The organism is Exiguobacterium sp. HSB13 (assembly GCF_056764755.1).
Genome location: NZ_JBUZOM010000002.1, coordinates 1 through 57,084, shown reverse-complemented (window position 1 = coordinate 57,084; position 57,084 = coordinate 1). Strand labels below are relative to the sequence as shown.

57 protein-coding genes, 7 tRNA genes and 2 rRNA genes (1 of these 66 only partly in view) are annotated in these 57,084 nt (G+C 48.3%); 19 read left to right on the top strand and 47 right to left on the bottom strand.

Features of this window, described 5'->3' with window-relative positions; all coding sequences use genetic code 11:
* The 3 genes from ACZGCQ_RS12100 to ACZGCQ_RS12090 form a co-directional block, all read left to right on the top strand.
* On the top strand, positions 1 to 1,198 hold the 3' portion of the coding sequence (locus tag ACZGCQ_RS12100) for a CDP-glycerol glycerophosphotransferase family protein (RefSeq protein WP_481266414.1). It extends 575 nt beyond the left edge of the window; only the last 1,198 of its 1,773 coding nucleotides appear in the window; its start codon lies beyond the left edge, outside the window; the stop codon is at positions 1,196 to 1,198.
* Between the two features lie 17 nt (positions 1,199 to 1,215).
* On the top strand, positions 1,216 to 2,256 hold the full coding sequence (locus ACZGCQ_RS12095; protein WP_481266413.1) for an acyltransferase family protein: 1,041 nt from the start codon (positions 1,216 to 1,218) through the stop codon (positions 2,254 to 2,256).
* 148 nt (positions 2,257 to 2,404) lie between these two features.
* Positions 2,405 to 3,601: an MFS transporter gene (locus ACZGCQ_RS12090; protein WP_481266412.1), complete on the top strand. Its 1,197-nt coding sequence runs from the start codon at positions 2,405 to 2,407 to the stop codon at positions 3,599 to 3,601.
* Positions 3,602 to 3,652: 51 nt separating this feature from the next.
* On the opposite strand, the gene ACZGCQ_RS12085 is transcribed toward ACZGCQ_RS12090, so the two are convergent.
* The 3 genes from ACZGCQ_RS12085 to ACZGCQ_RS12075 all read right to left on the bottom strand — a co-directional run bounded on the left by ACZGCQ_RS12085 (position 3,653) and on the right by ACZGCQ_RS12075 (position 5,346).
* Positions 3,653 to 4,147, bottom strand: a complete 495-nt coding sequence (locus tag ACZGCQ_RS12085) for a DM13 domain-containing protein (protein ID WP_481266411.1) — start codon at positions 4,145 to 4,147, stop codon at positions 3,653 to 3,655.
* Between the two features lie 67 nt (positions 4,148 to 4,214).
* The gene (locus ACZGCQ_RS12080) at positions 4,215 to 4,667 is read right to left on the bottom strand and encodes a DUF4385 domain-containing protein (RefSeq protein WP_029343151.1); all 453 of its coding nucleotides are present in this window, start codon (positions 4,665 to 4,667) and stop codon (positions 4,215 to 4,217) included.
* Between the two features lie 49 nt (positions 4,668 to 4,716).
* Complete coding sequence (locus ACZGCQ_RS12075) at positions 4,717 to 5,346, bottom strand: TetR/AcrR family transcriptional regulator (protein ID WP_481266410.1); 630 nt, start codon at positions 5,344 to 5,346, stop codon at positions 4,717 to 4,719.
* 108 nt (positions 5,347 to 5,454) lie between these two features.
* Here ACZGCQ_RS12075 and kynU point away from each other — a divergent pair, with 108 nt between their 5' ends.
* The 4 genes from kynU to kynB are packed head-to-tail and all read left to right on the top strand — an operon-like array spanning position 5,455 to position 9,622.
* Entirely contained in the window at positions 5,455 to 6,732 is a 1,278-nt protein-coding gene (kynU, locus tag ACZGCQ_RS12070) for a kynureninase (RefSeq protein WP_481266409.1), read from the top strand.
* A gap of 10 nt (positions 6,733 to 6,742) precedes the next feature.
* Positions 6,743 to 8,122, top strand: coding sequence for an amino acid permease (locus ACZGCQ_RS12065; protein ID WP_481266408.1), 1,380 nt, complete (start codon positions 6,743 to 6,745; stop codon positions 8,120 to 8,122).
* A 23-nt stretch (positions 8,123 to 8,145) separates the two neighbouring features.
* A complete protein-coding gene (gene kynA / locus ACZGCQ_RS12060) occupies positions 8,146 to 8,985 on the top strand; it encodes a tryptophan 2,3-dioxygenase (RefSeq protein WP_481266407.1) in 840 nt (279 codons plus the stop codon).
* A 13-nt stretch (positions 8,986 to 8,998) separates the two neighbouring features.
* Complete coding sequence (gene kynB, locus ACZGCQ_RS12055) at positions 8,999 to 9,622, top strand: arylformamidase (RefSeq protein WP_481266406.1); 624 nt, start codon at positions 8,999 to 9,001, stop codon at positions 9,620 to 9,622.
* A gap of 37 nt (positions 9,623 to 9,659) precedes the next feature.
* Here the strand turns inward: kynB and ACZGCQ_RS12050 are convergent, their stop codons facing one another.
* The 3 genes from ACZGCQ_RS12050 to cydD form a co-directional block, all read right to left on the bottom strand.
* On the bottom strand, positions 9,660 to 10,301 hold the full coding sequence (locus tag ACZGCQ_RS12050; RefSeq protein ID WP_481266405.1) for a cyclase: 642 nt from the start codon (positions 10,299 to 10,301) through the stop codon (positions 9,660 to 9,662).
* Positions 10,302 to 10,427: 126 nt separating this feature from the next.
* Entirely contained in the window at positions 10,428 to 12,137 is a 1,710-nt protein-coding gene (cydC, locus tag ACZGCQ_RS12045) for a thiol reductant ABC exporter subunit CydC (RefSeq protein WP_481266404.1), read from the bottom strand.
* Positions 12,134 to 13,864, bottom strand: coding sequence for a thiol reductant ABC exporter subunit CydD (gene cydD / locus ACZGCQ_RS12040; RefSeq protein WP_481266403.1), 1,731 nt, complete (start codon positions 13,862 to 13,864; stop codon positions 12,134 to 12,136). Before cydD ends, cydC begins: the two co-directional genes overlap by 4 nt.
* 208 nt (positions 13,865 to 14,072) lie before the next feature.
* On the opposite strand from cydD, the gene ACZGCQ_RS12035 reads away from it, so the two are divergent.
* Complete coding sequence (locus tag ACZGCQ_RS12035; protein ID WP_029343142.1) at positions 14,073 to 14,555, top strand: Rrf2 family transcriptional regulator; 483 nt, start codon at positions 14,073 to 14,075, stop codon at positions 14,553 to 14,555.
* Positions 14,556 to 14,577: 22 nt separating this feature from the next.
* Positions 14,578 to 14,946 (top strand): nuclear transport factor 2 family protein, encoded by a 369-nt coding sequence (locus tag ACZGCQ_RS12030; RefSeq protein WP_029343141.1) that lies wholly within the window; start codon positions 14,578 to 14,580, stop codon positions 14,944 to 14,946.
* Between the two features lie 61 nt (positions 14,947 to 15,007).
* Here ACZGCQ_RS12030 and ACZGCQ_RS12025 read toward each other — a convergent pair whose 3' ends face one another.
* Both ACZGCQ_RS12025 and ypfJ read right to left on the bottom strand, forming a co-directional pair.
* A complete protein-coding gene (locus ACZGCQ_RS12025) occupies positions 15,008 to 15,175 on the bottom strand; it encodes a hypothetical protein (RefSeq protein ID WP_214809592.1) in 168 nt (55 codons plus the stop codon).
* An 85-nt stretch (positions 15,176 to 15,260) separates the two neighbouring features.
* Positions 15,261 to 16,103, bottom strand: coding sequence for a KPN_02809 family neutral zinc metallopeptidase (gene ypfJ / locus ACZGCQ_RS12020; RefSeq protein WP_029343140.1), 843 nt, complete (start codon positions 16,101 to 16,103; stop codon positions 15,261 to 15,263).
* Positions 16,104 to 16,286: 183 nt separating this feature from the next.
* On the opposite strand from ypfJ, the gene ACZGCQ_RS12015 reads away from it, so the two are divergent.
* Complete coding sequence (locus tag ACZGCQ_RS12015; RefSeq protein WP_481266402.1) at positions 16,287 to 20,732, top strand: hypothetical protein; 4,446 nt, start codon at positions 16,287 to 16,289, stop codon at positions 20,730 to 20,732.
* A gap of 47 nt (positions 20,733 to 20,779) precedes the next feature.
* On the opposite strand, the gene ACZGCQ_RS12010 is transcribed toward ACZGCQ_RS12015, so the two are convergent.
* Positions 20,780 to 21,952 (bottom strand): glycosyltransferase, encoded by a 1,173-nt coding sequence (locus tag ACZGCQ_RS12010; protein ID WP_481266401.1) that lies wholly within the window; start codon positions 21,950 to 21,952, stop codon positions 20,780 to 20,782.
* A gap of 49 nt (positions 21,953 to 22,001) precedes the next feature.
* Between ACZGCQ_RS12010 and ACZGCQ_RS12005 the strand changes: the two genes are divergently transcribed.
* From ACZGCQ_RS12005 to ACZGCQ_RS11995, 3 genes are read left to right on the top strand one after another with little or no spacing between them, the layout of a single operon-like run.
* Positions 22,002 to 23,180 (top strand): MATE family efflux transporter, encoded by a 1,179-nt coding sequence (locus tag ACZGCQ_RS12005; protein ID WP_481266400.1) that lies wholly within the window; start codon positions 22,002 to 22,004, stop codon positions 23,178 to 23,180.
* A gap of 1 nt (position 23,181) precedes the next feature.
* Positions 23,182 to 24,321: a glycosyltransferase family 4 protein gene (locus tag ACZGCQ_RS12000; protein WP_481266399.1), complete on the top strand. Its 1,140-nt coding sequence runs from the start codon at positions 23,182 to 23,184 to the stop codon at positions 24,319 to 24,321.
* The gene (locus ACZGCQ_RS11995; protein ID WP_481266398.1) at positions 24,318 to 25,184 is read left to right on the top strand and encodes a glycosyltransferase family 2 protein; all 867 of its coding nucleotides are present in this window, start codon (positions 24,318 to 24,320) and stop codon (positions 25,182 to 25,184) included. The genes ACZGCQ_RS12000 and ACZGCQ_RS11995 overlap by 4 nt, the downstream gene beginning before the upstream one ends.
* On the opposite strand, the gene ACZGCQ_RS11990 is transcribed toward ACZGCQ_RS11995, so the two are convergent.
* Positions 25,168 to 25,779, bottom strand: a complete 612-nt coding sequence (locus ACZGCQ_RS11990; protein WP_481266397.1) for a response regulator — start codon at positions 25,777 to 25,779, stop codon at positions 25,168 to 25,170. The two genes, ACZGCQ_RS11995 and ACZGCQ_RS11990, sit on opposite strands and share 17 nt — an antisense overlap.
* A 40-nt stretch (positions 25,780 to 25,819) precedes the next feature.
* On the opposite strand from ACZGCQ_RS11990, the gene ACZGCQ_RS11985 reads away from it, so the two are divergent.
* Entirely contained in the window at positions 25,820 to 27,154 is a 1,335-nt protein-coding gene (locus ACZGCQ_RS11985; RefSeq protein ID WP_481266396.1) for a sugar phosphate nucleotidyltransferase, read from the top strand.
* 41 nt (positions 27,155 to 27,195) lie between these two features.
* On the opposite strand, the gene manA is transcribed toward ACZGCQ_RS11985, so the two are convergent.
* The 12 genes from manA to ACZGCQ_RS11925 form a co-directional block, all read right to left on the bottom strand.
* Positions 27,196 to 28,146, bottom strand: a complete 951-nt coding sequence (gene manA / locus ACZGCQ_RS11980; protein ID WP_481266395.1) for a mannose-6-phosphate isomerase, class I — start codon at positions 28,144 to 28,146, stop codon at positions 27,196 to 27,198.
* 176 nt (positions 28,147 to 28,322) lie between these two features.
* Positions 28,323 to 28,964 carry a peroxiredoxin-like family protein gene (locus tag ACZGCQ_RS11975; RefSeq protein ID WP_481266394.1) on the bottom strand — a complete coding sequence of 214 codons (642 nt, stop codon included), beginning with the start codon at positions 28,962 to 28,964 and terminating at the stop codon, positions 28,323 to 28,325.
* A gap of 40 nt (positions 28,965 to 29,004) precedes the next feature.
* Positions 29,005 to 30,072 (bottom strand): YcjF family protein, encoded by a 1,068-nt coding sequence (locus ACZGCQ_RS11970; RefSeq protein ID WP_029343131.1) that lies wholly within the window; start codon positions 30,070 to 30,072, stop codon positions 29,005 to 29,007.
* A 98-nt stretch (positions 30,073 to 30,170) separates the two neighbouring features.
* On the bottom strand, positions 30,171 to 30,653 hold the full coding sequence (locus ACZGCQ_RS11965; RefSeq protein WP_481266393.1) for an N-acetyltransferase family protein: 483 nt from the start codon (positions 30,651 to 30,653) through the stop codon (positions 30,171 to 30,173).
* Between the two features lie 65 nt (positions 30,654 to 30,718).
* Positions 30,719 to 32,077, bottom strand: a complete 1,359-nt coding sequence (locus ACZGCQ_RS11960) for a DUF4179 domain-containing protein (RefSeq protein WP_481266392.1) — start codon at positions 32,075 to 32,077, stop codon at positions 30,719 to 30,721.
* Entirely contained in the window at positions 32,052 to 32,594 is a 543-nt protein-coding gene (locus ACZGCQ_RS11955; RefSeq protein ID WP_481266391.1) for a sigma-70 family RNA polymerase sigma factor, read from the bottom strand. The genes ACZGCQ_RS11960 and ACZGCQ_RS11955 overlap by 26 nt, the downstream gene beginning before the upstream one ends.
* A gap of 101 nt (positions 32,595 to 32,695) precedes the next feature.
* Positions 32,696 to 33,133 carry a GNAT family N-acetyltransferase gene (locus ACZGCQ_RS11950; RefSeq protein ID WP_481266390.1) on the bottom strand — a complete coding sequence of 146 codons (438 nt, stop codon included), beginning with the start codon at positions 33,131 to 33,133 and terminating at the stop codon, positions 32,696 to 32,698.
* Between the two features lie 107 nt (positions 33,134 to 33,240).
* Complete coding sequence (locus ACZGCQ_RS11945) at positions 33,241 to 33,942, bottom strand: YjjG family noncanonical pyrimidine nucleotidase (protein ID WP_481266389.1); 702 nt, start codon at positions 33,940 to 33,942, stop codon at positions 33,241 to 33,243.
* 2 nt (positions 33,943 to 33,944) lie between these two features.
* Positions 33,945 to 34,415 (bottom strand): DMT family transporter, encoded by a 471-nt coding sequence (locus ACZGCQ_RS11940; RefSeq protein WP_214861614.1) that lies wholly within the window; start codon positions 34,413 to 34,415, stop codon positions 33,945 to 33,947.
* A 12-nt stretch (positions 34,416 to 34,427) separates the two neighbouring features.
* Positions 34,428 to 35,090 (bottom strand): Crp/Fnr family transcriptional regulator, encoded by a 663-nt coding sequence (locus ACZGCQ_RS11935; RefSeq protein WP_481266388.1) that lies wholly within the window; start codon positions 35,088 to 35,090, stop codon positions 34,428 to 34,430.
* Positions 35,091 to 35,102: 12 nt separating this feature from the next.
* On the bottom strand, positions 35,103 to 35,528 hold the full coding sequence (locus ACZGCQ_RS11930; protein WP_214856320.1) for a DMT family transporter: 426 nt from the start codon (positions 35,526 to 35,528) through the stop codon (positions 35,103 to 35,105).
* Between the two features lie 121 nt (positions 35,529 to 35,649).
* A complete protein-coding gene (locus ACZGCQ_RS11925) occupies positions 35,650 to 36,267 on the bottom strand; it encodes a GntR family transcriptional regulator (protein WP_481266387.1) in 618 nt (205 codons plus the stop codon).
* A 186-nt stretch (positions 36,268 to 36,453) separates the two neighbouring features.
* Between ACZGCQ_RS11925 and garR the strand changes: the two genes are divergently transcribed.
* From garR to ACZGCQ_RS11910, 3 genes are all read left to right on the top strand, one after another.
* Positions 36,454 to 37,344 carry a 2-hydroxy-3-oxopropionate reductase gene (gene garR / locus ACZGCQ_RS11920; protein WP_481266386.1) on the top strand — a complete coding sequence of 297 codons (891 nt, stop codon included), beginning with the start codon at positions 36,454 to 36,456 and terminating at the stop codon, positions 37,342 to 37,344.
* A 3-nt stretch (positions 37,345 to 37,347) separates the two neighbouring features.
* A complete protein-coding gene (locus ACZGCQ_RS11915) occupies positions 37,348 to 38,787 on the top strand; it encodes a four-carbon acid sugar kinase family protein (protein ID WP_481266385.1) in 1,440 nt (479 codons plus the stop codon).
* A 71-nt stretch (positions 38,788 to 38,858) separates the two neighbouring features.
* Entirely contained in the window at positions 38,859 to 40,202 is a 1,344-nt protein-coding gene (locus tag ACZGCQ_RS11910; RefSeq protein WP_047392081.1) for a GntP family permease, read from the top strand.
* A gap of 42 nt (positions 40,203 to 40,244) precedes the next feature.
* On the opposite strand, the gene ACZGCQ_RS11905 is transcribed toward ACZGCQ_RS11910, so the two are convergent.
* Positions 40,245 to 41,096: a PPK2 family polyphosphate kinase gene (locus tag ACZGCQ_RS11905; RefSeq protein ID WP_481266384.1), complete on the bottom strand. Its 852-nt coding sequence runs from the start codon at positions 41,094 to 41,096 to the stop codon at positions 40,245 to 40,247.
* Between the two features lie 74 nt (positions 41,097 to 41,170).
* Positions 41,171 to 42,025, bottom strand: a complete 855-nt coding sequence (locus ACZGCQ_RS11900) for an SDR family oxidoreductase (protein WP_481266383.1) — start codon at positions 42,023 to 42,025, stop codon at positions 41,171 to 41,173.
* Positions 42,026 to 42,147: 122 nt separating this feature from the next.
* Between ACZGCQ_RS11900 and ACZGCQ_RS11895 the strand changes: the two genes are divergently transcribed.
* On the top strand, positions 42,148 to 42,480 hold the full coding sequence (locus ACZGCQ_RS11895; protein ID WP_023466681.1) for a winged helix-turn-helix transcriptional regulator: 333 nt from the start codon (positions 42,148 to 42,150) through the stop codon (positions 42,478 to 42,480).
* 61 nt (positions 42,481 to 42,541) lie between these two features.
* On the opposite strand, the gene ACZGCQ_RS11890 is transcribed toward ACZGCQ_RS11895, so the two are convergent.
* From ACZGCQ_RS11890 to ACZGCQ_RS11875, 4 genes are all read right to left on the bottom strand, one after another.
* A complete protein-coding gene (locus ACZGCQ_RS11890) occupies positions 42,542 to 43,534 on the bottom strand; it encodes an NAD(P)/FAD-dependent oxidoreductase (RefSeq protein WP_481266382.1) in 993 nt (330 codons plus the stop codon).
* 64 nt (positions 43,535 to 43,598) lie between these two features.
* On the bottom strand, positions 43,599 to 44,492 hold the full coding sequence (locus ACZGCQ_RS11885) for a phosphotransferase family protein (RefSeq protein WP_481266381.1): 894 nt from the start codon (positions 44,490 to 44,492) through the stop codon (positions 43,599 to 43,601).
* The gene (locus ACZGCQ_RS11880; RefSeq protein WP_481266380.1) at positions 44,489 to 44,971 is read right to left on the bottom strand and encodes a GNAT family N-acetyltransferase; all 483 of its coding nucleotides are present in this window, start codon (positions 44,969 to 44,971) and stop codon (positions 44,489 to 44,491) included. Before ACZGCQ_RS11880 ends, ACZGCQ_RS11885 begins: the two co-directional genes overlap by 4 nt.
* A 13-nt stretch (positions 44,972 to 44,984) precedes the next feature.
* Positions 44,985 to 45,545: an isochorismatase family protein gene (locus tag ACZGCQ_RS11875; RefSeq protein WP_481266379.1), complete on the bottom strand. Its 561-nt coding sequence runs from the start codon at positions 45,543 to 45,545 to the stop codon at positions 44,985 to 44,987.
* A 129-nt stretch (positions 45,546 to 45,674) separates the two neighbouring features.
* On the opposite strand from ACZGCQ_RS11875, the gene ACZGCQ_RS11870 reads away from it, so the two are divergent.
* Positions 45,675 to 45,848, top strand: coding sequence for a hypothetical protein (locus ACZGCQ_RS11870; RefSeq protein ID WP_156357224.1), 174 nt, complete (start codon positions 45,675 to 45,677; stop codon positions 45,846 to 45,848).
* Between the two features lie 37 nt (positions 45,849 to 45,885).
* Here ACZGCQ_RS11870 and ACZGCQ_RS11865 read toward each other — a convergent pair whose 3' ends face one another.
* The 19 genes from ACZGCQ_RS11865 to ACZGCQ_RS11775 form a co-directional block, all read right to left on the bottom strand.
* Complete coding sequence (locus tag ACZGCQ_RS11865; protein ID WP_481266378.1) at positions 45,886 to 46,485, bottom strand: short chain dehydrogenase; 600 nt, start codon at positions 46,483 to 46,485, stop codon at positions 45,886 to 45,888.
* A gap of 38 nt (positions 46,486 to 46,523) precedes the next feature.
* Positions 46,524 to 47,291 carry an alpha/beta hydrolase gene (locus ACZGCQ_RS11860; protein ID WP_481266377.1) on the bottom strand — a complete coding sequence of 256 codons (768 nt, stop codon included), beginning with the start codon at positions 47,289 to 47,291 and terminating at the stop codon, positions 46,524 to 46,526.
* A gap of 23 nt (positions 47,292 to 47,314) precedes the next feature.
* On the bottom strand, positions 47,315 to 47,881 hold the full coding sequence (locus tag ACZGCQ_RS11855) for a hypothetical protein (protein ID WP_481266376.1): 567 nt from the start codon (positions 47,879 to 47,881) through the stop codon (positions 47,315 to 47,317).
* Positions 47,882 to 47,958: 77 nt separating this feature from the next.
* On the bottom strand, positions 47,959 to 49,755 hold the full coding sequence (glmS, locus tag ACZGCQ_RS11850; RefSeq protein WP_481266375.1) for a glutamine--fructose-6-phosphate transaminase (isomerizing): 1,797 nt from the start codon (positions 49,753 to 49,755) through the stop codon (positions 47,959 to 47,961).
* 412 nt (positions 49,756 to 50,167) lie between these two features.
* Positions 50,168 to 51,523: a phosphoglucosamine mutase gene (gene glmM, locus ACZGCQ_RS11845; RefSeq protein WP_029343107.1), complete on the bottom strand. Its 1,356-nt coding sequence runs from the start codon at positions 51,521 to 51,523 to the stop codon at positions 50,168 to 50,170.
* A 29-nt stretch (positions 51,524 to 51,552) separates the two neighbouring features.
* Positions 51,553 to 52,839 carry a CdaR family protein gene (locus ACZGCQ_RS11840; protein WP_064300434.1) on the bottom strand — a complete coding sequence of 429 codons (1,287 nt, stop codon included), beginning with the start codon at positions 52,837 to 52,839 and terminating at the stop codon, positions 51,553 to 51,555.
* Complete coding sequence (gene cdaA, locus ACZGCQ_RS11835; protein WP_050676886.1) at positions 52,839 to 53,699, bottom strand: diadenylate cyclase CdaA; 861 nt, start codon at positions 53,697 to 53,699, stop codon at positions 52,839 to 52,841. The genes ACZGCQ_RS11840 and cdaA overlap by 1 nt, the downstream gene beginning before the upstream one ends.
* 79 nt (positions 53,700 to 53,778) lie before the next feature.
* Positions 53,779 to 54,399 (bottom strand): anti-sigma factor, encoded by a 621-nt coding sequence (locus ACZGCQ_RS11830; RefSeq protein ID WP_023466661.1) that lies wholly within the window; start codon positions 54,397 to 54,399, stop codon positions 53,779 to 53,781.
* Between the two features lie 16 nt (positions 54,400 to 54,415).
* Positions 54,416 to 54,979, bottom strand: a complete 564-nt coding sequence (gene sigW, locus ACZGCQ_RS11825) for an RNA polymerase sigma factor SigW (protein ID WP_023466660.1) — start codon at positions 54,977 to 54,979, stop codon at positions 54,416 to 54,418.
* A gap of 125 nt (positions 54,980 to 55,104) precedes the next feature.
* On the bottom strand, positions 55,105 to 56,013 hold the full coding sequence (rocF, locus tag ACZGCQ_RS11820) for an arginase (protein WP_029343103.1): 909 nt from the start codon (positions 56,011 to 56,013) through the stop codon (positions 55,105 to 55,107).
* A gap of 211 nt (positions 56,014 to 56,224) precedes the next feature.
* Positions 56,225 to 56,300 (bottom strand) — tRNA-Ala (locus tag ACZGCQ_RS11815).
* Positions 56,301 to 56,309: 9 nt separating this feature from the next.
* Positions 56,310 to 56,381, bottom strand: a tRNA-Gly gene (locus ACZGCQ_RS11810).
* A 6-nt stretch (positions 56,382 to 56,387) separates the two neighbouring features.
* Positions 56,388 to 56,460 (bottom strand) — tRNA-Lys (locus tag ACZGCQ_RS11805).
* A gap of 4 nt (positions 56,461 to 56,464) precedes the next feature.
* Positions 56,465 to 56,548, bottom strand: a tRNA-Tyr gene (locus ACZGCQ_RS11800).
* A 38-nt stretch (positions 56,549 to 56,586) separates the two neighbouring features.
* Positions 56,587 to 56,659: transfer RNA gene (locus ACZGCQ_RS11795), tRNA-Thr, on the bottom strand.
* 13 nt (positions 56,660 to 56,672) lie between these two features.
* Positions 56,673 to 56,747 (bottom strand) — tRNA-Glu (locus tag ACZGCQ_RS11790).
* A gap of 2 nt (positions 56,748 to 56,749) precedes the next feature.
* A tRNA-Asn gene (locus ACZGCQ_RS11785) sits at positions 56,750 to 56,824 on the bottom strand.
* 11 nt (positions 56,825 to 56,835) lie between these two features.
* A 5S ribosomal RNA gene (gene rrf / locus ACZGCQ_RS11780) occupies positions 56,836 to 56,951 on the bottom strand.
* Positions 56,952 to 56,999: 48 nt separating this feature from the next.
* Positions 57,000 to 57,084 (bottom strand): 23S ribosomal RNA (locus ACZGCQ_RS11775); the annotation flags it as partial.

The following is a 57,084-nucleotide window of genomic DNA, read 5'->3' as shown; positions in this document are numbered from 1 at the left end:
CGAATCGAAACGTCTCATCCAAGTCATCGATCGCTATAAAAAGTGGAAGAAGAATATGAAGAAGCGCGCGTTCAAGTTCCGTCGTTTTACCTTTAAGGCGATTTATAACGTCACAAAATGGACGCAACCGATCCAAGAGAATAAAGTCATCCTCGCTTCGGATTCTCGGAGTGATATCAGTGGGAACTTTGCTTATATCTTGGATGAGGTCGAGCGTCGCAATCTCGATCTCGATGTGAAGACCTTCTTCAAGCCGAACCTTCAGTCTCGTCGCGATTGGCGCGATAAATTTACGTTGCCGTACCACTTAGCGACAGCAAAGACGATTCTTGTCGATGACTTCTATCCGATGATCTATCCGTTGAATATTCGTAAAGGCAGTGATCTGGTTCAAGTCTGGCATGCCGTTGGTGCCTTCAAGACATTCGGTTACAGCCGCCTCGGAAAACCAGGTGGTCCAAGCGCGAACTCGCTTAGTCACCGGAACTATACGAAAGCCATCGTCAGCTCCCATAATGTCGCCCGTCATTACGCAGAAGGATTCGGTTTACGCGAAGATCAAGTCATCGCGACCGGTATTCCGCGGACGGATATGTTCTTCGATCAACCGTTCATCGAGGAAGCGAAAGCACGTATCTATGAGGAATATCCAGTTTTCAAACAAAAGAAAGTCATCATGTTCGCGCCGACGTTCCGAGGAAATGGTGCGAAGAGTGCCTATTATGATTTTGATCAACTTGATCTCGATGCGCTATACGAGGCACTTCATGAGGAGTACGTCTTCGTCCTGAAACTGCACCCATTCATCCGCCGCCGAATGGAGATTCCAGAAGTCTACGCTGACTTCTTCCTCGATTTGACGGATCATCGTGAAATCAATGAGTTGCTGTTCGTCTCAGACATCTTGATCACGGATTACTCATCGACGTGTTTCGAGTTCTCCCTATTGAATCGACCGATGTTGTTCTTCGCGTATGACCTTGAGGACTACATCTCAAAACGTGATTTCTATTACGACTTCGAAGAATTCGTTCCGGGTCCAATCGTCAAAACATCGGAAGAGTTGATTGAACGGATTAAAAACAAAGACTTTGAAATGCATAACGTCAAAGCATTCGCAGAATATTTCTTTGAACATCAGGACGGGAAATCGAGTGCCCGGTTCGTTGATCAAATTCTGCTAGGTGAGAACAAATGACTGCTCCTATCAAACCAGTGACTACCCCTACGTACGATCATTGGCTTGGGAACTATAAAGTCTTACTCATCTTCATGGTCGTCTTCGGTCATTTGATCGAGACGTTCCGTGATTTACCGGGAAACGATAGTGTGAGGATGGCGTATAACGTCATTTACTTGTTGCACATGCCCGCCTTCATCTTCATGAGCGGCTACTTTTTCAAACAAGTTCGACCTCAACGGATCCTCGCCTTCGTTGCCCTGTATTTCATCTGGCAATCGATTCACGAAATCTATTTGTCCTACACGCAGGATGATTCCTTACGTGAGATGCTCGATGGGTTACTCCATCCGCTCGTTCCGAATTGGACGCTTTGGTATCTGCTTGGGATCATCATTTGGCAAACCGTCACACCGGCATTCCAGGTGATGCGTTTCCCGCTGATCGTCAGTGTCTTATTTGCGTTATTGATCAATGCCAACCCAGATTCAATCACGAACTTCCTGTCGTTACAAAAAGTCGTCAGTTTTTATCCGTTCTTTTTGATGGGTTACCTCGTCAAAGAGCGCGGTTGGCTGACTGACGCCGGCTGGCGAAAGCAGATGACGGCACCGATCGGTCGACTGACCGGACTAATCGTCTCGCTCTTGATTGTCGTCTTCATGATTGTCTGGACGAAAAACGGATTTGATACGGTCTGGCTCTTCTACCGCGACACCTATGGGGAATTTGAAGTCTCGCTTCTGAAGGGAGCAGCGATTCAATTGTTCCTCTATGCCGTCAGTACGATCATGATCTTCTCGGTCTTGTTGCTCGTGCCGCACCGGTCATTTGGAGATCGATTCGATCAGATCGGCATCCAGACGCTAGCGATCTACTTGATTCACTCGTTCATCGTCCGTTTGTTCCGTGATTCGGTTCCACCAGCCATTACGGAGTCGCCACTGTTACTAATCGGACTGTCCTTCTTGCTCGCTACCGGATTCGTCTGGTTGCTGTCGAGTCGCCCCGTCGTGACAATCTTCCGACCGTTGCTGTCACCGAACATCAAATGGTTATTAAAAAAAGAACAATAGATTTGAACAGACTCTATCCGCTCAAGGGATGGAGTCTTTTTTAAGTCCTCGACTCGTCCGCGTTGACAGACGCTTTAGCTTGAATCTAAGATAATGAAGGTGAAACAAATAACCGCTTACAAAAAGCGGGTCGAAAGAAGGGGTCCCCTTGCACGCGGATCAACGAAAAAAATTAACGGTCCTCATGATCAATATGTTTATTGCGGTCGGGAGCTTCGGGATTATCATTCCGATTCTACCCGCTTACTTAGCGTCGATTGGACAGGGAGGAACGGCGGCTGGATTAATGATCGCCATCTTTGCCGGAGCACAGCTCGTCATGTCACCGATTGCCGGAAAATGGGCGGACCAATACGGTCGTCGTAAGATGATCATCTATGGATTGATCGGTTTGACGCTCTCGATGTTCGTCTTCTATTTCTCGAACTCCGTCACGGTTCTCTACATCTCGCGCGCAATTGGCGGTGCCGGTGCCGCACTCTTGATCCCAGCGATTTTTGCTTACGTCGCGGACATCACAACGATGGATCAACGCGCAAAAGGAAACAGTTACGTCTCAGCTGCGATGTCACTCGGAATCGTCATCGGTCCTGGAATCGGTGGATTCCTTGCCGAATACGACTTAAAATTGCCACTCCTCGTCTCAGCAATCGTCTCAGGTGCAGCCGTCTTGTTCAGCGTCTTATTGCTTCAAGAAAGCGAACAACACGATGCAACAGCAATGGCACCCGATGAAGGATCGATGCTCAAGAAACTGGGGACGTCGTTTAAGAAACCATACTTCGTACCGCTCGTCATTACACTCGTCATGAGCTTTGGTCTCATGGCATACGAATCAGTACTCGGTCTTTTCGTCGATGATCAATTCGGTGCTTCACCGAAAGACATTGCGATCATGGTGACGTCGACCGGTATCATCAGCGTCATTGCTCAAATCTTCATCGTCGATAAGCTGTCACGTAGTCTCGGAGAAGGAAAGGTCTTGAACCTGTTCCTGTTCATCGCAGCGCTCGGCTTCCTGTTGTCATTATTGACATCAAGTTACGGTGGATTCTTTGCAATTACCCTCGTCATCTTCCTCGCGACGTCAATTTTACGTCCTGTCTTGAATACAATGATTTCAAAGCTCGCTGGTAATGAGCAAGGCTTTGCTATGGGAATGAACAACGCCTACATGAGCATCGGGAACGTGCTCGGACCGACGCTTGCAGGTATCCTGTATGACGTCAACATTCTCTATCCGTTCGCACTTGGTCTGATCTTCCTCGTCGTGACATTTATCGGATCGTTCATCTGGCAAAAACGTCAATCGCGTTTAATTAAAAAAGTCGAACAAACTTCTTAACATCAAAAAGCAATGCACTTCCGACTTTTTATTCGGAAGTGCATTGCTTTTTCATTCGTTCCTTGCTTTTAAATCACCTGTTCCAAAGTCAGCATCAAAGGCACGACACCAAATGACGACACGGCTATGTTTCGTCAAATCTACGTCTTTTGGAATCACATAGTTCTGATTCCCTTGATTCCCTTTTAAAGCACCGAGACGAATTCCATCTGCTGTATCTTCACCAGGCTCTACTAAATACACAAACAAATCTGGACCGTTCGTCGTTTGAAAATCTTCAAAACGCAGATACAACGTATCGTCTACAGTTAGCGTCTTAACGTCCCCTGATGTTTTGTAATTTTTTTCACCGTTCATGAATGTACCTGATAATTCAGTTTCTGTTTCTTCCGGAGAAGGTTGTGACGTTTCGGGAGTGCTTTCCTCCTCCTTTTGTTTCACTGTCGAAGAACCTGGCGGCAGTCCTTCATCGACTGATTCATTCAAAAAAAGTGGTGATGCGAGCCACCAAACTAAAGCTAGTACGAAAACAATGACGATTCCCACAATAATTTTCGATCCTGTTCGCACCGCTTCCACTCCATTCCTCTATTAGAGAATCGCGACCATTCATTTAACCGTATTGTTTTTGATGTTCCCGTTTTAACGCTAAATACTCTTCGTCCGCCCGGATCAAATCCCATTTTTCTTGGAAGATCGCAGCGGATTTCGCTTTTTCTTCGTCGATCTCGCGTGTGTGCAATTCGTTTTTCTCTTTATCTTTGTATTTTCGTCCACCCTTATAGTTCGCGTAACGTCGTGCGCGCGTATGCCCCATTTGAATGAACTTCCGCGCCATATCCATGCCGACAAAATCCCCGTCCTCTTTATACGCTAAGTACATCTCATAAATTTTCTCAGACGATTCCTTCGCGATGTCCGGCGTCTTAAAACGCCAATGCGGCAAAATCTCACTTTTATAAGGTTCGACAAGCAAAACGCCTTGTTCCCCGCGTCCAACCCGGTACTTTTCCGGCTCCTTGCGAAAATCTGTCGTCTTGAAATCGAGATCGTAATCAAACGCCATCCCGGTCACGCTCCCTTCTACTTCGAAACGTTCCCTTCCCGTCCGTTCATCAATCCTCGATCCGGTAGAGTCCTTGTGTATAGATCGTCGCTAAGACGTGTGCAATCTCTTCAATCGTTGCTGTCGCCTCTTCACGGACGACTTCGAATAAGTACATCTCGTTCGCGAAGAACCAACCACGGGCGACGAGTTTCGGGTCGACATCCTGCCGTGCAAGTCCTGTCTTCTGCGCATACTCGATATCCTGACTGATCCGATCAATGAACCGTTCCCGAATCGCTTTCCATTTTGCACGGACGATGTAAGATACGCCGATTGCTTGCTCGACGATCCGTAACATCGCTCGTTCTTCTTCCGCGAGACGTAAGAAATCCGTTGCTTGGGTCACGATGCGTTCCTTTGCCTCCATCGGTGTCGCCGGTTCGAATGTTCGTTCCGCGATCGCATGGAAACGGCTCATGACATCTTCCATTAAAACAACGAGTAGCTCATCTTTCCCTTCAAAATGGACATAAGCGGTTCCGTAACCGACGCCAGCTTGTTTAATGATTTGTGAAATCGTTGCCGTTTGAAACCCTTGTTCTAAGAAGACGTCACGTGCCGCACTCAACAGTTTCTCGCGTGTCCGCACCGTACGCAGATGACGTTTATCGATTTTTTCTGGTTGAGAAGATGACATGTCCTTCACTCCTTTTGTTTTCTCTATTCGATAATATTGACACAATGTCAATTTGTTTGCTACGCTTTTGTCAAAATTGATTGAGCATTCATTTGAGGAGGATGACGTATGACACTGCAAGCAAAACGGACCGATGCTGTTGCTCGGGACGAGCAAGATGCACTAGCTGCCTATCGTGATGAGTTTTATCTGCAACCGGGTAGTATCTATATGGACGGAAACTCGCTCGGTTTATTATCGAAGCGTGCCGAGAAGACGTTGCTCGAGTCGCTATCAGACTGGAAAGAACTCGGGATCGATGGCTGGATGAAAGGACGTCATCCTTGGTTCGAATTATCGGAACGTCTCGCTGCTCTCAACGCTCCGCTCGTCGGCGCACAAGCAGAAGAAGTCATGGTCACTGGTTCGACGACCGTCAATCTCCACCAACTCGTCGCGACATTCTTCCAACCGACGGAAGGACGAGATAAGATTTTAGCGGATGCGCTGACATTCCCATCGGACATCTATGCCCTTCAAAGCCAACTTCGCTTACGTGGACTCGATCCGGAGACACACCTCGTCCAAGTAGCAAGTCGTGACGGTCGCTTTTTAGAAGAAGACGACATCATCGCTGCGATGACGGACGATATCGCGTTGATCGTCTTACCGGCCGTGCTCTACCGAAGCGGACAAATTCTCGACATGGAGCGTTTGACGAAAGCGGCACACGACCGCGGCATCCTGATCGGTTTTGATGGTTGTCATTCCGTCGGAGCCGTTCCACACGCGTTCCATGACTGGGATGTCGACTTTGCCTACTGGTGTAATTACAAACACTTGAACGGCGGTCCTGGAACGGTCGGTGGATTATTCGTCCACGAACGTCATTTTGGAACGTTGCCTGGTCTGACCGGCTGGTTCGGTTCGCGTAAGGATAAGCAGTTCGACATGGATCACACGATGACACCGGCGGCGCATGCCGGGGCATTCCAAATCGGGACACCACACGTCTTAAGTCTCGCTCCACAAATCGGTGCATTAGAGATGTTTGACGAAGTCGGTATCGAAGCCGTCCGGACGAAGTCACTCGCGCTGACACAGTACATGATGGAACTTGTCGAGCAGGAGCTCACACCGTACGGTTTTGTCATCGGAAACCCGATCGACGATAAACGCCGTGGGGCGCATCTCAGCCTCGAGCACCCGGAAGCGGCACGGATCTGTAAAGCACTCAAGGAAAATCGAATCATCCCCGATTTCCGAGCACCGAACATCGTTCGTCTAGCACCCGTCGCGCTCTACAATACGTTTACCGATGTCTATGACGTCGTCGCGACACTCAAACGAATCATGGAAGATAAAGAATACGAACGTTTCGCAAATGAACGCGAAGTCGTTGCTTAAGGAGTACACCATGGAACAACCTACTGAACTACGGCGTGAACTCAAGACACGTCAACTTACGATGATTGCAATGGGCTGTGCGATCGGAACTGGTCTCTTCCTCGGAAGCGGACTCGCGATCGGGCTTGCCGGACCGAGCGTTTTGATCAGTTACGCAGTCGGTGCCTTCATCGTCTTACTTTTAATGGGCTGTCTGGCTGAAATGACGGTCGCCCATCCGACATCTGGCTCGTTCGGTACGATTGCCGAACGATATATTAGTCCATATGCGGGTTTTCTCGTCCGCTATTCGTACTGGATCGCAAACGTTCTTGCAATTGGCGTTGAAGTCAGTGCGATTTCGATCTATATGAAATACTGGTTCCCGGACGTTCCCGGAGTCGTCTGGATTCTCGTATTCGCTGCCGCTTTGATCTACATCAATGCCACGACAGTCAATACGTTCGCAACCTTCGAATACTGGTTCTCCGTCATTAAAATCAGTGCCATCTTGCTATTCATTTTGCTTGGTGCCTACTTGGTCATCGGTAGCCCAAGTCCTGAGATTGGTCCGCAAAACTTCACGAACGACGGTGGTTTCATGCCGTTCGGCTTCTCAGGTCTCTGGATCGCAATCTTCATCTCTCTGTTCAGCTTCCTCGGAACGGAATTGATTGCCGTAACTGCCGGTGAAGCGAAGGACCCAGATGTCGCTGTACCGAAAGCATTAAAAGCGACTGTCTTCCGTCTCTCGACGTTTTATGTCATCACGATTGCTTTGATGTTGATGATTGTCCCGTGGCAACAAGCAGGCGGCGTCGATCAAAGTCCATTCGTTAAAGTAATGGAGATGCTATCGATTCCGTATGCAGGTGGCATCATGAACTTCATCATCCTGACGGCGGCACTGTCTGCGATGAACAGTCAGCTGTATGCTTCGACACGGATGATGTACTCGTTATCCAAAGCAACGTATGCACCGAAAGTGTTCGGTCGTTTGAATCAAAAAGGAGTACCGCTCTTCGCACTCGCCGTATCAACGCTCGGGATTTTTCTCGCGGGGATCATCAGCAGCCAGTCGAGTGTCTCTTATCCATTCATGATGGGAATTTCGATGTTCGGAGCGATTTTCACGTGGTTCATGATTTTCATCTCCCATCTGTACTTCCGTAAAGCATGGGAACGTGAAGGTGGACGGACGTTACCGGTCCGGATGATGGGCTATCCGTATTTGACTGCCCTCGGTGCATTGTTGTTATTCGCACTCGTATTAACGACATGGTTCACAGATTTCCAAATCGTCTTGAAGTTTGGTGTACCGTGGTTAGTGTTCTTATCGATCGCCTATTTCTTCTGGAAACGGGCGCATCCGGAACAACCACAGACCGCTGAAAAACGAAAACTGAATTAATTCGATAAAGGGGATGAACGGGAATGACAAAGACAGATCCTACGTCTATTGAAGCATCGATTCAAACGGATTTTAAGAAAGATATGTCCTACGGGGATTATTTGCAACTAGATCCATTGCTTTCGAGTCAACATCGCTTATCGGGGCATCATGATGAGATGCTTTTCATCATCATTCATCAGACGAGCGAACTCTGGATGAAGCTGATCCTGCATGAGATGCGTGCAGCGACGCAAGCCGTCGCAAACGATGATCTCGAATCATCGTTTAAGATGCTCGCACGCATCTCAAAGATTCAGCACCAGCTAATTCAGTCGTGGAATGTTTTGTCGACCTTGACCCCTGCCGAATATCTTGAATTCCGTGACGCGCTTGGTCACTCATCCGGTTTTCAGTCGTATCAAAACCGCCAAATCGAATTCGCGCTCGGCTTCAAGAATGAGCAGATGCTAAAAGTTTATGCGCATGACGAAACACTCTATCCAATGTTGCTGGAAGATTTGAAGACACCAAGCATCTACGATGAAACGATCCGGGCGATGGCGCGCCATGGGCTACCCATCGACGAATCCGTTCTTGAGCGTGATGTCACGCAGGACTGGACGCCGAATGAAAGTGTCGAAGCAGCTTGGGCGACCGTCTATCGTGATGTCGATCAGTACTGGGATTTGTATGAACTCGGTGAAAAACTACTCGATATCGGGAGCCAGCAACAGATGTGGCGCTTTAACCATATGAGTACCGTCGAACGGATCATCGGACAAAAGCCAGGAACAGGCGGTTCGTCTGGTGTCAGTTATCTACGACGTGTGCTTGACCACAGATTTTTCCCGGAACTGTGGTCGGTCCGCACGACATTATGAGGAGGATGCAGCGATGACACGATGGATTGATGTTTCACAACCACTTGATCGCCACGTCACGACGTGGCCGGGCGATACACCATTTGAAGCGACACTGACATGGAATAAGGCAGACACCGGTTCCGTCAATGTCGGTAAAGTAACGATGAGTCTGCATACCGGCACTCACGTCGACGCGCCGTTTCATTTTGACGATGCCGGACAAAAAATCATCGACCTTGATCCAGATTTCTATATCGGACATGCGCGCGTCATTTACTTACCAGGTCGTAAGGAAATCACAGCCGCTGATTTAGATGGCTTTGAGCTAAATGACGTCCAGCGCTTGATCATCAAAACGGATGGTTGGATCGACAAATCAACTTTCCCAGAAACGATTCCCGTCTTGACGCCAAGTCTTGCTGAACGTCTTGGGGAACTCGGGATTTCGCTGATTGGTCTCGACTTACCAAGCGTCGATGCAATCGATAGTAAGGAAATGGCAGCCCATCACGCACTGGCGCAGCATGGAGTCCATATCCTCGAAGGACTCGTCCTTGATGCGATCACGCCTGGTGATTACCACCTCAACGCCGTCCCGCTCCCGCTCGTCGATGGCGACGGTAGTCCCGTTCGTGCCTTACTTCGTCCATACTAAAAAATCCGTCCAGCATACTCTCTGCTGGACGGATTTTTTACTTATGGAGCGGTTCAAATAAACTCGCTTCGATTTGACGAACGATTTGTTCGAGAACCGCAAGTGATTGATTGACCTCGAATCCTTGATCCAAGGAATGATTCGCTCCTTCGATGACATCAATCGTCAGTTGCGAGGTGCGACACGTTTCAAGCGCCGCTTCATCATAAAACTTATCAGCTGTCCCGATGACAAGGAGTCCAGTTTGCGACGAGGTGGCGATTTGTTCGACTACTTCGGCTTCAAGAACGGGTGTTAAGAAGACGGTGCGTGCTGTCTGTAGACTTGGCTTAGCAAGTAATCCCGCTAACGGAATCGTTCCTAACGACTTTGCGATGAACTGAACGTTTTCGTATGGATGTGTCGCCAACACTTCTGAGACAACGGCGTCGACCCGGCGTGTCATGCAAATATTCGATTCAGCGTCTGTCATCGAAAAAAGCTCTTCCGTCACATAGTGAATACAGATGACATCGATGCCTCGTGCTAGTAATGCCATCCGGCTGTAGTAGAAGTAAGGATGATCGTATAGGTACGATGCTCCCGAGATCAAGAAGCAGACTTGTTTGGATCCCATTTGAAAATGATCATATGAAATGGTCGTTTGATCGACGACGATAGATGATTGTTCAATATTCATGAAATCCCTCCACACTTTTTTCTAGACTTTACCATTTCAGAAGTGGGCTGTCATGTCTTTTTCGGCTCTCCCTTATAAACTAAAAAAGGCGATGCACCACATTTGGTCATCGCCAATCCTATATCTTTATCCAATCGGAGCAAACACAGACTGTTCGACTTGTTTTAATTCATAGAACGCTCCTTGTCGCGCCATCAATTCAGCATACGTTCCGACTTCGATGACTTGACCTTGATCCATGACGATGATTTGATCCATCACTTCAAGACCTGCCAATCGGTGGCTGACAAGGACAAGTGTCGCATCCGTTGCCCGTTCGAAGAGCCGTGTAAGAATCATCTGTTCCGTTAAAGCATCAACAGAAGACGTTGGTTCGTCAAGCAAGTAAAGCGACGCTTCGCGCAAGAGCACACGGGCAATCGCTAAGCGTTGTTTTTCTCCTCCAGACAAGTTCTCGCCTTTTTCCAATACACGGTCGTTCAATTCAAATGTTGTTAATCCGACATCATCGAGTGCTTGACGCATTGCCTCGTCCGTCGCTGCTTCGTTCGCAAGCAATAGATTGTCACGAAGCGTTCCATAAAAGTAATGATTTTGTTGCAAGACAACATTTGCGTGTTGCCAAAGTCCTTCCGGATCAACCGTCTGACTGTCTTGACCAGCAATCGTTAATCCGTCTGTTGGATACATGCGTAGCATCAATTGGAGTAACGTGGATTTCCCAGAACCACTCGCCCCAACGATCGCCGTCTTCTTGCCGGCAGGAATCGAGACGGTGACGTCACGTAAGACCGGACGCGGTGCATCAGGGAAAGTGAACGTCAACGCGTTCGTTTCAAAGGATGGTACCTGATCGAGAACGAACGTGTCGTAAGTTGGCTCTTCTTGTTCGGTCACGACTTCATCGAGTCGTTTCGCAGCATGCCGGCTATCCTCAAAGAAGCCTGGTAAAATCGCCATCGGTGCTGCATTCTCAAAGACCGTCAGCGATGTCATGACGAGTAAAGCGAGGAAGACACCTTCGAGTTGTCCACTCGCGACAAGATACGCACCGACACCAAGAACGAGCCAAGAGATGATCAGCGTCACCATCGTATTTAAGGCAAGGTTCGAAACAGCATGTAACCCATTCCGTTTTTCTTCCTCGACATACCGTTTTGCGACGGCATTCAAGTCCTGTTCTTTTTGATCGAGTTGCTGGTAAATCTTTAAGTCGCGATAGCCTTGGAACAACTCCGTCACTTCTGTCGACAGATCACCGCGTCGGACACGGACCGAACGTGCGAAACGTTGTTCGCGGTACGCGAACCAACCTGGAATCAAGAAACCGGTCAGAATCAGACCAAGCAATAGAATCCCAGCAATCGTCCACGAGAAGAAACTGACGAAAAAGATCGTACAGAAGAAGACGAGCAACAAGACGATCGGTGGATAAAGGACACGTAAAAACGTATTTTGCAGACTCTCGACGTCCCCAACGATTCGGGCAAGTAAGTCCCCACTTCGGTACTTCCCGAAAATACCGGGTGCAAGCGGCTCGAGTCTCCGGTAGAACGACGTCCGGATATCACTGAGGATCGTAAACGTCGCTCGGTGCGAATAATAACGTTCCGCATACCGACTGACAGCACGCGTCAGACTCGAGATTTTTTGCAGGGCAATCAGGACGGCGAGTGTCTGGATTGGTGGCAACAAGGCTGCCTTTGAAATCAGGTAACCACTTGCTGCGAATAACCCAACTGCTGTCACCCCGGCGAGGACACCGAAGAAGATTGACCAGGCGATATCGCGTTTTTGATTCACCATCAACCGAAAGACTCCTAGTAATTCCTTCATCGTGTTTCCTCCCCTCTCTGGACGCTCCGCATCCGGGCATATTCCGAATCACGTCCAAGCAGTTCATCATGGGTGCCGCGATCGACGATTCGTCCGCCGTCGAGGACGACGATTTGATCCGAGCGCTCGATTGTATGCAGGCGGTGCGCGACAGTGATGACCGTCGCTGCTTGTCCAAGCTGTTCGATCGCTTGTTGGAGCAGTCGCTCTGTTTTGACGTCGAGTCCGGTCGTCGGTTCATCAAAGACGATGACGTTCGGTCGCTTCAAAAATGCGCGTGCCAACGCAACGCGCTGTTTCTCGCCACCCGATAGACCACGTCCGCCTTCTCCGATGACCGTATTAATTCCTTCAGGTAACGTCGCAATCAACTCCTCGAGCCCTGCCGCCTGCGCCGCTTCGAAAATCTCTTCCGGTGTCGCTTGACGGAGTTCACCGATCGCGATATTTTCTGCCAGCGTTCCGGCATACAGATACGGATGTTGCGAGATGTAGCTCAACTGACGGAACCAACTTGCTTCCGCCACCTGACTGCGCTCAATCCCGTCGAGCAGAATCCGTCCTTCTTTTGGATCCGCGAGTCCAGCAATCAACTGTAAGACAGTCGACTTACCGGCACCACTGCGACCGATCAACGCCACTTTTTGATATGGTTCAATCGCGAGTGTCACGTCTTGTAAGGCAAAACGTCCTTCTTGATACGTAAAATCAACTTCATCCAAGACGATTCGTGGTGGACGGTTCATCGAAAGTTCTGATTGACCGAAGGCAACGGGACGATCGTCTGCCGTCAGTTCGGCTGCGATCTGTTTCGCTGCCGCGACACTACCGCGTCCGGTATGGAAGGCAGCCCCCATCTCTTTTAAGGCAAGATAGTACTCTGGTGCTAACACGAGCATCAGGAACGCCGGAATGAAGGTGATGCTTTGGAACAGAATCAAGCGCAGACTGACCTCAAGTGCGATCATTCCCATGCTGAGCATCGAGATGAACTCAAGCATCAGCGACGACAAGAAAGCGAGCTTCAAGACCGTTAACGTCGCATCCCGGAAATCAAGACTGCTTTTTTCGATGACGTCACGTTGTCGTTTCGCGCGACCAAATAACTTCAAGGTCGTCAATCCCTGCAACGTATCAAGAAACGTTCCTGAGAACGCCGTCATCTTCTCGAGTTGAGCATCGGCCCGCTTTTGCGTCATGATGCCGATGATGATGTAAAACAACGGAATGAACGGTGCCGTGATCATCATGACGAGACCGGTGATCCAGTCATAGCTGAATGCCGCGATCAAGACCATCAAGGGAACGATTGTCGTCTGGACGACTTTCGGCAAGTATTGACTGTAATAGCTGTCCATCTCGTCTACGGCATCGAGCAAGACACTGACCTTCTGTCCCGCTTGCCCTTGTAGCATCATCTCGACCGAGCGACCTGTGTATTTCGCAACTAGCGCTTCCCGGAGTGCCTGCTTCATGTGTGCCGATAACGTCGTACCGAGACGACCGTTCCAATACGTCACGGCGACCCGGAGCAACAGCATACCGAGAACGACGAGCAGTAACGGAATGACGGCTTCAAACGGTTGCTCTTTCAGGAAAATTCGATCGACCGTCAACACGATGCCGTACGATTGACCGACGACCGCAACCCCCATCAGGAAAGCCGCAATGATGAATTGAATGAGAATACTGCGTGGAATCTGAACGATTCCTTTTAATGGATTCATATACAAACGTCCTTTCACAAAGTGTGAACGACTTTTAGTGAATATTTTCACATATCGTACATTTAGTATACCGAATCCGGAACGGGGATGCCATGCAGATGCTGTCGAAAAGGTGTGACGGTTTTGTGAGAGCATATGACTCGACAATTCTTTCGAATAAAACTATTATGGATATACATTATCCACGTTTAACAAAAGGAGACTTCTCATGCAAATGAAAACCGGGGTCGAGCAATCCGTCTATGCGATGTTGCTCTTGACCTTTCTTCCGGATCGCGCCGTTTTGCCTGGTGAATTCATCAGTCAGCAACTCGGTGCCTCGCCGACCTACTTTCAAAAGCTCTTACGAAAACTCGTCCAGGCGGATCTGTTGTATTCCGTACCTGGTGTCAAAGGTGGCTTTCGCTTACGACGTCCGGCAGACGAAATTCAAATCTTTGACGTCTATCAGGCAATCGAAGGCAAACAGACGTTGTATGCGTCAAGCGGTGTCTTTGAGGATTTGATGGGAATTCAGGAACAGGAAATCGGGCTACTCTCGAATCTGATGACAGAGGCGGAAGATGCGTGGCAATCGACGTTGAAGCGCGAGTCGATCGGCTCGATCCGTCAAGCGATCGATGCCTCCTGTCCACCGGAACATTTAGAACGGTTGCATGCGTTAATCACCGACCGGATGATGACACTTTAATGAATAGAAAGAGGTTTTTACTATGGTATTGAATCGTTATTTCGACTTATTCGACGCGTCACGCACAGACGCACAAGCTTTTGAGGATCTCGTTTCCTTATTCACGACAGACATCACGTTCGTCCTGAACGGACAACCAAAGCACGGCATCGACGCCTGGAAACAGTTCGTCCGTCATGTGTTCACGGCGAATCAAGACATTAAGCACATGTACGCAGGCTGGGAAGAAACAACACCCGGAACATATGAAACACGCTGGGCAGTTTGCGGAAAACGGGCAGACGGTAGTGTCTTCACGCAAGACGGAAAAGATATCGCACGTCTTGATGAAAACGGACGGATCGCTTACCTGGAGAACGTTCCAGATGACCCGACGATGTTCCGTTCATAAGATTACTTTTAAACAACGAAAACCTGTGTTCCGCGCAAGCAGAACACAGGTTTTTTGATTTTTAGCGCTTCAGCACGAATCGTTTCAACAAATAGCCCGTGATGACAAGTAATGACGCAATGGCGAAATAGACCATGTAGATCAACAAGTCTGGCGCAAATCGTGACACGATGTACGTCATCACGACGACAGCCGTATACAGCAACAAAAATAAACTGATGTGCTTCAACTTCGACACTCCCCTTTGAATCCTTCCCTCTTCTATACGAAAACGGACTGGAAGATGTTTCAAAAGGGCCTGTCGTTGCTTCGTTTTATAGATTCTTCGCTTTGAATGTATCTCCGCCTTCGATCGTGCCGTTATCAAAGCCTTTTTGGAACCAACGCTCTCGTTGCGCTGATGTGCCGTGGGTGAAACTTTCTGGTACGACATATCCTTGTCCCTTCTCTTGTAACGTATCATCCCCGACAGCATTCGCTGCCGTCAGCGCTTCCTCGAGATCGCCTTCTTCGAGTAAGTTTTCGCCTTGCGCGTGATGTGCCCAGACGCCGGCATAATAATCCGCCTGTAGCTCGAATCGAACGAGGTACTTGTTGAATTTTTCCTCACTCATTTGCTCTCGAAGTGGCATGATCTCGTCCGACTTTCCGAGTAACGTCTGGACGTGATGCCCGACTTCATGCGCAATGACATAGGCCATCGCAAAATCGCCCGGTGCCCCGTACTTTGTCTGCAATTCATCATAAAAGCTTAAATCAATGTATAATTTCTGATCACCGGGACAATAAAAGGGACCGACGGACTTCCCTGCTTGTCCGCAAGCCGAACTGACTTGATCCGTATATAAGACGAGCTTCGGTTTTTTATAGGTTTTGCCATCTTCTTTAAATTCTTTCGTCCAGACGCGTTCCGTATCCGCAAGGACGACGGAAACGAAATCCGCTGCTTCTTTTTCTTGTGCTGTTTCTTCATACGTCGTATTTTGCTGATCCCCGCCAGTTAAGTCTCCGAGTAATTCAGCTGGATTACCGCCCATCAAGGTGATGACGATCAGCAGGATGATTCCGACACCACCACCGATGCCGGCAATTCCTTTCCCTCCCATTCCCCGTCGATCCTCGACGTTTGAACTGCGTTCTCTTCCCTTCCATTTCATACGCTTTCCTCCTACTCGTTTCGTTGTAGGTCTTTACCCGAAAGCGTTCGTCCGTAACGCTCCGTCTTAGGATGGACGTTACTTCTCGTATTCATTGCTAAAATAAGTACATCCATTTCTAGGAATATCGTCCTCCTGTAGAGAAGAAGTTCAACACGGATTTTCGCAGAAAGGAGTTGTCCGATGCACTCGTTCCGTCAACGTCTCAAGAACTTCATGTATACGTATCGTAAGGACATCCTCGTCCTATCTGGTATGTTTTTATTCATCTTAGCTTATAGCTTCCCATTGTTTCGTTCTGGCATGGTGACGTTCAGCGATCTATCTTTCGGACTGTCCTCCCATCGCTATTTAGAAGAAATTTATGGGGCATGGAACAACCGCTGGAGCACGACGACGCTTCTGAATGTCGCACGACTTCTCTACATCCTACCGTTTTATCTACTCAGTCTATTGTTTGGCTCGTCCGGTCCCGTCTTGATCAAGTCATTCATCATCGGACTGTTGACGATCTCTGCTTTATCGATGTTCGCTTTTACGAAACGACTCCATTCCGTTTATGTCTCGAAGCACTTTTCTTATCTCTCACTGATTGCTTTCGCGATCGCCGCGTTATTTTATGCCTTAAATCCGTGGGTGATCACGCGGATTCAACATATCTATCTATTATGTGGGTATTCCGTCTTCCCTTACGCTTTGATGTTGTTCTTCAATATCTTCGACCCAAAGTTTCGGGAACAGCTCGATCCCGGTTTTCGCTTGTCTGATCGGTTGAGTCGACGGACATGGATTGATATCACCCGGCTATCGATTGTCTTTGCCTTCATGGCAGCCGGGATCCATTATTTCTTCTTCTCGCTGATCTATATGGGCATCATGGTCGGACTCATTTTTCTAAAGACGAGTTGGACGCGTCGCAAAGAACGGATGTGGTCACCGTTACTTTGGTTTTATGTTCGGGCGACCTGTGCGTTTGGTCTCGTTTTTCTACTATTCAATGGATATTGGTTCTTGATGTACGTCGGCTCGATTCTGACCGGCTCACAAGCTTCACAACACAATATCAATGTGTCTGATACGTTGATGTTGTTCAGTCGCCACTCGAGCTGGACGAACGTTTTATTTTTAACGAGCTATTGGTGGCCAATGTTTGATTTGACGACGTTACCGCTGACGTTTTGGATTGCTGGCGCGATTACACTTTTACTCATCTTACTGGGAGCCATCGTCGCCTATCGGCAACCAATCCATCTGTTCTTTAGTCTGCTTGCGATTCCGCTGATTGTCTTTGCGACCGGTACCCATGAACAAGTTGCGGATGCGTTCGTTCTATTCGTGACGAAGACACCGTTGATCGGTGCGATGTTTCGCGATCCAAATAAGCTGGTTGGTCTCTTGATGGTCAGTTACAGCTTATTGCTCGCCGTTGGATTAAATGCTGTCTTCACCCGTGCGTCCCGGACGATTCCTTTACCGCTATACCGGATCGTCTCGATCGTCGGTACGCTAATCGTCGTCGCCTGCTTTTTCCTCCCTTACCGGACTGTCTACATGGAGGGGTTTTATCATCCGGTCAAAATGCCTAAGGAATACACGGCTATCCAAGAAGAGGTCGACGGGAAATGGTTGCAGTTCCCGATCGCGGACGAGATGACGCAACCGAGTACCGGTATCGCAACCCCACGCTGGAATCAAAATCCACGAAAAGGTGGCGAAATCAAAGCGACGGGTGACGTTCAAGTCTATACATCGGCACACGATACCGTCTTTCATCATGAAGGAGCGTCGCCGACGATCGGTTATATGATGACGTTCATGCAATACCTGCTCGATACCGGTCGGTCGGAACAAGCAGGACAGATCGCAAAAGCGTTCGGACTAAAACAATTCGCCTACCGCGATGAGTACACGGGGATGAAGGATCGACAGGACTTCAATCTAAAGGTTCTGCAGGAACAACGTGATCTCGTGCAGACGAAACAAGTCGGCTTGTTCACCTTGTTCGACTTGATCGCACCGCTCGATACACGAACCGTTCCACAACTGATTTTGACCCCTTATGGGCTCGAACGGTCGATCAGTTACCCGACACTGGATGGCTACGATCTCGGTCGTCAATCGATTTTGTATGCCACACAAGCACACCAGGACAGCCTGTCCTGGATGAAAAACGGTGATATCGTCGAGATGGTCGAGGAAAACGACCTTGTACTCAGTCAAGTGCCAGACGAATACTACTGGAAACCGTTCGATGCGATTGATTCAGCAAATGCTTTCCTGAACTGGGGTAAGACGTTTCTAGCCAACAATGACTGGCGCTGGTATTTACGTACGCAAGGTATGACGAACCCGTCGTTTGATCTCGATTTCGGAGACGGGATCGGTCTATCGTTTGCTTCTGCTCGAATTGACGCGCCGGTCTACAAATTAGATGGATTAAAGGCGAAACAGGTCGCCTCCTTTAATTCGATGCTTGAGGATGAAACATTCTTTAAAGCCGATAATCCGGACATCGTCGACTTATCTCCGAATCCGATGTCAAAAGATAATGACCTGCCTGTCCTTCATGCTGAAGTCGCAGAAGGTGACCCGAAATATATCTGGCAAGTCGCGAAATCCGGCAAGCTGCCGGCACGACCGAATAACGCCTACCGCTTTGATATCACAGCGAGCGGTCGCGGTGTCGACCGGCTCCACGTCAAGGTCCGGTTCTTTGATGAGAAAGATCGCGAGCTGAATCAAACGTATGTCGTCGCTCCGCGTGATTCCGGTGATGTCGATGCGATTCACTTGCAAGGTGAATACGTCACACCGCGAAACGCAAAAACGATGCGGATTGATCTACTCAGCTTCCAACGTCCTGAACGGAAAACGTATTGGTGGGTCCATGATATTAAAATCTTCAGTTATGAGGATTATATGATTCCGAATACGTTTACGATGACGAAAGACTTGCCTGCCGGTCGTTACGCTGGTTTTTCCCGCGTGCTGTTGAACCAAAAAGGCGGACAACTCGATTTGACATTCAACAAACGGGGCGTCACGATTCCAACTCAACAACGATCCGGTGCCAAACTCGCTTGGGTTCCGCTCGGTTCGTTCACGACGCCGAGCGGTCCTGCGACGCTCAGCGTCACGAACACGGAAGGCTTTAATGCGATCCAAAATATCGTCCTGATCCCGGAAGAAAAGCTGACTGCTTTACGAAAACGCGTCGATGATACGCTCGCTTTCACGAAGACCATGATGGTACTCGAGGCAGAGACCGGATTCGATTACACCGGTCACTTGCAGTCAGAGCGAAACTATCCTGGACTAAGCTTTGGTAAAGGGATCGCTGCGCAACGGGGACGTTTACAGCGTTCGATTGATATTCGCGAAGCGACCGACTATCAGCTTCAACTGATGTTGACTCCGCCACCAGAAAACGATGGTCGAATTAACGTCAAAATCCGAGACGGTAAACAGGTCGTCTTCGAACGCACTTTGTCTCGTGCTGATATTTTAAATGGTCAAAAACACCAACAACAGATCGGTAATCAGACGGTGACGTATGATCCGTTACACTTAGCGTTTCCGTACCGGATGACAGAGTTAAATGATGTCTACCAGACGCTTTACGACGTCAAGTTATCCGATATCCCACTCGAGAAGGGACGCTATCAGCTAGAACTATCCTATGCGAGCAAGGTGCCGTCACTCGTCGATTGGAAAGATCTACACAAGTTCGACCCGAACGAGATCGTCACCGATAAAGCCCTCGCCGCACCGGAAGCAGCAGCGAATTGTGCGACGTGTGTCTCGATCACGGATGATATGTTCGACGCGAGTGAGACCGAAGACGGCTATACGATTGATTATGAGCCGACCTGCTCCTGTGATTGGTATATTTATGCCTCGCAAAAAATGAAGGTGAAACCATATCACGAATATTTGATCCAGTTCGACGCCGTCAGCAAGAATGTCCGTCAACGGCATCTCAAAGTGTATTACCTGAATAAAGACGATCGTGTCATCGGTACGGATTTCATCAATGAAGTCGAAGAAAAGAAAAAGAAGCAGTGGAACCATTATGAACAAATCGTCATTCCACCGAAGAAGACCGTCCGGATGCAACTGCATATCTGGACGCGCGGAAACGAGAAAAAGGCTGGGCAGTTGCGTCTGAAGAATCTTGAAGTATTACCGTATGACCAACTGATTCTACTCGATCAACTCGTGCTATCGGAGCAAAGCGAGATGTTGTTCTCGACAAAACCTTCTCGTGCCCTTGATGTGGACGCCTCACAGATGGGACGGGATATAAAAAGCGATGCGCCACTCGAGCGCTTCACGGTCAACGATTCTCCGACACCATTATTTAAGCTACAGACGGATCAGGAAACGATGCGTGGTGACACGGCATTAAACGGTGTCAGCCAGTTGTATCGTTCGAACGAAAAGACGGCACATGTGACCGTCGTACTGCGTCCGATTTATTATGCGGGACTGACCATCCTCGTCTTAGCACTCCCACTCAGTATCCTACTGATTTATTTCATGACGAGCACTCGGGGTCTAACAATTCGTCAACGCCTATCATCCATGTTCACGCAACGTCTTCCCCGTCTGAGACAAAACAAGAAATAGCATATTTAAAAGGACAACGGAGATTTCTCGATCCCCGTTGTCCTTTTTCATTTCATCGGTACTTCGTCTTTCCGGTGGCGCTGATACAGACTGACCATTGTTTTCAAGAAGGCGACGGAATCCTTGACGAGATTGACGTGTGATCCTTCGCGTTCGATACAGGTCACGGGCTGTTGATAGACCCGTAAGCGTTCTTTTTTCGCTGCATACATCAACTCTAAATCAATCGCAAGACCGCTCTCGACGTGCAAATAAGGTAACAGACGATGGACGACCCGCCGGTTGATGATCTTCAGACCAGTTTGCGAATCGGTCACCCCTTTTGGTAAGAAGAACCGTGTCAGATTCCGTTTCCCAAAACTCATGAAACGCCGGACGGCTCCCCGATCTTCAATCGTCAAATCCTTCGTTCCGACGACGATGTCATAGTACCCTTCCTGAGCAATCGTCAACAGCCGCGCAATGTCTTCAATCCGAAACGAGTTATCCGCATCGACGAAGACATAATAATCACTCGAGATATTTTTCATCCCTTCGATGAATAGACCGGCTTTTCGTGTATTCTGCTCGACCTGATGCACTTCGAGGTAGCCGACGGTGAACAGCGTATCCGTCGCTTCCATGACGATCGAGCGGTACTCCTGTAAGAGTGCTTCCGATCGATCCGACGAAGCATCATCAAAGAAGTTGATCGAGGCATGAATATAATCTTCGCTAATGAAGGTCGCAAGCGACTCTAAAAAATCTTTTACATAATTAAAACGTTTCTCTTCGTTAAATATTGGCAATATAAAGGCTATAGTATCCTTTAAAATGGGATATTCAGGATGGATGATATGCTGGATTTCAGCAAACAGTTCATTCGGATATGCTGGGCGATAAGAAAACAGACGAAGCATCCCGTCTCCTTGAACCGTGTGATACGGGAAATCTCCTTTTAAGCGAATGGCTTCTTTGATCAACAGGATTTTGGAGCGTGGACGTACAGCTCGAATCTGGTTGGCAATCGCAATCTCCTCTTCACGCGTCTTATAGTCGACGACATACAATAGAATCTCGTGTTCTTCCGCTTCTTGAATTTCAGTGCTGGCGATTTGTTCGAACGAGGCAGGACATCTACCAGGTTGTGTGTAAAACAAAACCGGATAATAGGAAATCAGTGATTCGTATGGAATATGCCGTGAGTGATCAGTAAAAACAGCAATATGTCCTTGACTCATAAGTTTCATCCTTTCCGTAAAACAGCTCTGACTGATCGGAGGTGGTTCCATGACAAGTTTCATTCAGCGACATGCCGTCCTGTTGATTTTTCCGATTCTCGATGTAGCGTTGAACCTCGTGAACTATGCCTATCATTTACTATTAGCCCGTGAGCTTTCTAGTGCTGTCTACGGATTATTGAATGCTTATCTAGCTTTCTTAGGTCTTCTACTCATCATCGGTGGCGCCTTGCAATGGACCGTGACACGGGACTACAGTCAAGAAAAAACAAATGACTACCAAAAACTCCGTTTTCGTATACTGGTGGTCACAGGATTCTTTTTACTTATTTTACTTTATGCATTACCTTATTTCCTGCCGTTTACCAAAATAAACCTACTAATTGTTTATTTCATCATTGTGTTTCATATCCTTCTCTCTTTTCGCCGTGGTGTCTTACAAGCGACCGAACGCTTCTATGCCCTGAACCTTTCTTATTACATCGAATCCGTCGTCAAAGTGTTAGCGACCTGGCTTTTGATTCAACAAACGAACGTCAGCTATGCATTATTGTTCATCTTAGCCGGCATGATTGCATCCTATCTCTTAAGTCTCATGCAAGTCCCGTTCCCGACTAGTACCGGGCATCTTAAGGCGAGCGGACTCGTCCATATGATTCATACACAAGTTGTCATGACGCTTTTTTTCACACTCGATAGTCTTCTTGTTACACGCTATTTTCCGCAACTTGCAGGAGACTATTCGGTTGCTCTACGCTTTGGTCAACTTTTGTTATTCGTCGCACTCTCCTTGGCACAGCTGTTGTTGCCACGTTTAAGTCAAAAGAGTCAAGAGGACTCGTTCCATCTTTGGGAACGTCGATTTTACATTCTTCTCCTGGGGGGACTTACTCTTGCTATTCTCATCTACTGGACGATTGTTCCGTATCTGATTCCTCTGTTGTTCGGTGATGGTTATGAAGCGGCAACACATTACATCAAATATATGGTTTTCGTCTATGCCGGTATTACCCTGATTCAGTATGAGGCCCTTGTTCAGTTTTCTCTTCATCGAACGGGATACTTAAAAGGGTATTGGCTGATTCTTATTCTGTTCGCCATCGTACTGACGACGATGCACGCAACGATCGAAACATGGTTACTTGCCCAGGCGTCTGTTTTCCTGATCAGCGCTGCCGTACTACGCTTCACCTTGCCGCGACATCCGAATTTAGTGAAGGAGGTATGACATGAAACCCCATTTACTTTTTTTATCCTGGCGGGACATTAAACATCCGAAAGCTGGTGGTGCAGAAGTGTTCACCCACGAGATGCTCCGACGTGTCAGTGATGAGTATGAAATCACTCATTTTTCTCCCTCATTCGAAGGCGGACACGATGTCGAGTATTTGGACGGAATCACTTATATCCGAAGAGGTACTGCGCTTTCCGTCGTTCCGCTCGCCTTTTCTTATTATCAGTCGTATGCTGCGACGATTGATTTAGTCGTCGACCAGATGAACACACATCACTTTTTCACACCCTTGTATGTTCCATTAGCGAAACGTGCCCTCTTCATCCATCAGCTGACACGTGAAATCTGGCAAATCAATGTTCGTCCTCCGTTTTCATACATTGGCGAATGGACGGAGACACCGCGTCTGCAGCTGTATCGGACTGGTCGTGCTTTGACTGTCAGTCAATCTACTGCAGATGATCTACTTGCTGTCGGCTTCTCCAAAGACGACGTGACGATTCTACCGGAAGGTCTCTCCTTTACACCATGGCAAGAAGTCGATTGGCAACCAAAGGAAGAACACCCGACATTTCTATATGTAGGACGTATGTCTGCCTATAAAGGCATTAATGATGCACTTCAAGCGTTCGTCATGCTGAAACGAGAGTACGCAGACGCTCGTTTCTGGGTCATTGGGAAAAAGGATGAGGACTATATCGCCGAGCAACTTGACCCGCTCGTTCCGGAAGAAATGCGTGAGTCGATCACCTATTTCGGCTTCGTCAGTGAAGAAGAAAAACTCGAACGGATGAGTCGCGCGACGGCGCTCCTGTTTCCTTCCAAACGAGAAGGTTGGGGGCTGACGGTTAGTGAAGCAGCTGCTGTCGGCACACCGACGATCGTCTATGACGCACCTGGACTGCGTGACGCCGTCCAGTATGGAATGACCGGTTATATGGCAAAGAGTCAGACGCCTGGCGCACTCGCTGCCGAGATGCGTGCTTGCCTACGTGCTCCGGAAGAATACGAAACAATTCGACTAGCCGGTCATAGGTTTGCGCAAACTCTGCACTGGGATCATACAGGTCAAGCATTTCGAAACTGGTTGCAACGCGAATTGATGCCTGTCGCATTGAAGGAGGATTTTTCATGATCGGAATTGCTATGTCCACATACGAAAATGAAGCAATCATCACGGAAACGATTCGTTCCCTTCAGGCACAACATGCCTCTTTCCTTTGTGTCATCGCGGATGATGGTTCGACCGATTCTACCGTCTCGACGATGCGTTGGTTGACCGCAAATGATACGCGATTTGAAGTGCTCTCGCTTCCGCACGGTGAACGAGGTATCGCCCGCAAGACTGCCATTGATCGCTTAAAGCAACACAATGTCGAATACATCTATATCATTGATTCCGATATGGTACTCGAAGAACAGTTATTAAAAAGCTGTATCTTGTATCTTGAGGCGCACTTAGATGTCGGAGCTCTTGTGATTCCTGAACGCGCGTACAGCGATTTTGATAATTACTTCAGTCAAGTGAAGGTCTTTGAGCGTAACCTGTTCAATGTTCCGACGGATCAACTCGACACGCATACGATGGAAGCCGCGCGTTTTTGGCGGATCGAGGCGTATATCGCATCGGGTGAGATTAATCCGACGCAAATCAGTTTCGAAGAGACGCAGCCGACGATCCGTTATTTGGAACAAGGCGGAATCATTCGCCGTGCGACGTTCACCTACGTACACCACAATGAAAAGCAGGTCGAATTAAATGACCTGCTTCGAAAGAAACGCTATTACTTTGATGTCATGCCCGCGACGCTCGATGCGGAACAGGGTGGCTTCATGAAAGCCTTACGACGTTGGTATTTCTTCCGTCCTGTTCTATATCATCAGGCTAACTTAAGAAAATACAGTCGTCATCCACTGTTGACCGTTGGCGTCATCTACATGTACTTGCGTCTCAGCTTCATTGGTGTAGAATCCCTCTTCTTCAAACGGGTTTCGTAATGCTTCCGACGACTGATTGATACAAAATGTAGGTACCGAACTGCGTGGGGAATTCTAAACGCTGTATCTGATCTTCTTCACGCACCTCTTGTTCGGAGTGACTAATGATTAGAGAGCGTTGACTGGCAATCGTTCCGTCTTCAAAAAATAAACAATACGGACGATCTGAACTCAAAAGCACGCTCTCAAAATGGTTGATCAAATTACGTTTCCGTTGCTTCGTCTCGACGACTTCATCACCAATTTTAGTCATGATAGAGAGAATTCGCTCATCAATTTTCAAAGGTTTCGTCATCATACGACTGACATTCCCTGCATTTACTGCTGCGAGCAGCGTATGCACCTGCATATAATCCGTCAACACGATTTGTTTCGTTAGTGGCGCACGTTGTTTGGCAATACGTAACAGCTCGACACCGTCCATTTCTGGAAGTCGAAGTTCTGTCAGCAAGACATCAACGTCGGAATTGCTGAGTTGTTCCAAAGCCTCTTCTCCTGATCCTGCTTCCTGTACGTCCTGCCCCGCTGCTAAAAGTTTACGACGTAAAATCCGTCGTGTCGGTTCATGTGAGTCAACTAATAGATAAAGTGCCATATGCTATCGCCTCCGTTTTAAAAAGAAAGGATGGTCGTCAATGTATATTCTTTTACTATCAGGTGGATCCGGAAAACGGCTTTGGCCGCTCTCGAACGATTTGAACTCGAAACAGTTTTTAAAGATCTTAGAAGATCGCGATGGTAATAAACAATCCATGATGGAGCGCGTCTTCCAACAACTTCAGGAAATCGGCTTAGATGACCGGACCGTCATTACGACGACGAGTTCACAAGTCGATGCGATCGAAAATCAACTTGGTTTCCGAACGTCCATCATTCAGGAACCGTCGCGTCGCGATACGTTCCCTGCCATTATGCTCGCAACGAGTTATCTGTCAGAGCGAATCGATTCAGAAGAGACGGTCATCATCATGCCGGTCGATCCTTACGTTGAACTATCGTTCTTTGAACGCTTCGAGCAACTCGATCAAGCTGTTCAAGCACATCCGGATGCACTCCATCTAATGGGTGTCGAACCGTTGCATCCGACGTCAAAGTACGGCTATATCATTCCGCAGACATCTGAAAACATGTCCATCGTCGATCGCTTCCAGGAAAAACCGACCGTTGAAGTCGCGGCTGATTTAATTGAACAAGGTGCATTATGGAACTGTGGTGTCTTTGCCTGTCGCCTTGACTTCTTAATGCAATGTTTAGAAGAACAAGCTGTACCGACGACGTTCGAGGCGCTCCGTTCGAATTATGAGGCACTGGAAAAGACATCTTTTGATTATGCGGTCGTCGAAAAGACCGATTCCTTATTCGTTCACCGGTATGATGGTTACTGGAAAGATCTCGGAACATGGAATACATTAACGGAAGAGATGCCGCATCCGCTTCATGGAAACGCCCAGATGCTCCATTCGAAAAATACGCATATCGTCAATGAATTGCAGGTTCCGGTCCTTGGAATCGGACTCGATAACTTAATCGTGTCGGTGAGTCCAGATGGTGTCCTCGTTGCGTCCAAAGACGAGACACCTGCCTTAAAAGAATATTTGACGGATGATACCTTGCCACCACAATTTGAGTGGAAACGCTGGGGCTATGCGACGATTTTACATCAACAGCAACTAGATGACGGACGTTATGCTGTGACTCGACGTTTGCATATCAAAGCACATCAGCAAATCAGTCATCATTATCATGCACATACCGACTCGACATGGAGCATCTTACAAGGTCGGGCAGAAGCACTAATCGATGGTCAGTCACAGCAGCTCGGACCAACTTCTGTCGTGCATATTCCACAAGGTGTTCCGCATACGCTGACCACACTAGAAGACTTGATCATGATTGAAATTAAATACTCGATCGATTGGACAGAGCAGGATAACTATCCGCTCCCTACCTCCATCCGGTCCAAACCATAATGTTAGAAAGGGCACCTCCTGTTGGTGCCCTTTCGTCTGCTTTAGTCTAAAAACACCTCACTCGTCACGAACGTCACGGATCCAGATATTTCGTAATCCCCCGATCGACGCGGTACAAAGAATTGGTTTCCTTTCTGTAAAGGAATCACGCGATTCCCTTGCCGCGCTTCTCCTTGACCATCAATGACAGTCAATAAACGAAAGACCGGATGATCATGCAATGCGTACCGACCGCTCACTTCATGACGAATGACCGTGAAGGAAGGCACCTGCAGCAGCTTCGTCATGACGCCCCCCTCCTTGACGATCGTCTCTGATTGGTTCGTCCACGGCTCATCTGGAATCGTTGTTACAGCAATCGCCTTCTCAACGTGTAATTCTCGCGGTTTCCCGTCATCTCCTAATCTGTCGTAATCATATAATCGGTACGTCCGATCGCTCATCTGTTGAATCTCAAGAAGAACGATGCCTGGTCCTAAAGCATGGATCGTACCACTCGGAATGTAATAGAACTCGCCAGGTTTCACTTTTTGATGCCGAAGTGACGTCTCCCAGTCCTTTTCTTGCGCGCACCGCAATAGTGCATCTCGTGATTGTAGATTGTGACCGAGAATGATTTCCGCCTCTGGTGCAGCCTCTAAGATATACCAGCATTCGTTCTTGCCGTACGGTTCTCCTTCAAGACGTCGTGCCTCCTCATCATTCGGGTGAACTTGTACCGATAAGTAGGCGGACGAATCTAGCAATTTTACATGTAGCGGGAACGCATCGAGCAGATAATCACCGAACAGTTCTGTCCGCTTCGTTCGCCATAGTTCATCTAGCGTCTTTCCTTGATCAGGTCCATCTAAGAAGTGCGTCCGCCCACTCGCATGAGCGGATGCTGTCCAACATTCTCCAATTTGTCCTTCCGGTAACTCAAACTGAAACAACGCCTCTAAACGTCGACCGCCCCAAATTCGTTCTTTGAAAATTGGTTGAATGGCATACATATCGACGCGGACTCCCGATAGACTAGGAGCGACGCTTCACCTCCATCTATACGTTTGGTTACCTCTTTATACCCATTTTTATGTCTATATTATCCAAATAAAACAGATTGAATCATAAAAAAACCAACTCTTAGTGCATCACTAGGAGTTGGTTTTCGTATAGTTTGCTAGCTCTTTTATTGTTCGAGATACTCGATGATCGTCTGCGGATCCACGCGTTTCGTATAATCCGATGAGACTTCTGCGAAACGAATCACACCATCCGTATCAATGATGAACGTCGCCGGTTTTGGTAACTGCCAATCCTCATTTCCGTTGTGCTTCGCTACATCAAGTCCCGATGCTTTGTAAATCTCAATCAGATAATCCGGCAGGTCGAACACCAAATCAAATTGACGGGATACATGTAAATCAACGTCACTTAAGATAGGAAAACTTAATGCATTCTTGTTTGCCGTCTGTTCAGCAAAATCAGGTGTCTCCGGACTAATTGCAACGACGGTCGCTCCCTGAGCACGAATTCGGTCGATTTCCCGTTCGTACGCGCGAAGCTCGAGATTGCAGTATGGACACCAGCCACCCCGGTAGAACGTTAAGATGACAGGACCTTGCTCGAGTAATGTCTCGATCGCCACAGGCTTGCCAGATACATCAGGTAACGTGAAGTGTGGAATTGTATCACCAACATCTAGACCTTTAGCGATACCAGAAGCAGCCAGCTCAGCTGTCGCTTCCGCCATCAACCGTTGTTTCTCAGCAGGTGCCTTTTGTCGGAATTCCGATTGATACTGTTTAATTTCTTCGAGTAATCGTGTCATATGTTCTCCCCCTTTATTGCTGTATAGAATAACAGGGAGATTACTCGTTTGTCTCTTCTGACGACTCTTCTGCCTTCTTCCGGAATCGTTTGACAAACCCCATCAGTTGTTCCGGCGTCAGCTCGAGCTTATTCTCATAGACATATTTCGTTCCATATCCGAGTGCAAGAGTAGCGGTCGAAGCGACGCCCGCGGCAATGACGGCACCATACCCTGGAACTAACTTTGCTATTTGCCGAAAAGCAGTCTTTCCGGAGTTTCCGACGATCGTCACGACAAGCAACTCCTTGGCACTCTCTTTGGATAACTGTCGTTCGTACAGATTTGATAACTTGAGCATCAAGCCGATTTGAATCGAGGTCAACGGAATGATATCAGCTCCCGGGAACGGGACGGCACCAATCGCACCAGCGGCTGTTCCGGCACCAACAATCCAGTTGTTGGCGATCTTGCCACGTACGGTCGGATCCATCTGGCGAACGAACACATTATCCTTGTCGAACTTTTTTAAGATATCGAGGACCTCCCGGCGGAGCCGATCGATGTTCGTTCCTTCTCGTGCTGATACGGGAATGATTTTTGGTCCTGGTAGTTTTTCTGCAATATGCTGAACAATCGTGTCGACATCATCCGTCGCATCCATCTTCGTGACGACGATCAAGACATTTTGGTTATGTTGATAAATCTTACGGAAATTCTTCGTCTCCGTTTCGGATAAGACAGTACCTGCCGCATTTAAAAAGTAAAGGATGACATCGGCACTTTGATAGTACGTCCACGTCGCTTCCGAGTTCTGTGTATTGGCATCATTTAATCCCGGCGTATCGACGAAGATGACTTTATCTTCCGGATGCTGTCTGACTTGATCGATCCGGACCGTTTCACCCGGGCGCGCTCCGACCGTTGCGACTTCACGACCAAGAATCGCGTTCAAGGTCGAGGATTTTCCTGCATTGACGTCTCCGATCAGAGCAACTGTCACGTCCTGCTCCAACGATTGATTAAAATCCCGTCGCTCCGATTCAAATGACTGATCAAAGATTTCCTCCAGTTTGCGTTTCCGCTTTTGTTGATTGGTCTCAAGTCCTTCACCAAAAAAATCATCCATCGTGATCCCTCCCCCTTCTTTTGCTGTCTGTCTTTTCCCGTTATCTATTGATTTCAATACAAAACAGGCAAGTGAACCTCTTGTCCACTTGCCTGTTTTTAAAGATATGTGCTGCGTCGCTCGAGCAATACCGTATCGCGCCATCTGTCTCCGAGCCGACCAATCCGTTCGCGGCGACCGACTGCCCGAAAATTAAATCGTTCATGAAGGCGTAGACTCGCTTGATTTTCCGGAAAGACTTGCGATTGCAACGTCCAGATTCCGGCTGCTTCACTTGCTTGAATGACGTCCTTCATCAAGCGTGTGCCGACACCTTTGCCGCGCGCGTCTTCCGCGATGTAGAGACTTATTTCAGCGACACCGGCGTATGCCGGAATCGAAGAGAATGGACTTAACGCGACCCACCCGAGCAGTTGCTCGTCTTCCATCGCAACGAGGCGGCTATGTTCGTGGTGATGACGCGTCCATTCTTCGTACGGTAATGCCTCCGTGCGGAACGTCGCGTTCTCCGTCTTTATTCCTTGTTCGTAGATCCGAACGACTTCCGGGTAATCGTCCGCTATCATTTGACGTACTTTCATCTCATCAGACTCCTTTGTTGCTCACATGCTGATTCTAGTTCGACAGCATGTCAGGAGTCTCCTGTTTAATCGACGGTGAACGGGATCGGTTTCAAGTCGATTGGTGTGTTCGTCACGATGTTGGAATAGCCGGTTTGTAGATAGAAGTCATCGATTGCATCTATTTGTGACGCCGATAACGTGAACGTCGCCCGCAGTAGCTTTTGTTTCGTATCGATGACTTCAACAGTCGGTTTAATTTCACGACCATCCGGTGGTTCGTTTCCTTGAATCAGGAACATACTGTTTTTAACATCCAACTTGATATCTGAATTTTTTTGATCCGAGTTCGTCAAGAAGTCAACCTGTACGTGAGAACCGGACGTCTCTACCTGTTGAATTGTCATCTTCAGCGGATGATGCGCATCTTGTTGCGTATAAGGGAAAGATGTCTTCTTTAATGACAGCCAATGTGTCTTCGGTGAAAGACGTAATGAAGGATGCAACGTATAGGAACCGGATGGAATAACATAATTTCCGAATCGAATCCGCGAGACATCCGTTCGTTGCGACCCGCTGACCGAACTACTTACTAACGATGTTCCGACTGACCAGTTTTTGATGATTTCTTTCCCTTTATCATCAAATAGAGCCAGTTCTAGCCAATACCGATCTGCTTTCGGATAAACCGCCGTATAATCAAACGTCGTACTTGCCTGTCCTTTTGTCATCTGTTTCAACGTGACATCGACCGCATAATCAGGATTCTTCACCGTCGTATTAAACGTCTGCTCAATTGCTTGCAATCGTTTAACCGGAACCTCGAATTGCCAGTTTCCGTCTAGACCAAACATTTCCGAAATCACGAGTGGCACCTTCATGGAATCACTTAATTTCTGCAAGCCGACATCATACTCGATTCGTGCTTTCCATACCTTACCGTCCTGTTTGAAATATGCCAGTTCTTGATTTTCAGTACCTTCGAATCGTTTATCCCCTTTGAACACTTCATAAAATGCTGCTCGTTTCGTTTCATTGACGTCTGGGACACCAGTTGCCGTCAGGTTCATCCCGATCGTCGTACCATCATAGTAGGCGTCGACGACCTTAATCGTAATGCCTTGATCGGTTACCGTCTGATCAATTGCTGTCGCGAGCTGTTTCTTCTCAATTTCCGTACCGACTGTGCCCTGTTCTGTAAAGGGACGATACAATCCACCAATCAATGGAACATGCGACATCGCAGAAGCAAACGGTGGAACGATGAACGTCGTCACGAATAGTGAGGCAGCAAGACCCGCAATGGCGACGTACTGTTTCCGACGAGGACGTACGTGCTGTCGTTCCGCTACACCTTGCGTGATCCCTTGACGAATCCGGTCTTGTAAGGCGTCCGTCGGGACAGGAATTTTTTCATAGTCATTTCGTAGATCGTGCTGTGCCATAATCCATTCCTCCTAACTGTATCTTCAATTCTTCGCGTCCTCGCTTTAAGTACGTCTTGACTGTATTGAGGGTAATACCGATGAAGCTCGCAATCTCTTTCATCGGAATATCATGAAAATAAAAGAGAACTAAGACGTCCCGGTATTCTTTTCGCAAATGTGATAAAGCGTGCACGAGATCGAGGTGTTCGTCTCTGGATTGGTCTTCCTGCACCGGAACATGAAGTAAGATGTCATCAGTTGGTTGTTGTTTCTCAAGCACACGATAACAATTGCGGATCAGGATTTTCGTGATCCACGTCACGAAATGTTTCGGTTCCTTCACTTGTTCGATAGAGATGAACGCTTTATAAACTGTCTCTTGTACGACGTCCAAGGCATCGTGTTCATTTTTTACGTATAGATATGCTGTTCGGTAGAGCTGTTCGCTATGTAGGAGCACCAATTGCTCAAATGCCGCTTCATCGTGCTTCATCGCACGGCGGACGAGTGTCGTGTGCTCGTTTCGTAAGTCCATCGTGTTCCCTCCCTTTACTTATTAGAGCATGATGAGCCGAGAAAAGTTTCAAAAAATATCCAAAAAAAAGGACTCTTGCGTTTCAAGAGTCCCTCCATACTTCAAATGTCTAATCGTACTGCCATTTCCCGACCGAATCGATCCCCGTGGTCGATGAAGCCGAGACTCGCATACAGACGGTGTGCCGCCTGATTATCCGGTCGATAGCCGACGACGATTCGTTTCGCTGCAGGTAACACGCGCATCTCGTCAATTACGGCTTGCATCGCCAATCGTCCGATTCCGTTCCCTTGCTGCGCTTGATCGATCATGATGCGGTAAATCCAGTAGCCGTTGAGTTCTTCTAGCTCCGTGTTGTACATCACAAAACCAACGACGGCTTCGCCTGCAATGATCGCCCGAAGGACAAGGCTCGGTTCGAACTTCGCTTGCGCGATCGAGTAGACATTCGCTTCCATGAAGTCTTGCTGTTCTGCTGTCAGTGTCAGCTCACAACACGCTTCCCAGTTTTCTGCTGTTACCGGTACAAGTTGAATCATGTTCATTTCCCCTTTTAGTTAGACGGGAGTTGCCTCCAGCGTCTGTTGATCACATCGTTGCACAGTGATCGCCCCCTTTCCTTCTCTCTCCTATCGATTGTTTTGATTCATTGTTGAAGGACTGCTGCGTTTTCAAGCAACGTAGGTAGTTCGGCTAACGACGTAATTGTAAACGTCGGCTTGATATCCGCCGCTGATTTTCCTTCTGGATTAAACCAACATGTTGCGATACCAGCTTGATTGCCACCTGCGATATCAGCTGACAAGGAATCCCCGACGATGATCGTTCGCGCCGAGTCGAATTGCGGAATTCGCGCAAACACGTGGTCGAAGAATCCTGCCATTGGCTTTTGAAAACCCGTCTCCTCTGAAACGAAAATCCCTTCAAAGAAATCCGTTAATCCAGCGCCCTCGAGCCGTGCGCGTTGCGTCTTCGAAATACCGTTCGTGACGACGTACATCGTGACGTTTCCGGCTAGCTGCTCAAGCAGCGCCGTCGCACCCGGAATCAATTCTGTTCCTTGTGCGAGATAGCCGCGATACGTTTCGTCAACTTCTCGTCCGTCGACCGTCCGTCCTTCTTCCGCGAAGAACGTCACGAACCGTGAGTGAATGACTTCCTCGCGTGTCACCTCGCCTCGTTCAAGTGCTTTCCAAAGCGCTTGATTGAGTGTTTTATAGCGCGTTTCTCGCTCCGACGTCCACTGCAACTCTTGTTGCTCGAGCAGACGGCGAAAAGCGATTCGTTCCGTCGCTTCAAAATCAAGTAATGTATGGTCAATATCGAATAATACCGTCGTGTAAAACATATTCAAGCTCCTTTTCGTACGTGTTGTACAGTCGTTGTTTTCCCACCTAGTTGAAATAACAGAACGCCGCCACCAATCAATAGGACACCGAGTGCTTTCGTCCACGTAAACGGAACAGCTTGTAATCCGAACCAGCCGAGCGTATCCCAGAGTAAGGCAAACAAGATTTGCGATACCATGACGATTGAAATCGCACGGCTCGGTCCGAGTTGTTGAACGCCTTGTGTCACACAGAGGACGACACCGACACCAATGATTCCGCTGAACCAAAACCAGGTTTGTGCCTCTTTTAGTGCAAATAGTTGTGATCCTTCAACGATCAAACCAATCGTCAGTGAAGCGAGGAACCCGAGTCCAAGGACTAGCGTTGTCGTCGCCCAAGCGCCGACGTGTTCTTTGACTTTTGCGTTAAACGTATTTTGAATACAGACGAGCATGCCCCCACAAAGAGCAAGGATGATTCCCGTAACCATGTCGCACCTCCTTCATTCGTAAATGCTTTCTCCGACTCGTTCCATCAATCCGTCTCGATCAATGATCTCAATCGTATGCTGCGTCCGGCGAATCAACCCATCGTCGACGAACTGGCGTAAGACACGATTGACATGACGATAGCTCGTTCCGATCAAATCTGCCGCATCGACGAGTTCCTTACTCGCAAAAGCATCCGTATTAGGTGTCATCGACAACAAATAACTGGCTAGCCGAACTTCAACCGGGTACAACAGATTGAAGCTGAGCGTATGCGATTTCAATTCAAACTTTTTCGTGATCGTCTCGAGTAAAAATAATAAAAAGGCAGGATGATGGACACGTGCTTCTTCCAAATCCGGATAGGCAATGCGTAAGACGGTCACTGGTGTCACTGCCTCGACCGTGTTCATCAAATCAATCTTTCGGACGAACTCAATATCGCCGACGAGATCAAACGGATGCTTGAAGGACAACACGAGACGTTTCCCCGTTGCCGACATATGCGTGATCTTCAATTTCCCTTCGACGAGCAGGTAGAGTTCATGCGCAACATCGCCTTGCCGACACACTGTCTCACCCGGTCCAAACGTTTGAATGTGCATCGCCTTACGTAGCGATGCATCAAAGACATGCTCTAACTGATAGCGTTCTAAATAGGTCGTAATGTCCGTCACGCTTTCTCCCCCTTAGCTTTTTAAGATGAAGATACCTGCGATCATCATCAAGATGCCGATGATCTGCGGTCCTCGCAGTCGGCGTTTCATGACGCCGAACCAGCCTCTTCCGTCAATCCAGAGTGCCAGCGCTAATTGCGCCAATAAAAAAAGCGAAATCGTCAAGGTCACGCCCATCCGGTGGACCGCCGTCATGTTGCTGAATAATATGATTGCCGCAAAGGCACCCCCTGCCAGATAAAGCGGTTTGACACGTCGCATCGCTGAAAAACTACGATCCCGTAAGACGATCGCTAAGAGAATCGCAACGATGAACCCGGTCATCTGGGTGATCGTCGCTGCTTGCCACGTCCCGATCGTTTGACTGATCCGGGCATTGGCGACACTTTGGAGCGTTAAGAAAAAGCCACCGGCAATCGCAAATAAGACACCACGCATGTGCATACTCCTCTCTTGTTCCATGATACTTTCATTTAACGAGAGTCATTCTGATTTGAACAGGACATTTGTCCTGAGAATGCGTCAAGATGTAAAAAAGGATGAACGATATCCAACTCGTTCATCCTTTCATCCAGTTCAAACAAAATTCTAAATCCAGTTGAAGATGCGCTTTCATCAATCGCTCTGCTTCTTCTGGTTGATGATTCAAAATCGCTTGATAGATCTCATCATGTTCTTCAATCAAGAGTGGTCGTTTATGGTGGACAACGGTCTTACGGAATAGATAGATGATGGATTGCATCCGATCAATGATATCAATCATGACCGGGTTGTTAGTTGCCCCGACGATCACATCGTGGAATTCCTTGTTCGCCGCCATCACTTCTTCGAGTTCGCCCGTTCTTCCGATTTCGACACACTGCTTCAATTTTTCTAAATCGGCTTCTCGCATATATGTCGCACAATGACTGGCTGCGAAGCCTTCAAGCAACATCCGGACTTGAAAGATATGCCGCAAATCCATGTCGCTCGGATTGACGACGCGTTTTTCCTTAATCAATCCTTCTTGCTCCAGTTTTCGAATCGAATCTCTAACGGGAGTGCGGCTAATGCCCATTTCCTCTGCTAGACGCTCTTCGACTAACTTCGTTCCACGTTCCAGTTCTCCGTTTAAGATGCGATCCCGGATGTATTCGTATGCCTGAACATATGCTAATTGTGTCGTTTTCTTCCCCACTGCCATCGTCTCCTACATTCGAATTTCTTCTAGTTCAAAGTATAAGTTTAATATTGGGAATTGGAAAGAGACATATTTTTGTATACATTTTCAAATAAATTGTATACAAAAACGAAATTAGTGTGTACAATTCGGTTAAAGACTTTTATGAAAGCGCTATCTTTTTATGAAAAGGAGTTTGATTAGATGAACACACGCGTTGGATTTATTGGTTTAGGCATCATGGGAAAACCGATGGCCTTGAATATACTAAAAGCCGGTTATGACGTCACGGTGAATGATTTAAATACCGAAAGTGTCGAGACACTCGTTCAAGCGGGTGCGGTATTCGGAACACCTGCTGATATGGGAGCAACGTGTGATGTCATCATCACGATGCTACCGGCTTCGCACCATGTCGAGCAAGTCGTCCTTGGAGAGAACGGTCTTTTACAAACGGCTACAGCTGGGACGATCTTGATTGATATGAGTTCGATTTCACCCGTCGCCTCGGTCGAGATTGCACAACAAGCAACACTACGCGGAGTCGAGATGCTCGACGCACCCGTCAGTGGTGGAGAACCGAAAGCAATCGACGGGACGCTTTCCATCATGGTCGGTGGGAAAGACGACGTCTTTGAAACCGTCCGACCACTCCTAGAAGTCGTCGGTGCCAGCGTCACGCTCGTCGGCAAAAACGGGAGCGGTGTCACAGCTAAGCTTGCCAATCAAATCATCGTCAATTTAAATATCGCTGCCATGTCCGAGGCATTGACGCTTGCTGCGAAAGCAGGCATCGATGTGGAGAAGATGTATCAAGCCATCCGTGGTGGTCTTGCGGGTAGTGCCGTGCTCGATGCGAAGGTACCGTTGATTCTAGAGCGAAACTTCGTTGCCGGTGGACGCATCGATATCAACTTAAAAGATATGACGAACGTCATGGAAACCGCGCATGAGATTGGTGTTCCTTTACCCCTCTCTAGCCAACTCGTTGAGATTTTCCATGCATTGAAAATTGATGGAAAAGCTGCGGATGATCACGGCGGCATCATTCAGTACTACGAAAAATTAGCACATGTTGAAGTAAGGAAGGTGTAAAAGATGATTTCGACATTCCCGACATTACCAAGTAAAACGACACTCAATCAATTACCATCCCTACCAGATGCAACAGTAGTAGATGAATTGTTAGTTGAAGCCTTACATCAGTTTCCTCATAAAATCATCGTTCTCGACGATGATCCAACAGGTGTACAGACCGTCCATGGCGTCTCTGTCTATACTGACTGGACGAGCGAAAGTATCGAGGCCGGATTTAGCGAAGACCAGTCGATGTTTTTTATTTTGACGAATTCTCGTGGATTTACGCGTGAAGAAACACGACAAGTCCATGAAGACATCGCGGCTACCGTCCAAGCCGTTTCCGATCAACGAAATCAGCCGTTTATTTTAATTAGTCGTGGTGATTCGACACTTCGTGGACATTATCCGCTCGAAACGGACGTCTTACGCCAAACCCTCGAACAACAGTCCAGTGGTCACTTCGACGGTGAAATCCTGATGCCATTCTTCCAAGAAGGTGGTCGTTTTACGATCAACGATGTCCATTATGTGCTTGAAGACGACACACTCGTACCAGCAGGGCAAACAGAGTTCGCAAAGGACCGGACGTTCGGTTATTCCGCTTCGCACCTTGGGGAATGGGCAGAAGAAAAATCGGATGGGGCTTTCCCAGCTGACACCGTCATCTTCTTATCACTGGATGATTTACGGCAGGTCCGTCTTGACGCACTCGTGGCACAATTGATGAACGCTCAAGATTTCAATAAAATCATCATCAATGCAACGGATTATCTTGATGTCAAAGTCGCAACGATTGCTTTGATTCGCGCGATGAACGCAGGAAAACGATTTTTATTCCGGACGGCCGCAGCTTTTACGAAAGTCATCGGTGGAATCGATCAGCGTCCCCTCCTGACAAGAGAAGAACTCGTGTCCGATATGACGCCTGGCGGTTTGATCATGATTGGATCACATGTCCAAAAAACGACAGAGCAACTTGCGGAATTAAAAACGTGTGACTTCATTCATTTCATTGAGTTTGATGTCCATCTTGTCCTGTCTCCTGATCAATTCGAACAAGAAATCGATCGAATCATCACGACGGCGGAACAATTGATTACGTCTGGACAGACAGTTGCCGTCTATACGAGACGAGAACGTCTCGACCTAGGAGAGAATCAACAAGAGAATGAATTAAAGCTATCCGTAAAAATTTCTGATGCTGTGACAAGCATCGTCACCCGTCTGCATGTACGTCCAAGCTACATCATCGCTAAAGGCGGAATCACGTCAAGTGATATCGGGACGACTGGTCTGAAAGTCAAACGAGCAACTGTTGCCGGTCAAGTCAAACCGGGCATTCCGGTTTGGAAAACAGGAGCCGAAAGTAAGTTCCCCGGACTGACATACGTCATCTTCCCAGGGAATGTCGGTTCGAAGACGACGCTAAAAGAAGTCGCAGAGTTACTTCACACTTGATATTTTTGTAAGCGTATACAATAGGTGAGTCATCACCTCAGCGGAATTCATGATATGAAGGAGAGATCTTGATGGTTACGGGTAATTTATTGGTCGTCATTTTTATTCTGTCTCTAGCTCTACTGTTCTTTTCCATCCTAAAGCTTAAAATCGAACCGTTTCTGGCACTTGTAGCGATCTCCATCTTGACGGCTTTAGCCATCGGGATGCCTGTCAAAGAAGTCGCCTCCGTCGTCACGACTGGTTTCGGGAACACACTCGCGGGTGTTGGTATCCTGATTGGTCTTGGTGTCATCTTCGGTCAGTTTCTTGGTGCATCGGGTGCTGTCGAAAAGATTGCTCAAGCTGTCTTGAATGTGTTCGGACCTAAAAAATCCTCTGCCGGCCTTGCCCTGACCGGAACAGCGGTTTCCATTCCTGTCTTTTTTGATGCAGCTTTCGTCATCTTAAGTGGATTGATTCGTTCGCTTTCTTCTAAAACAGGCATCTCCGTCGTTAGTTTCGTTACGGCACTCGGTGTCGGTCTGATCGTCTCGCATAACATGATTGCCCCGACACCTGGACCACTCGTCGTCGCAGAAAATACAGGATCAGAGCTCGGCTTCTTCATTCTGTATGGTATCATCGTCGCCATTCCAGCTACTCTCGTTGGTGGTTACCTGTACGGTATGTTCATCGGAAAACGAATTAAGCATTCTGGCGATATCGAAGAACTCTCGATCGACCCAGCGGATTTACCAAAGAAAGAAATCGGCACAGGGCTTAGCTTCTTTATGTTAGCTCTCCCCATCGTCTTGATCTTATTGAATACGGTCTCTCAACTGCTATTTCCCGGAACTTCGGTTGCGACGTTCTTTGGATTCATCGGTGAGAAAAACGTTGCCTTATTGATTAGTGTCTTTGCTGCTGTCATCTTATTACGCCCATACATCGCAATCCCGAACGCACGCTTATACTCGGAAGCGATCAGTTCAGCCGGAATCATCATCTTGATTACCGGAGCCGGTGGTGCCTTTGGTGCCGTCATCAATAATAGTGGCATCGGGGATCATCTCATTACAACGATGCAAAACTGGAGCATCCCGGTTCTCTTACTGGCATTCATCTTTTCGCAAATCCTCCGGGCCTCACTTGGTTCAGCGACGGTCGCCCTCGTCACGACATCGAGTATTCTCGGTCCGATGGTCGGAGAATTAGGTGTGTCTCCCATTCTTCTTGGTCTAGCGATTTGTGCTGGTGGGATTGGACTTTCTTTACCCAACGATTCAGGTTTTTGGGTCGTCAACCGGTTTGGTAAATTGACGATTCCCCAAACACTCCTTGCTTGGACGGGCGGTGGCTTTATCGCTGGTTTAACAGCGCTCGCTACGGTCTTCCTCTTAAGTCTATTCACAGGGATCTTACCTGGACTCTAACTAAAAAATGCCACCGATGACGTTCATCGGTGGCATTTTTGTTCATTCGTTTTCCAATCGTTTAATCGCTTCATCCAGCTGTTCCTGATCTTCTTCCGATAACTTCGGATATTGCGGATCAATTTCCTTCAGGACATCATTCATGACTTCGGTGACGATATAGCGGGAATACCATTCGTCATCTGCCGGCAAGATGTACCACGGTGCATACGATGTCGATGTCGCCGAGACGAGCTCAGCAAAAATCTCATGGTATTCATCCCAGTGCTTACGTTCCTCAATATCACTGAACGAGAATTCGAAGTTTTTCGTTGGATCCTTCAGACGCGTCAACAACCGTTGCCGTTGCTCCTCTTTTGAGACATGGAACAAGAACTTGACGACCCGGAAGCCGTTCTCGACGAGATAGCGCTCAAAGTCATTAATTTGACGGTAGCGCATCTGCCAGACGTCTCCATCATCCGGCTTTTCTTCCTCCTCGAGCAAATCATGGATTCGTGGCGCAATGACTTCCTCATAATAGGAACGGTTCAAGATACCGACTTCCCCTTTTTCCGGTAGTCCTTCATGGATCCGCCATAGATAGTCGTGTTTTTGCTCCGTATCCGACGGTTTTTTGACGGAAATCGTTCGGAGTCCTTGTGCGTTCAAGTTAGAAAAGATGTAGCTGATTGCCTCATCCTTCCCTGCTGCATCAATCGCTTGCAGGATGACGAGGACGCCGTTCTTCTCTTCGGCATGCAAACGCCAGTGTAACTCTTGTAACGTCTCGACACTTTTCGGAATTCGCTTATCTCGCAATTCTGCTTCCGAAATTTTATGTTCTTCTGATGTCGGGTAATTCGAAAACGAGACTTGCTCGCCTTCCTTAACACGATAGGATGACAGTTTCATGGTAGGGCTCCTCCTTTAATTGCTTCTAAAGGGGATTTACCCTGCTCACTCCTCCTGAAAACGTTCAGATGAACTTATCTTTTCAAAAGAAGACGAACTCCCTCTTCCAGTGTCGTTACGGGACGACCCAGTAATGCTTCAAAATCCGTACTTTCCACTGCCAGAGTTCCTGCTGCGATATCCGCCTGGATACCAGTCAGCATTGGAATCAAGAAATCCGGTAAGCCGGCTGCTTGCATCCGCTCGCCATAGGTCGCGCCATCTACTTCATCTAAAGCGACCGGTCGGTCAAGCACTGTTCCGACTGCAGTCGCGAGTTCTGCTTGTGTATGCAACGGACCTGATAGTTCATAAATCGCTTTTGGATGTTCAAGCGTCAGTCCCGTCGCAATCGCTAGCGCATACTCATCTTGTAACGCCCATCCGACTTTGCCTTCACCTGCTGCCGTTAACCAGTCTGCTCCTTGTGCGACGGCCTCAATCGTTCCGAGTTCATTTTCGAGATACCAGTTGTTACGGAAAAAGACATACGGGATACCTGTCGCTTGAATCGCCTCTTCTGTGACCCGATGTGTTCGCGCAAGTCCGTTCGTGCTGTGTGCCGCATTGGCGATGCTCGTATAGCCGATCAGTTTGACGCCTGCTTCTTTTGCTGCCGTGACAGCGGCTTGGTGTTGCCGGATCCGCGTGGCCTCTTCACCGTCCGTCGAGATGATCAGTAGACGATCGATGCCTTGAAATGCTTGTCCGAGTGTTTCCGGTTGATTGAAATCACCGTGTCGAACGTCGATCCCTTGCGCCGTAAGGCTTGCCGCTTTTTCGACGTCGCGGACACTAACCGCTACGTTTTCGTTGCCGACTTGTTCACTGAGATGTTGCACAATCCGCGCCCCTAATTTTCCGGTTGCTCCTGTAATTAACCATTTCATGATGAAACCACTCCTTTGAAGTTTGATGTTGTTCTTCATGATACGTCAGGTGATACACTAAAAAAAGTAGGCACTTATCTGAAACTAGGTCCCTCAAAACGAACCAATGGGAGAGGATGAACGTGGCTGTATTCGATTCAACGACCAATCAACGGACGGCTTGTCCGGTCACTCGGGTCCAACAGATGGTTGCTGGCAAATGGAAGATCATCTTGCTGTGGCACCTGACACACGGGACACATCGTTTTCATGAACTGCAACAATTAACAGGCATCTCTAAGGGAACATTGACGCGTCAGCTTCGTGAGCTCGAGGCGGACGGTTTGATTCAACGACACGTCTTTGGCGAAGTTCCTCCTCGCGTTGAATATTCACTGACGGATGCCGGACATAGTTTTTTACCGATTCTTGACCAAATGGCAGCTTGGAGTGAGCAACACTTTCAGGGGGAATGATCGTGAGTAACAAAAAAACATGCGCTTCTTCTTGATTCAGAAAAGAAGTGCATGTTTTTGACTATTCCGTCACTGTCACCGTCTGACGTAAGTGGGTGTCGATGGCTTCAGCGACACGTAATCCGGAGATGACAGCACTCTCGACGCGCGTCCGCCCTGACGCATCATCGGCTTCAAGGAACGCATCACCAGCAAGCCAAAGCGGATGTGCCGCTAGTTTTAAGTATGGTGTCCGGTAAACCGCGCGTGCCTGAGCATAACGCCAACGTTTGAGCTGACGCGAAACAATCGTCACCGGTCCGAGTTGCTGTTGTAACAGACGCTCGACTTCAGCGAGTGTCTCTTCTTCCGGACGCTCGTACCAGTTTTCACTGAAGCGGGCTGTCATATAGACGCTCAGGAGTGTCGTCTTCGAAATCTGCTTCTCGGCATTATTGACGAGCTTCAACATTCCATCGACGAGTTGTTCATCTTGTAGACCGACTTCTCCGATCGTGAGTCGCTCTTCGATTTCAAACAGACCAACGAATGTCGGCTCGAACGTCACCTGACGCAACTGCTCATGATCGTCCTCTCCGAGTGTCAGATCAGATGACTGCAACAGTTCATATGCTTGCGGCACAGGCGCCGTCACGAGTAACGCATCATACGTACCTTGATGATCTGTCGCTTGTGTGACGAGTTCGTCCTCCGTTGCCATAATATGCGTGACCTGTTCATTCAACTGAACGGGAATTCCTCGACCAATCGCTTGTACGAGTTGATTCATGCCATTCGTTGCGACATAGCGTGGAAAATCCGTTCCGAACCACTTACGAACCCATCCCTTCTCAAGCCAGTCGTCGACTTCACGTTCCAACTCTTCCGTCCGAACCGTAAAGAAGACGGCCCCATGATCTGCTGTTCCTTCATCAACACGACGAGTCGCCATTCGCCCCCCGACGCTCTGGCTTTTTTCGATGATTTCAACAGTATATCCTGCCGCCTGTAATTGACGTGCCGCAAAGATCCCGGCGAGTCCACCGCCGATGATTCCGATTCGTTTTCCTGTCATCTTGCTTCCCCCTCAGATTCCTCATTTCCCTAAGTATAGAGGTTTCTTCCAAGACATGGGTGAATCAATACCCATCCGATATGCTCGTCGTCTGTAATTCCTGCTCGATGAGCGCGATGTTCTCCTCGAAGAACGCCTGGTGCTCTTCTAATCCACGTTTGATGCACCATCCGACGGCCGTGAGCGCTTCCCATAAACGATAGTATGAAAGATACGTCTCGATCGGCACATCTGGGTGTAACGCCGCGTATCCTTCTTGAAATGCCGTGACGTAAATGGAACCGAACGTATTGAGATTACGGACGATCTTCGTGAAGTCCATCTCGACGGCCCCGTAGCGGGTCGTCTCGAAATCGATCACCCCTGTGACTTGATCACCTACCGTCAATAAATTCGCTAGGCGGAAGTCACAATGTGTGGCAACGGGACGTGAAGGCTCCGGTAACAACTGTTCCCGTCTGAATAACTCTGTTTGGATGTTCTCTAAAAAAACGGGGTCGAGTTCGGACGTGATGAACGGCATGAATCCATCGAGTTTTTCATTCCGAAAATACCGCCAATCCTGAACCGGATAGGCATAAAATCCATCTTCCGTATACTCGCCGTAGGCTTCTCCTGTGCACGTATGCAACATTGCGAGCGTTCGACCAATTTCGTACGCCAATTTTTTAGTCATCGTAACCGGTGCCTGTCCTGGTAAGGCAGCAAGCACGAACGCCCCGGTCGTCTGCAAGGGAGCTGTTTCAGCTAAGATGTGCGGCACGGGTACAAACCCTTCTAGTGCATGAATCCAGCCACGCTCCCGGTACCACTTTTCAGCCGTATACGGGCGTTTCAAGAAAACGACCTGACCATCCGTTAGGACGAGACGATCGACTTCAGAACTATACGATTCGTCGACGGTCGCGCATACCGCGACGTCGAGTTGAAAATGTTCGATCCATTCGTCTCGTGTCATGTTGTCGTCCCCAACATTTTCTGTAGCGTTTCACCTGGTAGACCGTCAATCGGTCCCACATAGGTCGATTCAAAACCTAATCCGATCAAAATACGGCGCGAAGCTTCATGTGCTGGATCAATCGTCGCCGTGACGACCCGCAACTCCTCTTCCGTCGCTAACTGTAACAGGCGCTCTGCAATCGCTGTGCCGTATCCGCGTCCCCACTGATCGGGTAGTAGCATGTAGCCGAGCTCTGCTTCGAACGGTTGCGTTTGACTCCGGGACATGTGCCCGATTCCAATCCATCTCTCTTCGGCATAAATCAGATAAGATCCGAGTCGGTCGTGTTGCTGTTGTTCAAGGATTCGGTCAAAGCGTTGTTTCGTTTCCGCATCTGTTAATGCCTGCTCCGTGATATAACGCATGACACGTTCGTCTTGGACGAGCGTTGCGTAGCGTTCGTAATCGGGCGCTGTTATTTTTCGTAATTCAATCATCTTATTCTCCTCTTCATGTCCGGTAGTCATTGTGAGTTGGGGTGAAAACATCTTCCGTTGACGGACGAACGATCGCAAAATGTTCGACGTTATAATGACCGTGCAAGACTTGATTATGGTGAGCGATCATTTGCTCCGGCGTCAGGACATCGGAGCCGTTCGTCGTGTGCCCATCGGCGACAAGCGTGACATCAAAGCCATGCACCGTCGCGCTGCGCACCGCGGTATCAATGCAGTGTTCCGTCTTACAGCCTAAGACAATCAGATGGTCAATTGATGCTTGCTGTAGATGATCGAGCAAGGGGGTGCCATGAAACGCATTTGTCGCCGCTTTATCGAACGTGACACTGGACGCTGGAACGGGAATCGAGTCATGGACTGCAAACCCAGGTCCTGTTCCGCCAGCGACGTCGAGATCCCGAATAAAGACGACCGGGATATTCCGATCGTCTGCTTCGAGTACGACCGCTTCGATGACGTGCGCGACTTGTTCTTTTAAGTATACTGGACGTTCTTCCGTGTTCCCGTCGACGAGTTCTTGTTGAAAATCAATCACTAGGACCGCTTGGTTCATCGTCATGTTCCTCCTTGTAAAATCGACTGTTTGTTTCCTTCCCGTTCATCTGAATGATTTCCTGCTCTTGACAGACGCGAAACTTTTTAGCTGTTGGATTCGTTAAGAAGAAGGAAAGGATGTGTCTGGATGATTTGGTTTGGCGTCATCTTCTTATGTGTACTTCTCGTTAATCTGACACTGGAGAAACTCATTATGAACCGGACGATGACAGGTCGCTGGTTCGTCCGTAACTTACTTATTTGTCTCGGAATCACTCTATTACTTTTCGGAATTGAACGTTATGTCATATCCGGATTCTAAAAAAGCAGATAGCGATTTTCGCTACCTGCTTTTTTATTTAATAGACTTCGTAATTTTGCCCTGTCTGCGCCCCTTCGACACTCTTTTCAAACGCCGTCGCGACACGTGACGCCGGAACGGCTTCAAAACCACGGAAGAAGGGTCCGTACTTTTCAAGTGACTCGATCAGTACATTCGGACTGACGCTGTTGATCCGAATGCCTCGTGGCATCTCGATCGCTGCTGCATGAACGAACGCTTTGACTCCACCGTTCGCAAGCGCAGCAGATGCGCCTTGGCGAATCGGATCGTCCATCATGATGCCGGTCGTCAGCGTAAAGCTTCCGCCGTCTCGTACTGACTCTAAACCAAGCAAGACGAGATTGACCTGACCTTTTAGTTTACTGTCGATCCCAATTTGATTAAGCTCTGGTGTTAAGTCCGTCAATGGACCAAAATGAGCGCCACCTGTCGCACTGATGACAGCATCAACAGAACCAACTGTTTCATACATCGCTCGGATACTTGCTTCTGATGTGATGTCGACTTGCACATCCGCTCCGCTTCGCCCAGCACGAATGATGTCATGTCGCTCACTCAGCCGTTCGATGACTGCCTGCCCAATCGTTCCACTTGCCCCTACTACTAAAATTCGCATGATCCCTTCCCCTTTCACGTCTAACTTACCTATCTAGCCTACTGCACAGCAGCTGATGGTTTCAAGGAATGTACCGGATGGGTCTTCAAGAAGACGAGGATTTCTTCGAACAAACGTTGTTTGTCCCGATCGAGTGTCAGTAGATGTTTACTGTTCGGAAGAAGGACCTTTTTCTGATCTCGGCTCGGCACTGTCGTTTCGATTCGCTCGAGACTTGCATGATAGACGGCATCATCTAATGCGCCAAGGAATAGAGCGATGGGCTGTGTGATCTTCGGCAAGACGACTCCTGTGTCGAGAATGAACTGTTGCAGTGCTCCTAAGTCTTTTTCTGGGCGTGGAAAATGACGGTCGACAAAGTCTACGATCCACTCCGGCGAACGATTGTCAAATTGAAAATACCGTTCCGTATAACGAAGGACGCGGTGCTCGAGTCCGGCAATCGTCCGCTCAAGAATCGGCGTCGAGAGTAAGATGAGTCCGGCACATCCTGACTGTTCTGCCAGTCGAAGTGCCATCACTCCACCGAGTGATTGTCCGATCAAAAAGATGTCGTTGTGCCCTTGATCACGTAAGAACGCGAGTCCGGCTTGCGCGGATTGCCAGACGTCTTCGATTGTCGTCGCAAACAAGCGCTCCGGCGATTCCCCGTGCCCGGCGTAATTGGGCGCGTAACAGGTATAGCCGGCTGCATGTAAAAAACGAGCGAGTCCCCGCATCTCATTCGCACTACCCGTAAAACTATGCAACAACAAAATAGCAGGTCCGGGTCCTTCTAAGTACAGATCCTTTGATTTCGTAATCAAGTGCGCCCCTCCTTTTCATCTCTTCACACTTCCTCTACCGAAGCATCCTCCCGTAACGATTCTATAATCCGAAAGCCTGGGTAGTCCGCTTCGGATCGTCGTTCGCCACTTGACCGATAATAAGCATTCCAGTAACTGATCATCCGGTCTTCGATTCGCTTCATGTATGCCGGATCATTCTCTACGAACCGCCGCTTCACTTCCGGATCCCATTGCTCGATTGCGGGTACGATGATGTCGACAATTTCACGGACGTACTCACTAGCAAGTTCGATGATATAGGCAAGAACCCATCCGTCGCGCGGATGAGTTTTAAGTAACTGCTGAAGATAACGCTCACGAACATGACCATCATGGTGACGGGTGTAAAGACAAAATATCATCGTCTGTTGTGTTGGCGTCAACTGTTCAATTCGCTCGGACGCGACTTCTGGCATGTATACGCGCATCGGAATCTGTATCTGTTCCTGTTCTACATTTACTTCGATCGCCCCTGGTGATAAGCGTGTCCACCCAAATGGTAGACATGCTTTAACGATCCGAACGTCCTGTTCATATCGTTTAGGGAATGCTGCAAGCCATCGGTTCATCTTATTCTCCTCTCATATAAAAAACTCCAAACGGCAGACGCTTTAATGCGGCTATCGTTTGGAGTCGATTTGTTTCCTTATTCAACCGTTACTGACTTCGCCAAGTTACGTGGCTTATCGACGTCACAGTCGCGACCGAGTGCCGCGTAGTATGAGATCAATTGAAGTGGCAAGACCGACAAGAGCGGTGACAAGAGTGGCTCGACTGCTGGGATGACGAATGCATCCGTTGGCAATTCAAGACCTTCTGCTGCGATGACACACGCATTTGCACCACGTGCGACGACTTCCTTGACGTTACCACGGTTATTGAGGTGAACGTGTGGTTGTGTCACGAGCGCGATGACCGGTGTGTTGTCTTCGATCAAGGCGATCGGACCGTGCTTAAGCTCTCCACCCGCGTATCCTTCTGCTTGGATATACGAGATCTCTTTGAGTTTCAATGCACCTTCCATCCCGACGTATGCATCTTGTCCGCGACCGATGAAGAACGCGTTACGTGACTCAGACAAGTATTCTGTCGCGATTTCTTGGAAACGATCTTTTTGAGACATGACCGATTCCATCGCACTTGAGATTTTACCGAGTTCCTTCATGAGATCGAAGTTGACGGCAACTCCTTTTGCTTGAGCAAGGTCAAACGCAAGGACAGCAAGGACAGCGATTTGAGCTGTATACGCTTTTGTTGAAGCAACGGCGATTTCCGGACCTGCGTGGAGCAACAATGTTGCGTTTGCTTCACGTGACAATGTTGATCCTGGAACGTTCGTGATCGTCAGTGCTGGGTGACCGAGTTTCTTCGCTTCGACGAGAACGGCACGGCTATCCGCTGTTTCACCTGATTGTGAAAGGAAGAGGAAGAGCGGTTTCTCTGTCAATAGTGGCATGTTGTATCCGAACTCAGAAGAGATGTGCACTTCTGTCGGGATGCCTGCGATTTGTTCGATCAACTGTTTCCCGATCAAACCAGCATGGTAGCTTGTTCCGCAACCGATGATGTAGACACGGTCACGACCGAGTACGAGATCACGGACTGATTGGTCGAGTGTGATGTCGCCTGCTTCGTTTTGATATTTTTGAACGATGTTACGGATGACCGCTGGTTGCTCATCCATCTCTTTAAGCATATAGTGCGCGTACGTTCCTTTTTCGATATCTGATGCATCGATTTCAGCCGTGTACGCTTCACGCTCTTGGACGTTCCCGTCGAGATCTTGGATCGTCACGCTATCACGCGTCAAGATGATCATCTCACCATCATGCAACTCAACGAATTGATCCGTTACTTGCAACATTGCCATTGCGTCTGATGCGACGACGTTGAACGTACCGTCACCGAGACCAACGAGAAGTGGTGATTTGTTTTTTGCGACGTATAAGACGTCTGGATTTTCAGCATCGATCAATGCGAGGGCATACGAACCATGCAAGACGCGGAGTGTTTGACGGAATGCTTCCGCGACGTCACCTGTCTCGTTGAAGTTCTTTTCAATCATCTGAACGATGACTTCTGTATCCGTGTCGCTGAGGAGATCGACATTCAATTCTGCTTTTAGCTGCTCATCGTTTTCGATGACGCCGTTGTGCACGAGTGTGAAACGTGCTGACGCACTTTGGTGCGGGTGCGCGTTTGGTACGCTTGGGACACCGTGTGTCGCCCAGCGTGTGTGTCCGATTCCGACTGTGCCGTCTGCCTCAGCAGGAACGACTTCGCGTAGCGCAGCAATCCGGCCTACTTCTTTATGGACTTGGACGCCGTCGTTGACGAACGCAAGACCTGCCGAGTCATAGCCGCGGTACTCGAGCTTCTCGAGACCTTTTAATAAAATTTCCTTCGTGTTGACCTGTCCGATCATACCTACGATTCCGCACATGTTACATCTCTCCATTTACAAGTATTTCCCTAAAGAGGAAACGGCTCTTGTTGAGAGGATCCCGATCGGTCTGTTTGTCCGTCCAATCACTTGAACGATTTCAGAACGATTTACGGTATGGATCTGGTACCGGGAGGCATCCGCCGAATGATTCGATAAACCTCCACCTCGTCAGCTTTCATCCTACGAAGAAAGCCCTGGCGCTTCTTGTTTCCGTCTGACCCCGTTTCTGTCCGACTTCACCATCATACGAACTTTAATCTGAAAAAGCAAGAAAGGTAACGTATTTGTAACTATTCCCGATATTTTTCTAATCAATACGTATAATCCCTATATTTTGTAAAAATCTCAATCTGTTTTTCTGAAGTAATTGTAAAAAAAGAAGCAGAGCAATCGCTCTGCTTCGGGCTGTTTAGTTTTCTTGTAACGCGTAGTTCTCACGAACGACATTCGCGATCCGCTCGACGTACGCATCACACGCTTCTTGTGTCGGAGCTTCCGCCATGACACGAACGAGTGGTTCTGTTCCTGACGCACGAACGAGAATCCGTCCGTTGCCCGCCATCTCCGCTTCGACTTCTGCAATGATCGCTTGCACGGCAGGGCCGCTCATTGCGCCATTTTTGTCTGAGACACGGATGTTAACGAGACGTTGTGGGAAGATTGGCATCTCAGCTGCAAGTTCCGATAACTTCTTCCCTGTCGCTTTCATGATTTGCAACAACTGGACGCCTGATAACATACCGTCCCCTGTCGTTGAGTAGTCCATGAAGATGATGTGACCCGACTGTTCGCCACCGAGTGTATAGTCGTTCTTACGCATCTCTTCGACGACGTAACGGTCACCGACCGCTGTCTGCAGCGCCGTCATCCCGTTTTCTTCGACGGTTTTATGGAAACCGAGGTTACTCATGACCGTCGCGACGATCGTGTTGTCTTTCAAACGACCGAGTTCATTCAAGTATTTCCCGCAGATGAACATGATTTTATCGCCATCCACGATATCGCCGTTCTCATCGACTGCGATCAAGCGGTCGCCGTCTCCATCAAACGATAAACCAACATCCGCGCCTTTTTCCTTAACGAAGGCAGCAAGATGTTCAGGGTGTGTCGAACCGACACCATCATTGATGTTGAGTCCGTTCGGAGTTGTACCGATCGTCGATACTTCTGCTTCCAAGTCACCGAATAGACGTGGTGCGAGGCTTGACGTCGCCCCGTGTGCGCCGTCGATCGCGACATGGATGCCTGAGAAATCTTCATCCGATGTCTGACGAAGCATGTGGAGATATTTCTGAGCCCCTTCATAGTAATCATGAACGAAGCCGAGTTCTTTTCCGGCTGGGCGTGGTAATGTATCTTCTGCTTCATCGAGTAATGCTTCGATTTCAAGTTCTGTTGCGTCATCGAGCTTAAAGCCGTCTGAACCGAAGAACTTAATCCCGTTATCTTCCACTGGATTGTGCGATGCAGAGATCATGACTCCGGCTGTCGCATCCATCGTTTTTGTCAGGTATGCGACACCTGGTGTCGAGATGACACCAAGACGCATGACTTCTGCACCGATTGATAACAGACCCGCGATGAGTGCATTCTCAAGCATTTGACCAGATACACGTGTATCGCGTCCAATCAAGACTTTTGGTCGTGTGCTTTCGTGTTTCGTCAACACGTAACCACCTGTTCGACCGAGGCGATACGCAAGTTCCGGTGTCAATTCTACGTTTGCGACGCCGCGTACGCCGTCAGTTCCAAAATACTTACCCATGTGTTATTTCCTCATTTCACTAATTTGTTTTAATTGGTCGGAATCGATGTCCGGGGAATTGCTTTTAATGTGACATCCATATTATCCGGACGCAGGACATCAAAGGCTTTTGATGTCTGATACGAGATCGGCAATCCATGCGTTCCTTCTTTTAATCCGGTCACGTCGATGACCGCTTTGATATCCGTCGCATCAATCGATGCTAAATCAGATTCTTTCCCGCGGACGACGACATCAATCGTTTGATTGTAATCAATCGTATACTTGGATTCATCGAATCCATTCAACGTGACCGTCACACCTGGAATTGTTTTCTCCGCTCGATCCTCGACGGTTTCTGTCGTCGAATTGGCATTTTCTTTTTCAACGACGATATTGACGGTGACCTGTGTCGGATCCATTGCCGTCGCGTTTTCCGGTTCGACGAGTTTGACGGTTTTTTCGGTCGTCTTCGTCAATCCTTTGAGCGAGACCGCTTCCGTATCAACAGAACCGATGCGCTCTAATTCTTCTTTTGTTCCATATAGACGAGCTTCCGTCGTGACGGGAACGATCTTGACGACGGTATACCCTTTTTTGACGTTGTCTTTTGTCTTCACATTAATCGGTACCGTCTTACTTTCCTTATAGATCGGTACTGTGATTTCTAATTGTTCCGGTTGATAAGATGCACTGATCGTATTCCCGTTCGTGTCAGTCGCTTTAGCATTGAACGTCTCTTTGAACGTCTCTGCCCGACCGGTCACATCAATCGGTACTTGGATTGCTGAAATCGCCTGTAACTTCTCTGCGCCTCCCGTGACTTCAACAGTTTGTTGGTTCGGTTGCGCTTCCCCAGCGACATATCCTTCAGCGATTTTGTTTTTATTGAGTAAGGCGACTTGTACCGGTACTTCCTTTGTAATCTTCTTATCGAGGAAGACTTCGATCGTCTCCTGTTTCGGCGTCACCTCGACATCTTTTCCGAAGCCGGTTGCTGTGACACGGACACGATGATAGCCAGGGTCGAGTCCTTTCAAATCAATCGATAATCCAAAATCCTGGACGAGCCGGAGCATCGTCAAACTACTCGACGGACCTTTGACGGTCACTTCCATGCTATCTGGAATATTATAGGCGACCCACTGCGATTCATCATACTGGACCGTGACCGGCACGTCAAATTTCGTCGAACCTTGTCCTGCGATCGGTAATAGACTAGCGGCATCACTTTTTCCCGTCGTATTCGAACCTGCGACCATCAAATACAACATGACGGCCAAGGCGACGGCAACGATGCGTAAAAACCAGCGTTCATTGAACCACTTTTCGAACATTATTTTTTCGCCCCCATCCAGTTCAAGAAGGAAGTATTCGTCGGTTCGGCTTTGACGATCGTCTCAAGTAACTTCGTCCGTAAGGATTCTTCGTCGAGTTCCCGGTACAGACGTCCATTGATGGCGAGTGAGACACCACCCGTTTCTTCCGAGACGACGAGCGTGACGCTATCCGTCACCTCACTGACACCGATGGCAGCACGGTGACGTGTTCCAAGCTCTTTTGAGATATGTGCACTCTCAGACAGCGGTAAGTAACAAGCGGCTGCTGCTAACTTGCCTTGCTGGACGATGACGGCACCATCATGTAAAGGAGTATTCGGAATGAACAAATTGATCAGCAACTGACTCGTGATTTGTGAACCGAGCGGAATGCCCGTCTCCACGTATTCACTCAGTCCGGTCTCCCGTTCAATCGTCACGAGTGCCCCAATACGACGTTTTGACATGTACTGAGCAGACGATACGAGTGCATCGACGATTCGAACTTGTTCATCTTCATCACTGATGGCACTACGTGAGAAAAATTTACTCGTTCGTCCTAAGTGTTCCAGTCCACGCCGAAGTTCGGGTTGGAAGATAATGATGATCCCTAGTAATCCGTAGGTGATGATTTGATTCAATAAGAATTGCAGTGTTTTGAGTCCAAAAAAGCCACTCAAGAACCAACTGATCAAAATGACAGAGATCCCTTTAATGAGTTGGACCGCTTTTGTTCCTTTGACGATGATCATGAGACGGTAAATGACGAACGTCACGACCGCAATATCAATCACATCATTAATATAATCGTACCAATGTACGTTTTCTCCCAGTTTCAACAATTGAAATTGAAGTGGTTGCCAGCTGAAGTAATTCACCAACCGTGCCCCCTAACTCATCTGATTTAAACAGTTTCCATTATAGCACAAAGGGACGAGTTCGACTCGTCCCAGCTGATTATTGAAATAGACGCTTGATTCCGTACCATACGCGTTCGAATAATTGATCAATTTCCTTGATTTCTCCGGTCACGCTACCGGCACTCGCCGTGTAAGCTTTCCCGTCAACGGTCATGACGTCGCCATTGACTTTCCCTTCGATTCGGACGTTCCCGCCTTCGACATATAGATCTTGATCGACCGTGACGCCTTTCGGGACGACGACCTCACCATTTTGAGCGACGATACCTGGTGCATTCGTATAGGATAAGTCATGTTCTTCTTGTGCCATATAACCACCTAGGCTACCGACCGACAAGAGTAAGAAAACAGCCGCTGCCGCGAGCAATGGGTACTGCTTCATCTTCCCTCCAAAACGAGACGGTTGCGGTTGGTGCAGCAAGGCAGCACTCGGCGTCTCCACCTGTTCAGGCAATTGTGCCAGCACGCGGGATGTAAAATCTGCCGATAATTTAGGCGCTGGAAGTTGACGCAATCGAGCATCAAGGAGCCGATACTCTTCGAACTCGTCCATCGCGTCTACTTCTCGTAACTCTGCTTCTAATCGCTCGAATTCCTCAGGTGGTTGGTTTTGGTCTAAATAATCCTGGATCCGTTCATGTACATGCTCTCGTGACATGGTGAGTTCCTCCTTCTCATCGTTTGGCAAAATGCTTCTTCAGCGCTTCTCGTCCACGATGAATTCTAGTTTTGACAGTAGCGACAGGTAATTCGATCATTTCACTAATTTCCTTTAGCGAAAGATCCTCTACATATTTCAGGACGAGTGGGACACGGTATTTTTCTGGTAAAGCCGCAATCGCATCCCCGACTTCGTTTCGTTGCTCGTTATCGACCACTTGGTCCTCCGGCAAGGTGTCCTTGCTCTCGAGTTGTGAATACAATGTCAGTCCTTCAGTACCTGACATCTCAGCATCAAGAGAATAGTCAGGTTTCTTTTTCCGTAATCGGTCAATCGATACATTCGTGACGATTCGGTACAACCAAGTCCGGAACTTCCATTGTGCATTATACGAATCAATCTTCGTAAATACACGGATGAAGGCTTCCTGTGTCGCATCCTCCGCTTCCATTCGATCGCGCAAGACACGGAAAGCCACAAGAAAGGCACCTTCCTTATATAGATCAACAAGTGCCGCGAATGCATCACGGTCTCCCTGTTTCACTCGCTCAATTAAGCGTAGTGTCGTTTCTTCCACTTTGAATACCCCCCGCTCTATGCGGTCAATCTCTTATACGAAGTCGACCGATAAATGTTTCATCTCCTTTTAAATTGTAACAAAAAAAACTTGAACCCCGATGAAAAGAGTTCAAGTTCTATCCATTATTTTACTAAGCGATGTGTTTCCATTGCCAAAAGTAGATCTCCGATTAGTTCATTCGCAAGTTCTGCTGTTCCGTTTCCTTCTTCAAGCAACGGATTCACTTCAACGAATTCAGCTGCAATGAAGTCTTCTGCCGTTGCGCAATGCTTGAGTACCGTCTTTGCATCGTCTAAGAAAATACCGTCAGCGACACGTGTTCCGGTACCGACGACGAGTGATGGATCGAGACCATCCATATCAAAGCTAAGATAGAACGCATCCGTCGTTTCCTTCAAATAGGCAATCGCTTCTTCCATGATCGCGTCCATTCCCCGAGTTCGGATCGCTTCCATATCATAGACACGAATACCAAGACGATCAATCAGCTCTTGTTCTCCTGGATCAACGTCACGTAATCCGATGAAGACGAGATGTTCCGGTTGCAGTTTGACATCGGTTCCTCCGACTTCCGTTAAACGCTGATGTCCTTCCCCAAGGGCGACAGCGAGCGGCATGCCGTGAATATTGCCAGACGGTGATGTTTCCGGTGTATTCAAATCACCGTGTGCATCGAACCAGATGACACCAAGACGTGGTACGGTCTGACGTAACCCTGCAATCGTTCCGATCGCCATGCTGTGATCGCCACCGACTAACAACGGAAAACGTTGCTCTGATAACGCATCACGAACGATCAAGTGCAAATCATTCGTCGTGTGGACGACGCCTTCAAGACGTTTCAGCTTCGGATCTTCTTCTCGGACCGCATCCTCGGATAAAACAGCCGCTTCCCCGTAGCGTACTGCTTCTTGTCCCCGTGCTTCGAGTGTCGCGAGTAGACCCGCTTTTTCGACAGCAGCAGGTCCGTGTTCAGTGCCTGGTTTTCCTTGTCCATAACGGTACGGTACGCTGATATACGCGATGTTCATACGATATTCCCCCTATGTCATAGTCACTTCTACATGTATTGTAAGCGGTAACAAACAAGTGGTTCAACTCAACAAAAAAACGCATGAATATACAAAAAAACACCGTGAAGGGAATCACGGTGTTCTTGCGTACGTACTCTGGTTATGCTTGGCATTTCATATAAAAAAAACTTAAGACGAACGAAACTCGCTTAAGATCTTTAAATAAAATTGGTGGAGCCTAGCGGGATCGAACCGCTGACCTCCTGCGTGCAAGGCAGGCGCTCTCCCAGCTGAGCTAAGGCCCCGAAAGAAAAAGCGGAAGACGGGATTCGAACCCGCGACCCCGACCTTGGCAAGGTCGTATTCTACCACTGAACTACTTCCGCAAGAAATGAGCCATGCAGGATTCGAACCTGCGACCCTCTGATTAAAAGTCAGATGCTCTACCAACTGAGCTAATGGCTCGACATGGTGGGGGGGGGCGGATTCGAACCGCCGAACCCGAGGGAGCGGATTTACAGTCCGCCGCGTTTAGCCACTTCGCTACCCCCCCAGTTTGTCTAGGAAACTTATACAATTGAGAAAAAACAGTGCCGGCAACAGGAGTCGAACCCGCGACCTACTGATTACAAGTCAGTTGCTCTACCAGCTGAGCTACACCGGCACAAAAAGTATAATGGTGACCCGTACGGGATTCGAACCCGTGTTACCGCCGTGAAAGGGCGGTGTCTTAACCGCTTGACCAACGGGCCATTGGCTCCGCAAGTAGGATTTGAACCTACGACCTACCGGTTAACAGCCGGTTGCTCTACCACTGAGCTATTGCGGAATAAATTAAATGCCTGGCAACGTCCTATCCTCACAGGGGGAAGCCCCCAACTACTTTCGGCGTTCAAGTGCTTAACTTCCGTGTTCGGCATGGGAACGGGTGTGACCACTTGGCTATCGTCACCAGACGATCGGGCTCGCGCCCTCAAAACTGAAGTCATCAACAATGCATCTGCTAGAACAAGGCCTCGACCGATTAGTATCACTCAGCTCCACATGTCGCCATGCTTCCACCCGTGACCTATCTACCTCATCGTCTCT

Excerpts from the sequence above, each read along its gene's own strand:
- ACZGCQ_RS12080 (WP_029343151.1), bottom strand. The coding sequence starts at position 4,667 with ATGGCGTTTGATTACGATCTCGATTTCAAGACGACAGATTTTCGCAAG.
- ACZGCQ_RS12075 (WP_481266410.1), bottom strand. The coding sequence starts at position 5,346 with ATGTCATCTTCTCAACCAGAAAAAATCGATAAACGTCATCTGCGTACG.
- kynU (WP_481266409.1), top strand. The coding sequence starts at position 5,455 with ATGACACTGCAAGCAAAACGGACCGATGCTGTTGCTCGGGACGAGCAA.
- ACZGCQ_RS12065 (WP_481266408.1), top strand. The coding sequence starts at position 6,743 with ATGGAACAACCTACTGAACTACGGCGTGAACTCAAGACACGTCAACTT.
- kynA (WP_481266407.1), top strand. The coding sequence starts at position 8,146 with ATGACAAAGACAGATCCTACGTCTATTGAAGCATCGATTCAAACGGAT.
- kynB (WP_481266406.1), top strand. The coding sequence starts at position 8,999 with ATGACACGATGGATTGATGTTTCACAACCACTTGATCGCCACGTCACG.
- ACZGCQ_RS12050 (WP_481266405.1), bottom strand. The coding sequence starts at position 10,301 with ATGAATATTGAACAATCATCTATCGTCGTCGATCAAACGACCATTTCA.
- cydC (WP_481266404.1), bottom strand. The coding sequence starts at position 12,137 with ATGAAGGAATTACTAGGAGTCTTTCGGTTGATGGTGAATCAAAAACGC.
- cydD (WP_481266403.1), bottom strand. The coding sequence starts at position 13,864 with ATGAATCCATTAAAAGGAATCGTTCAGATTCCACGCAGTATTCTCATT.
- ACZGCQ_RS12035 (WP_029343142.1), top strand. The coding sequence starts at position 14,073 with ATGCAAATGAAAACCGGGGTCGAGCAATCCGTCTATGCGATGTTGCTC.
- ACZGCQ_RS12030 (WP_029343141.1), top strand. The coding sequence starts at position 14,578 with ATGGTATTGAATCGTTATTTCGACTTATTCGACGCGTCACGCACAGAC.
- ypfJ (WP_029343140.1), bottom strand. The coding sequence starts at position 16,103 with ATGAAATGGAAGGGAAGAGAACGCAGTTCAAACGTCGAGGATCGACGG.
- ACZGCQ_RS12015 (WP_481266402.1), top strand. The coding sequence starts at position 16,287 with ATGCACTCGTTCCGTCAACGTCTCAAGAACTTCATGTATACGTATCGT.
- ACZGCQ_RS12010 (WP_481266401.1), bottom strand. The coding sequence starts at position 21,952 with ATGAGTCAAGGACATATTGCTGTTTTTACTGATCACTCACGGCATATT.
- ACZGCQ_RS12005 (WP_481266400.1), top strand. The coding sequence starts at position 22,002 with ATGACAAGTTTCATTCAGCGACATGCCGTCCTGTTGATTTTTCCGATT.
- ACZGCQ_RS12000 (WP_481266399.1), top strand. The coding sequence starts at position 23,182 with ATGAAACCCCATTTACTTTTTTTATCCTGGCGGGACATTAAACATCCG.
- ACZGCQ_RS11995 (WP_481266398.1), top strand. The coding sequence starts at position 24,318 with ATGATCGGAATTGCTATGTCCACATACGAAAATGAAGCAATCATCACG.
- ACZGCQ_RS11990 (WP_481266397.1), bottom strand. The coding sequence starts at position 25,779 with ATGGCACTTTATCTATTAGTTGACTCACATGAACCGACACGACGGATT.
- ACZGCQ_RS11985 (WP_481266396.1), top strand. The coding sequence starts at position 25,820 with ATGTATATTCTTTTACTATCAGGTGGATCCGGAAAACGGCTTTGGCCG.
- manA (WP_481266395.1), bottom strand. The coding sequence starts at position 28,146 with ATGTATGCCATTCAACCAATTTTCAAAGAACGAATTTGGGGCGGTCGA.
- ACZGCQ_RS11975 (WP_481266394.1), bottom strand. The coding sequence starts at position 28,964 with ATGACACGATTACTCGAAGAAATTAAACAGTATCAATCGGAATTCCGA.
- ACZGCQ_RS11970 (WP_029343131.1), bottom strand. The coding sequence starts at position 30,072 with ATGGATGATTTTTTTGGTGAAGGACTTGAGACCAATCAACAAAAGCGG.
- ACZGCQ_RS11965 (WP_481266393.1), bottom strand. The coding sequence starts at position 30,653 with ATGAAAGTACGTCAAATGATAGCGGACGATTACCCGGAAGTCGTTCGG.
- ACZGCQ_RS11960 (WP_481266392.1), bottom strand. The coding sequence starts at position 32,077 with ATGGCACAGCACGATCTACGAAATGACTATGAAAAAATTCCTGTCCCG.
- ACZGCQ_RS11955 (WP_481266391.1), bottom strand. The coding sequence starts at position 32,594 with ATGGACTTACGAAACGAGCACACGACACTCGTCCGCCGTGCGATGAAG.
- ACZGCQ_RS11950 (WP_481266390.1), bottom strand. The coding sequence starts at position 33,133 with ATGATTCAACTTGTACCGGTAACAGCAGAAAACTGGGAAGCGTGTTGT.
- ACZGCQ_RS11945 (WP_481266389.1), bottom strand. The coding sequence starts at position 33,942 with ATGTTTTACACGACGGTATTATTCGATATTGACCATACATTACTTGAT.
- ACZGCQ_RS11940 (WP_214861614.1), bottom strand. The coding sequence starts at position 34,415 with ATGGTTACGGGAATCATCCTTGCTCTTTGTGGGGGCATGCTCGTCTGT.
- ACZGCQ_RS11930 (WP_214856320.1), bottom strand. The coding sequence starts at position 35,528 with ATGCGTGGTGTCTTATTTGCGATTGCCGGTGGCTTTTTCTTAACGCTC.
- garR (WP_481266386.1), top strand. The coding sequence starts at position 36,454 with ATGAACACACGCGTTGGATTTATTGGTTTAGGCATCATGGGAAAACCG.
- ACZGCQ_RS11915 (WP_481266385.1), top strand. The coding sequence starts at position 37,348 with ATGATTTCGACATTCCCGACATTACCAAGTAAAACGACACTCAATCAA.
- ACZGCQ_RS11910 (WP_047392081.1), top strand. The coding sequence starts at position 38,859 with ATGGTTACGGGTAATTTATTGGTCGTCATTTTTATTCTGTCTCTAGCT.
- ACZGCQ_RS11905 (WP_481266384.1), bottom strand. The coding sequence starts at position 41,096 with ATGAAACTGTCATCCTATCGTGTTAAGGAAGGCGAGCAAGTCTCGTTT.
- ACZGCQ_RS11900 (WP_481266383.1), bottom strand. The coding sequence starts at position 42,025 with ATGAAATGGTTAATTACAGGAGCAACCGGAAAATTAGGGGCGCGGATT.
- ACZGCQ_RS11890 (WP_481266382.1), bottom strand. The coding sequence starts at position 43,534 with ATGACAGGAAAACGAATCGGAATCATCGGCGGTGGACTCGCCGGGATC.
- ACZGCQ_RS11885 (WP_481266381.1), bottom strand. The coding sequence starts at position 44,492 with ATGACACGAGACGAATGGATCGAACATTTTCAACTCGACGTCGCGGTA.
- ACZGCQ_RS11880 (WP_481266380.1), bottom strand. The coding sequence starts at position 44,971 with ATGATTGAATTACGAAAAATAACAGCGCCCGATTACGAACGCTACGCA.
- ACZGCQ_RS11875 (WP_481266379.1), bottom strand. The coding sequence starts at position 45,545 with ATGAACCAAGCGGTCCTAGTGATTGATTTTCAACAAGAACTCGTCGAC.
- ACZGCQ_RS11870 (WP_156357224.1), top strand. The coding sequence starts at position 45,675 with ATGATTTGGTTTGGCGTCATCTTCTTATGTGTACTTCTCGTTAATCTG.
- ACZGCQ_RS11865 (WP_481266378.1), bottom strand. The coding sequence starts at position 46,485 with ATGCGAATTTTAGTAGTAGGGGCAAGTGGAACGATTGGGCAGGCAGTC.
- ACZGCQ_RS11855 (WP_481266376.1), bottom strand. The coding sequence starts at position 47,881 with ATGAACCGATGGCTTGCAGCATTCCCTAAACGATATGAACAGGACGTT.
- glmS (WP_481266375.1), bottom strand. The coding sequence starts at position 49,755 with ATGTGCGGAATCGTAGGTATGATCGGACAGGTCAACACGAAGGAAATT.
- glmM (WP_029343107.1), bottom strand. The coding sequence starts at position 51,523 with ATGGGTAAGTATTTTGGAACTGACGGCGTACGCGGCGTCGCAAACGTA.
- ACZGCQ_RS11840 (WP_064300434.1), bottom strand. The coding sequence starts at position 52,839 with ATGTTCGAAAAGTGGTTCAATGAACGCTGGTTTTTACGCATCGTTGCC.
- ACZGCQ_RS11830 (WP_023466661.1), bottom strand. The coding sequence starts at position 54,399 with ATGTCACGAGAGCATGTACATGAACGGATCCAGGATTATTTAGACCAA.
- rocF (WP_029343103.1), bottom strand. The coding sequence starts at position 56,013 with ATGAACATCGCGTATATCAGCGTACCGTACCGTTATGGACAAGGAAAA.